This window comes from Sphingopyxis sp. LC363 (assembly GCF_000756385.1).
Lineage (GTDB): Bacteria > Pseudomonadota > Alphaproteobacteria > Sphingomonadales > Sphingomonadaceae > Sphingopyxis.
This window is the reverse complement of record NZ_JNFC01000034.1, coordinates 169696-213531: the sequence shown is the minus strand read 5'-3', so window position 1 is coordinate 213531 and position 43836 is coordinate 169696. Positions and strand designations below refer to the sequence as shown.

Here is a 43836-nt window from a genome sequence, read left to right as displayed (position 1 = left end):
CCCGCCCCCACCCGGGCGAGGCCGGGGGGAAGAAAGGGCCCCCCACCCCGCCCCCCCGGTCCAAGAGCGGTGGCGCCCCCTCCCTCCTCCCCCGCGGACGCGCGCGGGGGGGGGCGGGGGGACACCCCCCCTACACACCCCCCCCCCCTGGGGGGGGGGGGGGGGGGGGGGGCTCCCGCGACCTTGCGCGACGCCTGCAAACCCCAACCCAACCCCTCCCCTGAAGGGGAGGGGCTAATGGAGGTCCGCACCACCTGTGCCTATTGCGGCGTCGGCTGCGGCATCCGCGCGACGGTGACCGGCGAGCGCAGCGTCGAGATCGCGGGCGATCCCGACCACCCCGCGAACCGCGGCCGTCTCTGCTCGAAGGGCACGCACCTCGGCGAAACCGTCGGGCTCGAAGGCCGCCTGCTCCACCCGATGATCGGCGCCAAGCGTGCGAGCTGGGATAAGGCGCTCGATCTCGTCGCCAAGAAATTTAAGGAAACGATCGCGCGCCACGGCCCCGGCAGCGTAGCTTTCTACGTCTCGGGGCAACTCCTCACCGAGGATTATTACGTCGCGAACAAGCTGATGAAGGGCTTCATCGGCACCGCGAACATCGACACCAATTCGCGGCTTTGCATGTCGAGCGCGGTCGCCGGACACACGCGCGCCTTTGGCGAGGATATCGTCCCCGCGACCTACGACGACCTCGACGCCGCCGACCTGATCATACTCGTCGGATCGAACACCGCCTGGTGCCACCCGATCGTCTATCAGCGTATCCGCGCGCGCTGCGAGGCGGGCGCCAAGCTCGTCGTCATCGACCCGCGCCGCACCGAAACCGCCGAGGAAGCCGACCTCCACCTCGCGATCCGTCCCGGCAGCGACGTCGCGCTGATGACCGGCTTGCTCCAGCATTGCCGCGAGGCGGGCGCCATCGACGAAGCCTATCTCGCCGCGCATGTCGCGGTGCCGCAGGATTTCTGGGACCAGCTTGGAGAGGGGAATGACCTGTGGTCGGTGGCGCGCTCGTGCGATGTCCCCGCCGCCGACCTCAGGCATTTCTACGAGCTGTTCGCCGCCCACCCGCGCACCGTCACCCTGTTCAGCCAGGGGATCAACCAGTCGACCGCGGGCACCGATCAGGTCAATGCGATCACCAACCTCCACCTCGCCACCGGCCGCATCGGAAAGCCCGGCGCCGCGCCCTTCTCGATCACCGGCCAGCCCAACGCGATGGGCGGGCGCGAGGTCGGCGGGCTCGCCTCGACCCTCGCCGCGCATATGGATTTCGCCCCCGAAAACCGCGCGCGCGTCCAGCGCTTCTGGGCGTCGCCGACGATGGCGGAGAAGCCGGGCCTCAAAGCCGTCGACCTGTTCCGCAGCCTCGGCGAGGGCCGCATCAAGGCCCTGTGGGTGATGGCGACCAACCCCGCGGTGTCGATGCCCGACGGCAATGCGGTACGCGAGGCGCTCGCGACCTGCCCCTTCGTCGTCGTGAGCGACGTGATTGAAAAGACCGATACCGGCGCCTTCGCCCACGTCCGCCTGCCCGCCGCGGCGTGGGGCGAGAAAGACGGTACCGTCACCAACAGCGACCGCACGATCAGCCGCCAGCGCGCGCTCTTTCCGCTCCCCGGCGAAGCGATGCCCGACTGGTGGATCGTCAAGGAAGTCGGGCGGCGCATGGGGTGGAAGACCGCCTTCGCCTACGACCGCCCCGCCGACATCTGGCGCGAGCATTGCCGCCTGTCGACCTATGACAATGACGGCGCGCGCCTCTTCGCGTTGCCCGGCGCGGCGCAGGGCGGCACCGCCGCTTACGACGCGATGACCCCGTTTCGCTGGGGCGGCGATCACCCCTTCGCCGGCGGGCGCTTTTCGACCGACGACCGCCGCGCGCGCCTAGTCCCCGTCGCGCAAAAACCGCTGCCCGAACCCCTCGCCAAATGGCCGCTGACGCTCAACACCGGCCGCTACCGCGACCAATGGCACACGATGACGCGCACCGGCCTCGCCCCCAAACTCGCGCGGCACCGCGAGGAGCCGTTGGTCGAGGTCCACCCCGACGACGCCGCGCGCCTCGGCCTGACCGACGGCGGCCTCGCGCGCGTCGATACGCCGCAGGGCGACAGCCTCTACCGCGTCGCCTTCCACCCCGGTCAGCGCCCCGGGGAGCTGTTCGTCCCCATCCACTGGACCGACCGCACCGCGAGCGGCGGGCGCACCGGCCTGCCCCCCCGCCCGCTCGTCGATCCGGTGTCGGGCCAGCCGGGGTTCAAGCGCACCCCCGCCGCGATCGCCGCGGTCACCCCCAAATGGCGCGGCTTTCTGCTCCTCGCACGCGAACTGCCCGAAACGCCGCGCTGCCTCTGGGCAACGCGCGTCGCGGTGCCTTCGGGGGTGATGTGGGAAGTCGCGGGCAATGGCGACCTCAAGAGCATCGAAGCGTTGCTCCCCAAGGGCGAACGCATCGAGGCGCAGGACGCCGCGCGCGGGACCAGACGCATCGCCATCGTCACGAACGGCCGCCTCGTCGGAGCCTTGTTCGTCACGACAAGCGGCGAACTTCCCCCGCGCGACTGGCTGATCGCGCAATTGTCCGCGCCCGAAGTCGCCCCCACCCTGCTCGCCGGCCGCGCGCCGGGCGTGCAGGCCGACCGCGGCCCGATCATCTGCGTCTGCTTCGATATCGGCCTCAAGACCATCGTCGCCGCGATCCGCGACCAGAGTCTCGCCGACGTCGCCGCGATCGGCGGCGCGATCGGCGCGGGCACCAATTGCGGCTCGTGCCGCCCCGCGCTCGCGCGCATCCTGACCGAGGAGACCAGCAATGCAGCCTGACGATTTTGCGCCCGGCACCGTCTGGCTCGTCGGCGCCGGCCCTGGCGACCCCGAATTGCTCACCCTGAAGGCGGTGCGGTTGATCGAGCGCGCCGACATCGTCTTTTGCGACGCGCTGGTGGGGCGCGGCGTCCTCGACCTCATCCCCGCGCGCGCCGAGCGCGTCAGCGTCGGCAAACGATCGGGGCGCCATTCGAAGGATCAGGCAACGATCGATGCGCTCCTCGTCGCCGCTGCACGGGCGGGCAAACGCGTGGTCCGGCTGAAAGGCGGCGACCCGACGCTGTTCGCGCGCGCGACCGAAGAGATCGATGCGCTCAACGATGCCGGCTTTCATGTCCAAATCTGTCCCGGCATCACCGCCGCGAGCGCCGCCGCCGCGTCGGCGGGTATGTCGCTGTCGCTGCGCGGCGTCGCGCGTGACGTTCGTTTCGTCACCGCGCACAGCCGCCGCGGCGCCGCGCTCGACATCGACTGGTCTTCGCTGGCGCGCGGCGGATCGACCCTCGCCTTCTACATGGGCCGCGAGGCCGCGGGCGAAATCCGGCGCGGCCTGATGCAGGCGGGGATGCCCGGCGAAATGCCGGTGATGATCGCATGCGAAGTCAGCGGCCCCGGCGAGCGGCGGCTCGTCACCCGGCTCGATCTTCTCGACCTTGCGACCAAATCCTTCGCCGCCGACGCTCCGACGCTCATTCTGGTCGGCGCCGCGGTGATGCTCGCCGGCGGCGCGGCAGCGCTGCCCGCGAACAGCTCGCGCGCGGCCTATGGCCAATAATTGCCGTCCGCGCAGTCTTCGCCGCCGGGGTACATGATCTTACCGCTCATCGCCCCAAAGCGGATATTACCGCAGTACGCCTTTCGACGCCTGCGCCCGCGCGTAGAGAAACAGCGCAATCGCGACGACCCAGATCACCGCGGTGAAGATCATCGGGAAGGTCCCGAACATCCGCATCAGGTCGCCATAATGCAGGCCGAACTGGTAAAAGCTGCTGATCGCCAGCCCGATGAGCGAGACGATGAAGGCGGTGACCGCATGGCGGCTGCGTACCAGCAACAGCAGCGACCCGAGCACCGATCCCCAGACCCCCAGTGCCCAGCCGACATTCGCCCACATCGGGAAGCTGGTGAAATAGGCCTGTTGCTCGGGCGTGAAGGCGGCCAAATATTCGGCATTGCCCATCTTGGTCATCGTATAGTCCATCGCGCCAAAGGCGTTCCAGACCAGCGACACGGCCCCGACAACCCACAGGTGCCAGGGCGTTTTGACGGCTTCGGTCATATTCATCTCCCCCTCAGAAAGATCAGGCGAAATTAGCAGATTTCTCGGTCGCCAGCAATATGGTGATATAGTCGCGCAACACAGCGATATTGCGGTCGAAATAGCCGATGTCGCGATAGGTGCGCGCCTGCATCACCGCGCCTTCCATCACCGTCAGCACGAACTCGCCAAGCGCCTTGCGGTCGGTGTCCTTCGGCAGGCGGTCGGCGGCTGCCTCGAAGCAGCCGGCGATCGCCGCCGACCAGTTCGAAAAATTCGCCGCCATCAGCTCGCGCACCACCGGGTCGGGTTCGTGGATTTCGAGCGCAAGGCTGCCGATAGGGCAGCCATAGGTGCAATCGGTGACGATCAGATGCGTGCGATAACCGGCGAGCAGTGCGAAAACCTTGTCGATCGGATCGTCGACGCCGTCCCAATTGGGCGCGAGCAGCATCGCGTCGATGCCGTCGCGATAGAGTTCGAGCACGCCGACGAGCACGTCCTGCTTGCCGGGGAAGAAATGGTAGAGGCTGCCCGAATGGACCTGGCTGCGCGACAAAATGTCGGCGACCGAGGTCGAGAGATAGCCCTTCTCCCAGAACAGCTCCATCGCGGTCATCAGGATGCGCTGGCGGGTGTCGGCGGCATTCATCCCTATCCCGCCCGGTCATAAGCGGCGCGGAGCCAGTCCGCGACATCGCCCTCCGCATCCTCGCCCGCCGCGATCCGCACGCGGTGCGACACCATCGCGTTCCAGCTTCCCGCCAGTTCGAGCTTGCCTGCCGGTTCCTCGCCCTTGAGCGCGAGACCGATGTCGAAGCGATCCTTGGTCGAGGGCATCAGCAGCGCGAACTGCTTCTTGCGGCGCAGGCTCACATAGCCCTTCTTCGGCGCCAGCTCGACGTCATCGCCAAAACCCTGCACGAGCAGGGTCAGCCGGTCGTAGAGCGGCCGCCAATGCGCCTTCGCGCCGTCGAACGCCGCTTCGACCAGCGCCTCATCGTCCTGCGACAGCGACGAGGAGGCGTTCGCGGCATGAACGATCATATTGGCATAGCCGTGGCCAAGCCCATGTTCGGATTTGAGGTGATTCACCAGCGCCATATGGCCGGCGATCCCGGTCGCGCGCGCGGTGGCGACCCATTCGTCGAGTCCCTTGCCGGTCTTCGCCCGCAAATTCTCGCCCATCTTCTCGAATTCGTCGGCCATCGGCGTCCTCCCTCGTCAAGATGAGTTGATTGAACATTCAACCAAGCAATTTGTCAAGAGACTTGGCAAGGGCGCGCGAACTCCCGATATGCGCGGCATGTGTGTCGTCGCCCTTGCCCACCGCGTCCATCCCGACTGGCCGCTCATCCTCATCGGCAATCGCGACGAGTTTCACGAACGCCCCGCCGCGCCGCTTCACGAGTGGGACGACGGCAGCGGTCTCGTCGCCGGGCGCGACCTGCGGGCGGGCGGCACCTGGCTCGGCGTCCATCGCCCGAGCGGCCGCACCGTCGTCGTCACCAACGTCCGCGGCGCGATGCCCGACCCCGCGAAGGAATCGCGCGGCGCGCTCGTATCCGACCTGCTGCGCGGCGAAGGGCGCTTCGCCGACCCGGCGGCGGAGGATCTGCCGCGCTTCAACGCCTTCAACCTGTTCGCCGTGGACGGCGGCGCGGCACGATTGCTGAACAACCGGCCTGTCCCGTTGATCATGCCGCTCGAACCCGGCGTCCACGCGCTCGCCAACGAACCCGTCGACGCCCCCTGCCCCCGCGCCGAACGGCTGCGCGCTGGGTTCGAAACGGCCGTCACGGCGGGCACCGACCCCGAAAAGCTGCTCGACACGCTGATGGCCGGGGACGACCCCGCGCTGTTCCTGCGCGGCGACGTCTATGGCACGCGCGCCTCGACGCTCGTGCTGATCTCGGCGGATGGCGCGGTCCGGATGACCGAGCGCCGATATGAAGCGGGCGGCCGTCCCGCTGGAACGACCGCCCTCGAATTTCGGATCGCTTCTTAAATCCTCCCTGTCGCGAAGCGATGGGGAGGTGGCAGCGCCCTTCGACTGCCTTGCAGGCGCTCAGGATAAACTGCGCCTTCGGCGCAGCGCTGACGAAGGGGCCTTAAAGCGGCCCCTCCACCACCCGCTACACGGGCGGTCCCCCTCCCCATCGCTTCGCGACAGGGAGGATCGCATGGCTTATTTCGGCGCGAGCACCATCAGCATCTGACGGCCCTCGGTGCGCGGGTGCGCCTCGACCTTCGCGACCTCGGCGGTCATCTCGGCGACGCGCTGGAGCACGTTGAGTCCGAGCTGGGTGTGGCTCATTTCGCGGCCGCGGAAACGCATGGTCATCTTGACCTTGTCGCCTTCCTCGAGGAAGTCGAAGACCTTCTTCATCTTCACATCGAAATCATGATCGTCGATATTCGGACGCATCTTGATCTCTTTGATTTCCTGCGTCTTCTGGCTCTTGCGTGCGAGGTTCGCCTTTTTCTGCGCCTCGTATTTGAACTTGCCGACGTCGAGGAATTTGCACACCGGCGGATCGGCGTTGGGAGATACTTCGACCAGGTCGAGCCCGACCTCGGCCGCCTGCTCGATCGCCTCGGCTGTTAGCATGACGCCCAGATTTTCGCCTTCCTCGTCGATCACGCGGACTTTGGGGGAGGCGATGAATTCATTGTAACGCGGGCCGTTCTTGGGCGGCATCGGTGCCATCGGGCGACGGGTCATGGGCGGTGGTATAGCTGTATCTCCTGAAACATATCGAACGCGCGTGCGGAATCGACGCCGGAACGCGCGCGACTGTCATATAGTGATCGCGCGGCGGGCGTAAAGGCCGCCGCGCTTTTCCGATAGCGGTTTTCGGCCAACTGTGGCCGGTCTGCCACGCTCAATCGCGGCTCACCATTTCGTCGGCGCAGGGTCGATCACGCGAAAGCCGCCGGCGCCGATTTCGCTGACCTCGAGCGCGCGCTCGGCGATGCCGCGGTTGTTGAAGCGGAAAATGCCGTCGATCCCCCCGAAGCCGTCGGCGGCGAGCAGGCGGTTCGCCGGGAAATTGCTCCCCGGCTTCCAGTCGCGCGCGATGCGCACCGTCAGCAGCACCGAATCATAGCCGAGGCTGGCGAGCCGGTACGGCGGCCGGCCGAAGCGGGTGCGATATTTGGTCGCAAGCTGGCTATAAAGCCCGTCGGAGACGCTGGCGAACCACGCCCCGCGCATCGCGGCATTGCTGCCGAGCGCGGCATCGGTGTTCCACAGCTCGGTGCCGAGGATCTGCTTGCTCCCCGTGCCCTTGATCACCGGCACGGCGCGAATGGCGTTGCCGCCGCTGTCGGCGATCAGCACCGCGTCGATCGCGCCCGCATTGGCGAGCCGCCGCGCCGCGCCCGACAGCGCGGTCGCGCTGCGGTCATAGCTTTCGACCGCGACCAAAGTGCCGCCCGCCTTGGCGACCGCGGCGCGGAACGAGGCGGCCGAGCGGTCGCCATAGACATTCTTGGGCACGAGCGCGCCGAAGCGTTGATGGCCTTTCGATCGCGAAAAGGCGACGATACGCTCGACGGACTGGCCGGGGACGAAGCCCATGATGAAGACGCCGTTGCCCGCGACGCTGCTGTCGTTCGAAAAGCTCAGCACCGGCACCTTCGCGCCGCGCGCAATCGGCGCGACCGCCGAGACATCCTCGCTGAGCAGCGGCCCGAGGATCAGCTTGTTGCCGTCGGCGACCGCCTGCCGCGCCGCGGCGGCGGCGCCGAGCGCGGTGTCGTAAGTCGTGATGCGCACGCGCTCGGTGCGCGTATCGAGCAACGCCAGCGTCGTCGCATTGGCGATCGCGGTGCCGACGTCGGCGTTGGGCCCCGTCTGCGGCACGAGCAGCGCAACGCGGTGACGATCGGTATCGGTGGGCAGCCCGGGGCCGACATTGTCGGTCGGGTCGGTCGGCGGCGGCGGGGTCGCCGGGCCGCCGGTTTTCGGCACGACCTGGCACGCCGCCAGCAGCCCCGCCATCGCCATCACGCCGAGCCCGCGCAGCATCGCGCGGCGCGACGACGCATTCACCTGGCGCGCGCCACCATGGCAGTCTGGGGCAGTTTCTGCCATTTTCGGCGTCATGCCAGATTCGAACATCTCAGATTCTCCCTTGCCCGGTCTCTATATCGTCGCGACGCCCATCGGCAACCTCGGCGACATCGGCGCGCGCGCGGCCAAAACGCTCGCCTCCGCCGACGTGATCGCCGCGGAGGATACGCGCGTGACCGCGAAACTGCTGTCGCATCTGGGTTTGCGTGTGCCGATGACCCCCTATCATGATCATAGCGACGAACGCACCCGCGCCGCGCTGGTTGCGCGCATGCAGGGCGAAGTTGTCGTTTTGGTGTCGGACGCGGGCACCCCGCTGATTTCGGACCCGGGATACAAGCTCGTCCGCGATGCGCGCGCCGCGGGACGCCATGTCACCACCCTGCCCGGCCCCTGCGCCGCGATCGCCGGCATCACCCTCTCGGGCCTGCCGAGCGACCGCTTCCTCTTCGCGGGCTTCCTCCCCAACAAGGCAAAGGCGCGCGCCGACACGATCGCCGAATTCGCCGCCCTGCGCGCGACTCTGGTCTTCTACGAAAGCGGCCCGCGCCTCGCCGCCGCGCTCGCCGCGCTCGCCGAGGGGCTCGGCGACCGCGAGGCCGCGGTCGCGCGCGAGATCAGCAAGATGTTCGAGGAATGCGTCACCGGCACCCTAACCGAGCTTTCCGCACGCTATGCCGACGCGCCGCCCAAGGGCGAGATCGTCGTCATCGTCGGCCCGCCCGGCGAAGCGAAGGCGGAAAACGCCGACGACGCGACGCTTGACGCCGCGCTGCGCGAAGCGATGGCGGACAAACCCGTCGCACAGGCGGCGAAGGCGGTCGCCAAACGCTTCGGCCTCGACCGGCACGACATCTACGCCCGCGCCCTCGCGCTGAAGGAGCAGGCTTGAACCGCGCCGCCGCCGAAGCGCGCGGTCGCCGCGCCGAACGCCGCGCCGCCTGGTGGCTCCGCCTCCACGGCTGGCGTATTTTGGGCGAGCGCCTCCGCGTCCCCGTCGGGGAGGTCGATCTGGTCGCGCGGCGCGGACGCATGATCGCCTTCGTCGAGGTCAAATGGCGCGACCGGCCCGAAGACCTCGATCTCGCGATCGATCCGTATCGCCTGCGCCGCGTCGCCGCGGCCGCAGAAATGCTGAGCCCGCGCTTCGCGGGCCCGCGCGACGACATACGCATCGACGTGATGCTCCTTGCGCCGCGGCGCCTGCCGCGCCATCTGGTCCACGTCTGGCAGCCGTGAAAGCCAGGCATCATTCGGGGGCTTCCCCTCCTCGTTTGTGCTGAGCTTGTCGAAGCACCGTTTTTCTTTCCGGCGTTGAGGAAGAAAATACGGTCCTTCGACAAGCTCAGGGCAAACGGATCGTTTCTGATGGAGTAAGATATGACCCTGCGCGCCGCGGTGCAAATGGACCCGATGGACAATATCAACATCGGGGGCGACAGCAGCTTTGCGCTGATCCTGAAGGCGCTCGAACGCGGCTACGAGCTTTATCATTACGACGTCCGCGGCCTGACCTGGGAAGCCGGTCGGCTGACGGCCAAGGCGCATCGCATCCTCGAAGCCCGGCGCGAGGCGGGAGCACATTATAAATTCGGCGATGAAGTGCTGCTCGACCTCGGCCGCGACGTCGACGTCGTGCTGATGCGGCAGGACCCGCCCTTCGACCTCGGCTACCTCACCGGCACCTGGCTGCTCGAGCGCATCCGGCACGAGACGCTCGTCGTCAACGACCCCGTCTCGGTCCGCAACGCCCCCGAAAAGGTCTTCGTGCTCGACTTCCCCGAGTTCATGCCGCCGACCATGGTGACGCGCGAGCTCGACGCGGTGAAGGATTTCCAGGCGCGATATGGCGCGGTGGTGATCAAGCCGCTCCACGGCAACGGCGGCAAGGCGGTTTTCAAGATCGATGCCGACGGCGGCAATCTGGGTGCGCTCGTCGAGCTGTTCGGGCAGGTCTGGCCCGAACCCTTCATGGTCCAGCAGTTCCTGCCGAGCGTCAGCAAGGGCGACAAGCGCATCGTCCTCGTCGACGGCGAGGTCGCGGGCGCGATCAACCGCAAGCCCGGCGAAGGCGAATTCCGTTCGAACCTCGCGGTCGGCGGCTATGCCGAGGCCGCCGAACTCACCCCGCGCGAGCAGGAAATTTGCGACGTCCTCGGCCCGGCGCTCAAGGAACGCGGCCTCATCTTCGTCGGCATCGACGTGATCGGCGGCGAATGGCTCACCGAAATCAACGTCACCTCGCCGACCGGAATCGTCGCGATCGACCGTTTCAACGACAGCGATACGGCGGGCATGATCTGGGACGCGATCAAGCGACGCATCGGCTGAAACCGGCAAGCGTTTCTCCCCCATGACCGACTTCATCCTGAACCTGATCCAGAGTTGGGGCTATGCGGGGATTTTCATCCTCATGTTCCTCGAAAATCTGTTTCCGCCGATCCCGTCCGAAGTGATCATGGGCCTCGGCGGGATCGCTGTCGCGCAAGGGCGGTTCGATTTCTGGACGCTCGTCGCGGTCGCGGTCGCGGGGACGACCGCGGGCAACTGGATCTGGTACGCGATCGGGCGCTGGATCGGCTATGAACGGCTGAAACCCTTCATCGACCGCTACGGCCGCTGGCTGACGCTCGACTGGGACGAAGTCGAGCGGCTGCACAACTGGTTTCTCAAATATGGCCCCGCGATCGTCTTCATCGCGCGCTTCATGCCCGTCGCGCGGACGATGGTGTCGCTGCCCGCGGGCATGGTGCGGATGAACCAGCTCAAATTCCTGGTCTGGACCGCGGCGGGCTCGACGATCTGGATCGCCGCGCTCGCCGGCGCCGGCAACTGGTTCGGCAAACAGTTCGCGAACCTCGACGCCTTCGTCGGACCGGTAGCGCTGGTGGCGATCGGCTCGCTCGTTGTTGTCTATATCTACCGCGTCGCGACGTGGAAGCCGAAGACGAAAGGCGAATGATCTGACCTGTCTGGACGATGGCTGATTTCGACCGGAATTCGCCGTCTCATCCTTCGTCCGGACTTGATCCGGGGTCCCGCTTGAGATCGAAACCTGCTCTGTCCATCAAAAAGCGGGATCCCGGGTCAAGCCCGGGATGACGAAAGGGGGGATGACGGCCCCCCACCCCCCCACCGACCTCAAGCCCGCGGATGCGCGCTCCGGTAAATATCGAGCAAATGCGCCGCGTCGACCGCGGTATAGACCTGCGTCGAAGCAAGGCTCGCATGACCGAGCAATTCCTGCAAACTCCGCAAATCCGCCCCGCCCGCGAGCAGGTGCGTCGCGAAGCTGTGGCGCAGCGCGTGCGGCGTCGTGCGTTCGGGCAGGCCCAGCGCGCGCCGCGCCGAACGCATACTCGCGCGGACAACGCCCGGCTGGAGCGGCCCGCCGCGCGCGCCGAGGAACAGCGGCGTCTCCTTCGCGATCGGCCATGGACAGGCCTCGACATAGCGCGACACCGCCTTCGCGACGGCGGGCAGGATCGGCACGATGCGCGTCTTGCTCCGCTTGCCCGTTACGCGCATCGTCTCGCCGAGCGGCAGCACCGCGCCCGTCAGCGACAGCGCTTCGCCGATGCGCAGCCCCGCACCGTAAAGCAGCAGCAACAGCGCGAAATCGCGCGCGCCGACCCAGCCCTCGCGCGCATTATCCTCGACATCCTGCGCCAATTGCAATGCCTCGGCGGGCGCGACGGGGCGCGGCAAGCCCTTCTTGACCCGCGGCCCGCGCATCTGCGGCACGCTGGCGTTCGATCCGCCGACGAAGCGCAGGAAGCTGCGCAGCGCCGAAAGCTCGCGCGCTGCCGACGCATTGCCGAGCCCCCCGGCGCGGCGCTCGGCGAGATAGGCGCGCAGGTCGTTCGGCGTGAGCGCCCTCAGCATGTGCGCGTCGACAGCGCCGCCGCGATGCTGCGAAAGGAAAGCGCAGAACCGCTCCGCGGTCGCGATATAGGCGCGGCGCGTATGCTCCGACCGGCGCTTCTCGTGCGCCAGATGGGCATCCCAGTCGCGGATCAGTCCGTCAGCCAACCTATATTCCGTTTGGGCTGAGCCTGTCGAAGCCCCGTCCTTTCTTCCAGCCTGGCAAAGGAAGGACAGCCCTTCGACAAGCTCAGGGCGAACGGACTTTGAGATAGTCTAGCCGGTCCGCACCACCTCGGAAAGGATCGAGTCGAGCAGCAATATACCCTCGTCGGTCACCGCCAGCCGGTCGCCCTCGTCGCGCATCAGCCCCTGCCCCGCCAGCCGCTCCACCGCGTCCGCATCGACGAACGCCGCGCGCGGCAAGCCGCTCCGCGTCTCGATCCGCGCCAGATCGATGCCTTCGGTCAGCCGCAGCCCCATCAGCATCGCCTCGGTCGCACGTTCGTGCGGCGGCAGGTCGGCCTCGACTTTCAACCCATGCCCATTGCGCGTCACCGCCGCGATGAAATTCTCGGGCTTCTTGTGCCGCTCGGTCGCCTGGTTCCTGCGCCGGCCATGCGCCCCCGGCCCCACGCCGGCATAATCGGCATAACGCCAGTATGCGAGATTGTGCCGGCTTTCCTGCCCGATGCGCGCATGGTTCGACACTTCATAGCGTGGCAGGCCGGCGGCGGACGTCATCGCCTGAGTCGCGTCGAACAGATCGGCGGCGGCATCGCCGTCGGGGATGATGAGGTCGCCTTTCGCTGCCAACGTGGCAAAGCGCGTGCCCGGCTCGATGGTGAGTTGATAGAGCGAGAGATGATCGGTGCCGAACGCCAGCGCACCCGCCAGCTCGCTTTCCCAGGCGGCGAGCGACTGGCCGGGACGCGCGTAGATCAGGTCGAAGCTGACGCGTGCAAAATGCGCCTGTGCGGCCGCGATCGCGCGCCGCGCCTCATCCTCGCTATGCGCGCGCCCCAGAAATTCAAGTACTTCCGAATCGAAGCTCTGAACACCTATCGAAACGCGATTGACCCCCGCGGCCGCAAGATCGGCGAAATTGGCGACTTCGACCGAATTGGGATTGGCTTCGAGCGTGATCTCGACATCGTCCGCGAGACCCCACAGCGCGTCGGCCTCGGCGATCACCGCCGCGACGGTTGCGGGCGGCATCAGGCTTGGCGTCCCCCCTCCGAAGAAGATCGAGCCGACCGTGCGCCCGGGCAGCAACGCCGCCTCATGACGCAAGTCCGCAAGCAACGCTTCGCGCCACGCCGCCTGATCGACGCGCTCGCGCACATGGCTGTTGAAGTCGCAATAGGGGCATTTCGACACGCAAAACGGCCAATGGACATAGAGGGCGAGCGGTTCGGCCATGAACGCTCTTTAGAACACCCCCGCCACCAGCTTCGCAAAGGCGTCGGCGCGGTGGCTGATCGCATGTTTTTCCGCCGGTTCTATTTCCGCGAAAGTCAATGATTTGCTGGCCGGAACGAAGACAGGATCGTAACCGAAGCCCAGCTTGCCGCGCGGCGGCCAGATGAGATTTCCTTCCGCCCGGCCCTCGAAAACCTCGGCGTGCCCGTCGGGCCAGGCGAGCGCGAGGATGCAGACGAAACAGGCGCTGCGGTCGACGTCCGGCCCCTGTTCGGCGAGCAGACCTTCGACCTTGCCCATCGCCATATACCAGTCGCGGCCCGGATTGCCTTCGAACCATTGGCGTTCGGCCCAGTCGGCGGTGTAAACCCCCGGCCGGCCGGAAAGCGCCGCGACCTCGAGCCCGCTGTCATCGGCGAGCGCGGGAAGCCCCGCCGCCGCTGCGCTCGCGTGCGCCTTGAGCAGCGCATTCTCGCGAAAGGTCTTGCCCGTCTCCTCGGGCTCGGCCAGCCCGAGGTCGCCCGCCGACACGGGCTCGATGCCATAGGGTTCGAGCAGCGCGCGAATCTCGCGCACCTTGCCCGCGTTATGGCTGGCGATGACGAGCTTGCCGGGGGCGAGCTTGCGCGTCATCAGCGCCCCGTTGCCCGGTCCTGCGCCGCGAAAATCTCGCCGCAGCCGATGCGCGCGAGGCGGAGCAGGCGCAGCAGGCCCTCCTCGTCATAGGTCGCGCCTTCGGCGCTCGCCTGCACCTCGACGATCTGGCCCTTGCCGGTGAGTACGAAATTGCCGTCGGCCTCGGCGGTCGAATCTTCGTCATAATCGAGGTCGAGCACCGGGGTGCCCCGATAGATGCCGCACGAAATCGCGCCGACCTTGTCCTCGATCGGGTCCTCGGCCAGCGTCTTGGCCGCGAGCAGCTTGTCGACCGCGAGCCGCATCGCGACCCAAGCGCCCGAGATCGAGGCGGTGCGCGTGCCGCCGTCGGCCTGGATCACGTCGCAATCGATGATGATCTGGCGCTCGCCGAGCTTCTTCATGTCGACGACGGCGCGCAAGGACCGGCCGATAAGTCGCTGGATTTCCTGCGTGCGGCCCGACTGCTTGCCCTTCGCGGCTTCGCGGTTGCCGCGCGTGTGCGTCGCGCGGGGCAGCATGCCATATTCGGCGGTCACCCAGCCAGCACCCTTGCCGCGCATCCACGACGGCACCTTCTCGTCGACGCTCGCGGTCACGAGCACCTTGGTGTTACCGAAGCTGACGAGGACGCTGCCCTCGGCGTGGATGGTGAATTCGGTTTCGATGGCGATAGGGCGCATCTGGTCGGGCGCGCGGCCGGAAGGGCGCATGTCGGGATTCTCCTGTGATGTGTGCGGCGCGCTTAGCGATGCGGGCCCGGCTTGGCCAGAGCATAGCTTGCCCCCGTGCCTCGCCATCCCTAAATCCTCCCCATGACCACGCCGCCGATCACCGAACTCACCACGCGCGCGCGCGACGTGTTCCGGCTGGTGGTCGATGCCTATCTGGAGACCGGACAGCCGGTCGGGTCGCGCACACTGTCGAAGCTCGCGGCGCTCAACCTCTCGCCCGCCTCGATCCGCAATGTGATGCAGGATCTGGAGGAATATGGCCTGCTCGCGAGCCCGCACACCAGTGCGGGACGGCTGCCGACCGAACAGGGCCTCCGCCTCTTCGTCGACGGGATGATGCAGGTTGCCGAGCCCTCGGCCGAGGACCGCGCGCAGATCGAGGCAAGTCTGTCCGAAGGCGGTCCGATCGAAAGCGCGCTCGCACAGGCGACCTCGGCGCTGTCGGGGCTCTCGGCGTGCGCGGGGCTCGTGCTCGTTCCCAAGCATGAGCGCGTCCTGAAACAGCTCGCCTTCGTGCCCCTGTCGGCGAACCAATCGCTCGTCGTGCTCGTCGCGGGCGACGGGACGGTTGAGAATCGCGTGATCGATATTCCGCCCGGGCTCAACCCGTCGGCGCTGGTCGAGGCGGGCAACTATATCTCGGCGACGCTCGGCGGGCTGACGCTGAGCGAAGCGATGGCGCGCGTGCGCCGCGAGATCGAGGCCGAGCGCATCGCGATCGACCGCGCGGCACAGGATCTGGTCTCGCGTGGCCTAGCGATCTGGTCGTCGGACGGCGCCGACCGGCCGGTGTTGATCGTGCGCGGCCAGGCTAATCTGCTCGACGACAACGCGGTCGGCGATCTCGATCGCGTGCGGCAGCTTCTCGACGAGCTCGAAACCAAACAGGACATCGCGCAATTGCTCGACAGCGCGCGCGAGGGCGCCGCAACCCGCATTTTCATCGGATCGGAGAATAAATTATTCTCGCTTTCGGGCTCGTCCGTGATAGCGGCGCCCTACCGCGGATCGGACGGGCGCGTCGTCGGCGTGGTCGGCGTCATCGGCCCGACGCGCTTGAACTATGCCCGGATCGTTCCCATGGTGGATTTCACCGCACAATCGCTCTCCAGACTGATACGATAGGTTTATGACGACACAAGAAAACGACACGCCGGTCGACGACGGCACGAAAACCGAAGCTGAAACCGCGGACTCCGCAGCGCCCGCCGAAGGGTCGAATGAAGAACTGGCGCAGCTCGCCGAACAGGTCGCCGCGCTCCAGCAGGACCTGCTCTATGCGCGCGCCGAGACGCAGAATGTCACGCGCCGCAAGGACAAGGAAATCGCCGACGCGCATGCCTATGCGTCGACCAAATTCGCGCGCGACATCCTCTCGGTCGCCGACAATCTCGGCCGCGCGCTCGCCGCGCTCAGCGACGAACAGCGCGCCGATGAAGGGCTCAAGCCGCTGATCACCGGGCTGGAGGCCACCGAGCGCGAATTGCTCGGCGTCTTCGAACGCAACGGCATCACACGCATCGCCGCGATCGGCCTGCCGCTCGATCCCAACCAGCATCAGGCGATGCTCGAAATTCCGAGTGACAAGGAACCCGGCACGATCGTGCAGGAAATGCAGGCGGGCTATATGATGAAGGATCGCCTGCTGCGCCCCGCGATGGTGGGCGTGGCGAAGGCCGCGGATTGATCCGAACCTCCCCTCCCTTTACGGGAGGGGGTTTCACGAGGCACGTGACTCGTGAAACGGGGTGGGTGCGCGGCGCGTCTGCGCCGCATAAGAATCTTGAAAACGTCGAGGCGGAAAGGATTCTCTTCGCGCACAAGTGCGCGGGACCCCACCCCAAACCCCTCCCGCAAGGGGAGGGGCTTAAATCACGCCGCTTTCCGCAGCTTCGCGAGCTTCTTCAGCACCATCTCGCGCTTCAGCCGCGACAGATGGTCGATGAAGAGAATGCCTTCCAGATGGTCGTGCTCATGCTGGATGCACGTCGCCATCAGCCCGGTCATGCGTTCCTGATGATGCTTGCCGTCCTCGTCCTGCCAATCGACGGTGACCTCGGCGGGGCGCGTCACCTCGGCATATTGCTCGGGAACCGACAGGCAGCCCTCCTGATAGACGCTATGCTCCTCGCTCTCGTCCGAAAAGACGGGATTGATGAAGACGCGGGGTTCGCGGATCACCTTCTTGCCCTCTTCGTCGCCGGGATCGGCTTCCTGCAGGTCGATGACGAGAATGCGCTTCGCCACCCCGACCTGAATTGCCGCCAGCCCGATGCCGGGGGCGTCATACATCGTCTCGAACATGTCGGCGACCAGCGTTTTCAGCTCGGCGTCGAACGTCTCGACAGGCTTGGAAATGACGCGCAGCCGCGGATCGGGAGTCTCTATGATGGGTAGGATGGCCATGGCGTGCAGGTATGAACTCCGATGCCTGACGTCAACCCACCGGACGCCGCGCTCTCAGCGCCTGCGCCAGTGTCCCTTCGTCGAGATAATCGAGCTCGCCGCCCACCGGCAGGCCATGTGCGAGCTGCGTCAGTCGCACCGGATAGCCCTCCAGCCGCTCCGCCAGATAATGCGCGGTCGTCTGCCCCTCCAGCGTCGCGTTCATCGCCAGCACAACCTCGTCGATCCCGCCCGCGGCGACGCGCGCGACGAGGGCATCGATGCTGAGGTCTTGCGGCCGCACACCTTCCAGCGCCGACAGCCGGCCGCCGAGCACATGATATTTGCCGGGGAACAGCCGCGACTTGTCGAGCGCCCAGAGGTCGGAAACCTCCTCGACGACGCACAGGCTGCGTTCGTCGCGGCGCGGATCGGCGCAGATCGCGCACGGGTCGCTCGTGTCGACATTGCCGCAGGTCGAGCAGGTGACGAGCCGCTCGGATACGGTCTGGAGCGCCGCGAGCAACGGCGCAAAGCTGCTCTCGCGCTTCTTCATCAGGTGCAGCACCGCGCGCCGCGCCGAACGCGGGCCGAGCCCCGGCAGGCGGGCGAGTTGCTGGACGAGCGCTTCGATTTCGGTGGAGGCCATGCACAGCACCTATCGCGCGGCGGGAGCCCGCACAATCCTCTCCCCTTGCGGGAGAGGATGCCGAAGCTTGGCGCGAAGCGCTTAGCGAAGGCTGGAGAGGGGTTGCGGCGGCGCTGCCCCCTCTCCCGCTGCGACTAAGTGGCAAAGCCACCAAGTCTCGCTGTCCTCTCCCGCAAGGGGAGAGGGGTTGAATAAGATGCGCCCCTCCGCCAAAGGCGCTGCCCATGCGCATCGCCTTCATGGGAACGCCGCCCTTCGCGGTGCCGACGCTCGCCGCGCTCCACGGGGCGGGGCTCGACATCGTGGCCGTCTACAGCCAGCCCCCGCGGCCCGCGCGGCGCGGCAAGAAATTGCAGAAGACCCCGGTGCAGGTCTGGGCCGAAGAACACGGCCTTTCCGTCCGCACGCCGCGCAGCCTGAAAACCGAGGAAGCGCAGGCCGAATTCGCCGCACTCGATCTCGATGTCGCGGTGGTCGCGGCCTATGGCCTGATCCTGCCGCAGGCGGTCCTGGGCGCCCCGCGCGAGGGCTGCCTCAACGTCCACGGCTCGATCCTGCCGCGCTGGCGCGGCGCGGCGCCGGTGCAGCGCGCGATCCTGGCGGGCGATGCCGCAACGGGCGTGACGATCATGCAGATGGACGCGGGGCTCGACACCGGCGCGATGCGGCTGATCGAGACGACGCCGATAGGACGCAAGAGCGCGGGCATGCTCACCCACGAACTCGCTGAAATGGGCGCGCTGATGATGCGCCGAGTGCTGAGCGACCTCCACGCCTTTCCGCCGGTGCCGCAACCCGATGAGGGCGTCACTTATGCGGCGAAGATCGACAAGAGCGAGGCGCGGCTCGACTTCCTGACCAGCGCTGTGCAGGTCGAGAGGCAGGTGCGCGCGTTCAATCCGGTGCCGGGCGCCTTCTTCGAACTCGAAGGCGAACGATACAAAATACTGGCGGCCGAGGTCGTTCATCCCGCCGACACGGTCGCGGGCGCCGCGCCCGGCATCACGCTCGATGATGCGCTCACCATCGCCTGCAACCCCGGCGCGATCCGCGTGGGCCGCGTCCAGCGCGCGGGAAAGCCCGCGATGGAGGCCGGGGAATTGCTGCGCGGGCGCGCGATTCCCAAAGGTACACGGCTAGCATGACCACGCCCCTCCTCCGTCGTCACCCCGGACTTGATCCGGGGTCCATGACTCCGGCACCGGAATGGACCCCGGATCAAGTCCGGGGTGACGAGATCGGGAAAATGACCCACCCATGACCCGCTTCGCCCTCACCATCGAATATGACGGCCGTCCCTATATGGGCTGGCAGCGGCAGGCGCACGGCCCGAGCGTCCAGCAGGCGATCGAGGAAGCGATCCACCGTTTCACCGCCGAGGATGTGCAGGTGCTGAGCGCCGGGCGCACCGATGCGGGCGTTCATGCCATCGCGATGCGCGCGCATGTCGACATCGAAAAGCCGCTGACCCCGTTCAAACTGACCGAAGCACTCAACGCACAGCTTCGCCCCGCACCGGTCGCGATCATCGGGTGCGAGATCGTTCCCGACGACTGGCACGCGCGCTTCGCGTGCATCGGGCGGTCCTATGAATATCGCATCGTCAACCGCCGCGCACCGCTGACATGGGACAAGGGGCTGTCGTGGCAGGTCGCACGCCCGCTCGATACCGACGCGATGCACGCCGCCGCGCAGCAGCTCATCGGCCTCCACGATTTCACGACCTTCCGCTCGGCGCATTGCCAGTCGCAAAGCCCCGTCAAGACGCTCGACAAGCTCAGCGTCAGCCGCCACGGCGAGGAAGTGATCGTCGAAGCCGCGGCGCGCAGCTTCCTCCATCATCAGGTGCGCTCGATGGTCGGCTGCCTCGCACTTGTCGGGCATGGCAAATGGTCGGCGCGCGACCTGAAGGCGGCGCTCGACGCCGCCGACCGCAACGCGCTCGGCCTCAACGCACCGCCCGACGGGCTTTATTTCGTGAGCGCGACATATCCCTGAAACCCTCTCCCCTTGGGGGAGAGGGCAGCGAGACTTGCGAACTTGTTCGCTAGGGTCAGGACCCATTAATTCCGCGATCGAGGCGTCGGGGAGCGGGCCCTCACCCAGCTTCGGCTAGGCGGCGAGCCGCCAAGCCTTCGCATCCCTCTTCCCCAAGGGGAGAGGGAGGAACGAAAAAGGGCGGCCCTACCAGACCGCCCTTTCCTTCACCGCAGTGGACGCGATTAAACCTTTTCGGCGTAATAGAGCGGCGCATGCTCGTTGAGGATCTGGAGGATCTTCGCCTGCGCGGTCTTTTCGTCGCTTTCTTCCATCGCGGCGAGTTCGCGCGCGAGACGGCTCGACGCCGCTTCGAAGATCTGACGCTCCGAATAGCTCTGCTCGGGCTGGTCGTCGGCGCGGAACAGGTCGCGGGTCACTTCGGCGATCGACACGAGGTCGCCCGAATTGATCTTCGCTTCATATTCCTGCGCGCGGCGCGACCACATGGTGCGCTTCACCTTCGGCTTGGTCGTCAGAACCTGCAGCGCTTCCTTCAGCGTCTTGTCCGACGACAGCTTGCGCATGCCGACGCCTTCGGCCTTGTTCGTCGGAACGCGAAGGGTCATTTTTTCCTTTTCGAAGCGGAGAACATAAAGTTCCAGCTGCATGCCGGCGATTTCGGATTTTTGCAGCTCGATGACGCGCCCCACGCCATGCTTCGGATAAACAACATAGTCACCGACTTCGAAAACGGGAGTGCTTGCGGACATTCAAGTTCCTTTCAGTGGCCTTGCCGGGGAGACGGGGAAGCGCGTGAACAGCTCTGTATCCGGCCCTCTATCGGAGGGGGATTGGGCTGGTAGGGCGGCGCTAGCCAGTCAGCGTGACAAGGAATGGGCTCCATCGGAAACGCCAAGCGTGCCCCAGCCCAAGCGGCGGGAAGAGGCGCAATGTCGGCGTGTTGATATTTATTATAACAGATTCGCAACAAAATTGCCACCCCTGCGCGGAAATGCGCGGGTCAGCGCCTTGACGGCTCCTTACACCCGTTTCAGGTTGAAACGAAAGCATAGATGGAGAGCGGTAATGAAGGATCAAGTCTGGTGGGTCACCGGAGCGTCGTCGGGCATCGGCGCTGCGCTCGCCAAAGCGCTGTCGAAGCGCGGCGCGAAGCTGATCCTGTCGGGGCGCAATGTCGCCGCGATCGAGGCCGTTGCCGCCGATTGCGCGACCGAGACTTTGGTCCTGCCGTTCGAGGCGACCGACTATGCCGCCCTCCCCGCGATCGCCGAGCAGGCTTGGGCGTGGCGCGGCCGTGTCGATGGCCTCGTCAACAACGCCGGCATCTCGCAGCGCAGCCTGGCGATCGAAACCGACTTTTCGGTTTATGAGCGGATCATCGCGGTCGATCTGCTCGCCCCCATCGCGCTCACCCAGCAATTGCTGCCGCGCATGGTCGGCGCGGGCGGCGGACAGATCATCGCCATATCGAGCGTCGCGGGCATCGCGGGCGTGCCGCTGCGCAGCGCCTATTCGGCGGCAAAACATGGTATCATCGGCTATCACGACGCGGTGCGCGCCGAGAATGAGCATCTGGGGCTGAAAGTCCTCGTCGTCGCGCCGGGATCGGTGCGCACCAACGTCAGCCGCAACGCGCTCAGCGCCGACGGCAGCATCCGCGGCGAAAGCGACGCCGCGATCGACAACGGCCTGTCGCCGGACGATGCGGCGGCGCGGATGCTCGCCGCGGTCGATGCCGGCACGCGCGAGCTGGTCGTCGCCGAGGGGGCCGAGGCAGCGATCGCGGGGCTGCGCCGCGGCGATCCCGACGCGCTGTTCGACCGGATGAGCGCGATGGTGCGGGCGGGCTATGCGCAGCAGATGGGGGCCGGCCGCGGACAATAGCGCTGCGCGGCCGGCAGGTCGAATTCAGCGCGCGAACTTGAAATTGGCGACCAGCGGGTCGGCCGCCGGCTTTTTCGGGTAATCGGCATCCGACTGGATATAGGCGGGATTGAAGCGCGCGAGCCAGTTGGCCGCGCCGCCCAACCATTCGATCCGCTCTTCCTTGGTGAAATAAATGCCATAATGGCCGTTCTTCGGCTGCTCGATATATTCGAAATCCGTGCCCTGCTGCTTGCCGCTCCCCTTCAGCCGCGACACCAGCGTGCGCGCCTGCGCGATCGGTACGCGCGGATCGCGCACGCCGTGGACGATCAGGATCGGCGCCCATTTGCCGTCGGTGTTGCGCGCCGGCGACACGTCGGACAGCGACGACGCGCCCTTGGCAAGATAGTTCGCGCCGAACGAACCGAGATAGTCCTGGTCGTAATCGCGCATCATCGGCAGGTCATAGACGCCCGCTCCTGCGATCGTGCACCGCCAGCGAGCGGCATCGCGCTGTGCCGCGCGCGCCGCCGCATAGCCGCCATAGGACCAGCCCATCACGCACGCGCGACCGGCATCGACGACGCCCTGCGCCGCCAGATGGTCGACGACGTCGTTGAGATCGTCCTGCATCCGCGTGCCGAAGCCGTCCGAGCGCCCCGCCTTGACGAACGCATTCCCGTAGCCACCCGAACCGCGATAGTTGGGCTGGACCACGACATAACCCTGTTCGGCGATCGTCTGCGCCCACTGGTCGTATGACGCATAGTCGCGAACACCATAGGGGCCGCCGTGGGTCAGGACGACCACCGGCAGCTTCTTCTGACCGGCGCGCAGGCGCGGGGTCGTCAGGATCGCCTCGATCTCCAGCCCGTCGCTCGCCTTGTACCGGATCGTCTTGACGGGGTTCAGCTTGCCGTCGCCCAGTGCGTCGCTCGCATGCCCGATCAGCGAAAATTTCCCGCTTTCGACGTCGTAAAGATAATAGCTTCCAATCTGTTCGGGACTGGCCATCGACACGATCAATCGCTTGTCGCCGTCATCGCTGCTGACAATGACCGCGTTAGCCTCGCCGAAATCCTCCGCAAGGAATTTCTGGACGGCGGCAAGGCGTTCGTCAGTGAATTTGCGCCGAATACGATCGGTGGCATAGGCATAACCGACGATCCCGTCACGATCCTCGTTGGGGATGGCGGTGCCGACGTCGTATCCGGGAATCGAGAACAGCTTCTCTAAGATCTCCATCGTCGCCAGATTGGCTTTGTAAATCGCCCGATAGCCCTCGTGATTGCTCGATACGATCGCCATGTCGGGCGCGTTCAAAAAAACGAGCGGCCGGATGCCCGCGCTGGTGAAATTCTTGTCGATGACCTTCTGCACCGTCCGGAAATTTTCGCCCGCGTTGCTGCGATAGAGATAACGCTGTTCGCCGCTGTCGCGATCCGATCCGATCCCCATGCGCACTACCCCGTCGCCGTCGGCGGCCCAGCTGTCCACGATCGGATTGGTCCGCTGCACATTTTCGAGCACTTTGCCCGTCGCGACATCGACCCAATCGACCTGATAACTGAACATCCTCTCGGTATTGCCGTCGTCGATCTGGCGGCCGAGCAGGATGCGCTTCTTTTCCTTGTCGATATGCAGGATGTTCGAGGCGTCGGCGGTGGCCTGGTCCCAGGCGAGCGGGTGGGTCTTGCCGGTTTCGGTGTCATAGGCGGCGAGACGCAGAATATCGACGCGCTGGCCGAAGGCGGCGACAAATTCGCGCGATGCCAGCTCGAGGATCAGGTAGCGGTCGTCGACCCAGCGATAGCTCGTCACATCGCGCTGCCCCGCTTCCTTGAAAGTGGAAGCGCGCGCAAAAATCTGAGGCTTCGAGCCAGGTTTCGACAGGTCGAGGACGGCATAGCCGAACTCGTTGCCGGCACCGAGCGTCATCGCGATCTTGGTGCCGCCCGGCGACATCTGCAAATCGCTCATCAGCGGCAGCGACGCGAGCGTGTCGAGACTGACCTTTTCGGCCACCGGCTTTCCCGGCGTCGTCTGAGCGACGACGCCTGCCGGCAGCGCTGCGGCCGATAGCAGGAGCGCGGCAACGAACATCTTCTTGGGCATATTCCCTCCGTATCGCGTCGCCGAAGCGCGCAACCCACTGGCTTTCCGACCGATTGGCAAGCCTTCCCTCGGCCGCGAGACTATGAAAGCCGTCCGCGGTTGGCAACAAAGGAAGTTGAAATCGAAACCGGAAAGGCCCCGCCGGATCGCTCCGGCGGGGCCGCTCCTTTGCCCGCGACGGCGGCCCGGCCTACGCCGCGCCGTGCGCCAGCGCTGCGAGGAGCAGGATCGCCACGATGTTGGTGATCTTGATCATCGGGTTGACCGCCGGCCCCGCGGTGTCCTTGTACGGATCGCCGACGGTATCGCCGGTGACCGCGGCCTTATGGGCCTCGCTGCCCTTGCCGCCGTGGTTGCCGTCCTCGATATATTTTTTCGCATTGTCCCACGCGCCGCCGCCCGAGGTCATCGAGATGGCGACGAACAGCCCGCCGACGATCACGCCGAGCAGCAGCGCGCCGAGCGCTTCCAATGCCGCCGCCGGACCGGCGACCGCGCGGATCACGAAGAACACGACGATCGGCGCGAGCACCGGAAGCAGCGACGGAACGATCATTTCCTTGATCGCCGCCTTGGTGACGAGGTCGACGGTGCGGGCGTAATCGGGGCGGCTGGTGCCGTCCATGATGCCCTTGTTGTTCGCGAACTGGTCGCGCACGTCCTTCACCACGTCGCCCGCCGCCTTGCCGACCGCGGTCATGCCGAGCGCACCGAACAGGTACGGCAGCAGCGCGCCGAGCAGCAGCCCGACGATGACATAGGGCGACGAGAGCGAGAAGGTCAGCGGCGCATCGATGCCGAGCGCGGCCGAATATTCGCTGATGTCGGCGGTGTAGGTACCGAACAGCACCAGCGCCGCAAGCCCGGCCGAACCGATGGCATAGCCCTTGGTCACCGCCTTGGTCGTGTTGCCCACGGCGTCGAGCAGGTCGGTCTTTTCGCGCACGCTGTCGTCGAGGCCCGCCATTTCGGCGATGCCGCCGGCGTTGTCGGTGACGGGGCCATAAGCGTCGAGCGCGACGACCATGCCTGCAAGCGCGAGCATCGCGGTGGCGCCGAAGGCGATGCCAATGATGCCCGCAACCTGATAAGCGACGATGATGCCGACGCAGATGACGAGCGTCGGCAGCGCGGTCGATTCAAGGCTGATGGCGAGGCCTTGGATCACATTGGTGCCATGACCCGTTTCCGACGCCTTGGCGATGCTGCGCACCGGACGATAGTTTGTGCCGGTATAATATTCGGTGATCCAGATGATCAGCCCGGTGATCGCGAGGCCGAGCAGCGAGCAATAGAAAAGGTCGCTGCCGTTGAAGTCGGTGCCCGCGATCGTCGCGCTCATGTCCCCAAGCGCATATCGGGTCGAGAACCAGATCGCCGGGATCGAGAGGATCGCGGTGACGAGGAAGCCCTTGTACATCGCGCCCATGACATTGTTCGACGAGCCGAGGCGGACGAAGTAGGTGCCGATGATCGAGGTGATGATGCACACGCCGCCGATCAAGAGCGGCAGGCTCATCAGCGGCACAAGCGCGTCGCCCGCGCCCTTCAGCAGCAGCGCGATCAGCACCATCGTCGCGCCGACGGTGACGACATAGGTTTCGAAAAGGTCGGCCGCCATGCCCGCGCAGTCGCCGACATTGTCGCCGACGTTATCGGCGATCACCGCGGGGTTGCGCGGATCATCCTCGGGAATGCCCGCCTCGACCTTGCCGACGAGGTCGGCGCCGACGTCGGCCGCCTTGGTGAAGATGCCGCCGCCGAGACGCGCGAAGATCGAGATCAGCGACGCGCCGAAGGCCAGCGCGACGAGCGCATCGACGACGGTGCGATCCTCGCCGCCGACGGTAAAGCCGCCGGGGCCGATCAGATACCAGAAGAAGACCGAGATCGCGAGCAAGGCAAGCCCCGCCACGAGCATGCCGGTGATCGCGCCGGCGCGGAACGCCATCGTCAGGCCCGCCTGCAATCCGGTCTGCGCCGCAGCAGCGGTGCGGACGTTGGCCTTCACCGAGATGTTCATGCCGACAAAGCCCGCAACGCCCGACAATATGGCGCCGATGAGAAAGCCGACGGCCGAGATCGGGCCGAGGAACAGCCCGACCAGAATGGCGACGACGACGCCGACGATGGCGATGGTGCGATATTGGCGGCCCAGATAGGCCTTGGCGCCTTCCTGGATGGCGCCGGCGATTTCCTGCATCTTCTCATTACCCGCCGATGCGCTGAGCACCTGCCGCGAGGTAATGAATCCATAGAGCACAGCCAAAAGGCCGCACGCTATCGCGATCAAAACCGGATTCATGCGTGTTGCTTCCTTCCCATGAGAAGGGCGACGCAGAAGATAGCAGTCGAGCACGTCCGACTTATTGATGCCGGTTCGCTCTCTCCCCTGATGCGACCGCCCCAAATTTGGACGCCGAGTTATGGGAAGAAAGAATGCGGCGCGCAACCCCGGTTATTCGGCGCTTTTCCGTGCTTTCGGATCAGTGCATGAAGCCCAGCCGCTCGGGCACCGCGATACGCTGGGCACGGTGGGTCAGCATGATTCCCTCGCCCACCCCGGCATGGCCGATCGGCGTCACCGCAACGTCGAGCCCTGCCGCCGCTTCGCGAATGGCGCCAGCCGAACCGGGGTCGGCGGTGAACAGCAGCTGGTAATCGTCACCCGCCGTCGCAGCCGCGAGCCGCGTATCGAGGACGTCGGGCCGCACCGCGAGCAGCGCTGCCGACAGCGGGATCGTCTCGAGCATGATGCCGAGTTCGCAACCGCTCGCTTCGGCCATGCGCTGTCCGTCGATCAGCAGGCCGTCGGAGACATCCATCATCGCGTGGACGTGCGACGCGACGGCCTGCCCGAAGCGGAGCTGCGGTTGCGGACGGCGATAGGCTTCGAGGCAGGTCTCGTTCGGATCGAGCTGCCCCAGTCGCATCGCAAGGCCCAGCCCGGCGTTGCCGATCGTCCCTGTGACCCAGATCTGGTCGCCCGGCCGGACGCCGTTTCGCGCTGGCGCCCCCGTCGCGGGCGCCCTGCCGATCGCGGTCAGCCCGAGGGTGCGCGGCGCGCCTTCGGGAATGCCCACCGTGTCCCCGCCCAAAAGCGGCACTTCGTATCGGCGCAGGACTTCGCCAAGGCCACGGACGAAGGCTGCGTCCCAATGTTCGTCGCCGGTCAGGCTATAGCCGGCAAGCACGCCGAGCGGCGCCGCGCCCTTGGCCGCCAGGTCGGACAGGTTCACCGCGACGAGCTTCCACGCGACATCCTGCGGCCGTTCGTCGGGGAGGAAATGGATGCCCTCGACGATCATGTCGTGGGTGAGGACTAGGTCGCCCAGCACCGCCGCATCGTCGGCAAGCCCACGCGCGGCGGGATCGGTCGCGATGGCGCGCAGGCGGGCGATAAAATCGGCTTCGCTCATATTACCCTCTCGTTCGAGGGATGCTCTCTGTCCGTTCGGGTCGAGCGAAGTCGAGACACCCATCGCCGTAGCGCCAAGCCGAGGGGCATCTCGACTTCGCTCGATGCGAACGGATATCTTATGCGCTGGTTCCCCGCACATCCTTGCCGATCGCGTCGAGCAAGCCGTTCGCGAACCCCGCCTCGCGCTGGTCGAAAAACGCCTTGGCGACATCGACATATTCGCTGACCACGGCGCCGACGGGCACGTCGCCGCGCGCGATCAGCTCATAGGTGCCCGCGCGCAGGATCGCCTTCATCGTGCGGTCGAGCCGGTCCATCGTCCAGCCGCTCGCGAGCCGCGCGACGATCGCCGCGTCGATTTCGTCCGCGCGCGCAAGCACGCCCTTCACGATATCGTCGAAAAAGGGAATGTCGGCATCGGCATATTCGGCGTCCTCGATGATCGCGCCGATGCGGTGCTGGTGGAACTCGTGGATGAGTTGCGCGACCGGCGTCGCTTCCATCTCGTGCTGGTAGAGCGCCTGCACGGCGGCGAGGCGGGCGGCGGAGCGGGATTGGGCGCGTTTGTTCATGGCTTTTCTACTTTAATCGATTCTGGACGCTGAGCGCATGGGCAGGTAGCCCCTCGGCACCCGCGAGCGCGACGGCGGCGGGGCCGATCGCCGCCAGCGACGCTTCGTCGAGCGCGAGGAAGCTCGTGCGCTTCATGAAGTCGGTGACCGACAGCCCGCTCGAAAAGCGCGCGCGGCGGCCGGTGGGGAGGACATGGTTCGGCCCCGCGACATAATCGCCTATCGCCTCCGGCGTCTGGCGGCCAAGGAAGACCGAGCCCGCGTGGCGCACCTTGGCGAAGAGCGCGTCGGCCTCGGCGGGATCGACCGCGAGTTCGAGATGCTCGGGCGCGAGCCGGTCGCACAGGGGAATCGCGTCGGCGAGGCGCGGCACGACGATCACCGCGCCATTGTCGGCCCAGCTCGCCTGCATCGTCGATGCGGTGCTGAGCGTCGGGATGACATGCGCGACCGCCGCCGCGACGGCATCGGCGAAGTCGCCGTCGTCGGTGAAGAGGATCGATTGGCTCGTCGGATCATGTTCGGCCTGGCTCAACAGGTCGGCGGCGATGACGTGCGGTTCGTTCTTTGCGTCGGCGACGACGACGATCTCGCTCGGTCCCGCGACCATGTCGATACCGACGACGCCGTAGAGTTGGCGCTTCGCCTCGGCGACCCACGCATTGCCCGGCCCCGTTACGACATCCACCGGCGCGATGCGGTTGGTACCATAGGCGAGCGCCGCGATCGCCTGCGCGCCGCCGACGCGCCAGATCTCGTCGACCCCGGCAATATGCGCCGCGGCCATCACGACCGGGTTGGTCTCGCCGCCCGGCGTCGGGGTCATCATCACGATCCGCTCGACCCCCGCGACCTTGGCGGGAAGGATGTTCATCAGCACCGACGAGGGATAGGCCGCGCGCCCGCCGGGGACATAGACACCCGCCGCGTCAACCGCGCGCCAGCGTGCGCCAAGCCGCGCGCCCGCGGTGTCGCGATAGTCGCGGTCCTCGGGAAGCTGCGCGGCGTGATAGGCGCGGATGCGGGTCGCGGCGAGGTTCAGCGCATCGCGCAGCCCGGGCGCAAGCGCCTCATAGGCTGCGGCGCATTCGGCTTTCGAAATGCTCCACCCGCTCGCGCCCAAATCGAAGCGGTCGAACTTCGCGGTATAATCGGCGAGCGCCACGTCGCCCTCGGCCTTCACCCGCGCGATGATCGCCGCGACGTCGGCCGACACGTCGGATGCGCTCTCGCGCCGATCATTGACCAGCGCGTCGAACTCGGCCGCAAAGCCGGGATCGGAGGCGTCAAGCCGCCGCATGAGCTGCGGCCTCGCGGAATTTCTCGACCAGCGCCGGCACTTCGGCCGAACGCAGCTTGAACGCCGCGCGGTTGACGATCAGCCGCGCCGACACCTCGCTGATGATCTTCTGCTCGGCGAGGGCATTTTCGACGAGCGTGCGCCCGGTCGAGACGAGGTCGACGATGTGCGAGGCAAGCCCCAGCTTCGGCGCGATCTCCATCGCGCCGTTCAGCTTGATGCACTCGGCCTGGATGCCCTGCGCCTCGAACCAGCGGCGCGTCGTTCCGGGATATTTGGTCGCGACGCGGATATGGCTTTCGCCGAGCCCCGGCGGCGCGCTGCCCTCGGGTCCCGCGAGCGACAGGCGGCAGTGGCCGATACCAAGGTCGACCGGCGCGTAAAGTTCCGAATAATCGAACTCGTCGACGACGTCCGACCCGACGATGCCGAGCTGCGCCGCGCCATGCGCGACGAAGGTCGCGACATCGAAGGCGCGCACGCGGATCAGCGAGATGTGCGGCTGGTTTGTCCCAAAAACTAACGCTCTGCTTTTCTTGTCGAAAAACTCGTCCGAAGGTTCTATCCCGACCCGCGCAAGCAGGGGCAGCGCCTCGTCGAGGATGCGTCCCTTCGGGATGGCAAAGATGATCGGTTCGGGCATAAGCTTGCGCGCCCATAAGCGGCGAGAGGAAAAAGGGCAATGAGCGACCGCTACGACTTCATCGACATGGCCGAAACCGGCCCGAAGGCCGTCCGCACCGCTTTCGCCAATCAGGTCGCCTATTGCCGCCACAATGACGCGCGGGTCACCGCGCGCGTCGTCGCCGCGCTGGGATCGCTGCTCGACAAACCGGCGAGCGAATTCGCGCGCCGCATCGCAGGCTGGCAGGGCGCGCCGCTCGCCGATGCGCTGCCGCTGCGCGCCGCGGGCGGGATTCATGCGCTCCACCTGTCGGGCGCGGCGCACGAGCTCGCGCCCGTCTATGCCGATGCCGAGGATATCAACGACGACGCCATCGTCGCCGGGGTCGTCCGGCGGCACGAGGCAGCGCTGCTCCCGTGGCTCGACGGCCCGCCGCAGACCAATGAGGCGGGACGTTCGTCGAACTTCGTCGCCGCGATGCTCTGGCTCGCCGAGCAGGGCGTGCCGCCGCGCTTCGAATGCTTGGAGATCGGGTCGAGCGCCGGGATCAACCTGATGATCGATCGCTATCATTACGACCTCGGCGGCGTGCATGTCGGGCCGCAGCCGGGCGCTATGACCTTTACCCCCGAATGGCGCGGCCGCCATCCGCCGATGCACGCCATCGAGATCGCGAGCCTCAAGGGCTGCGACGTCGCACCGGTCGATCTGACCGACCCCGCGCAGGCGCTGCGGCTCAAGGCCTATATCTGGCCCGAGCATGAAATCCGCTTCGCGCGCATCGAGGCCGCGATCGCCGAGGCGCATGCGGCAAAGCCGAATCTGGTCCGCGCCAACGCCGCCGATTTCGTCGAAGCCGAGCTCGCAAAGCCTCAGGTCGCGGGCACGACGCGGCTGCTCATGCACTCGATCGTCTGGCAATATGTCCCCGCCGACCAGCAGGCGCGCGTCACCGCCGCGATGGAAAAAGCGGGCGCGCGGGCGACGCCCGAGCGTCCGCTGGCGTGGGTCGCGCTCGAGGCGAACCGGACGGTGCATCATCATGAATTGGTGGTGCGGTATTGGCCGGGAGGTGAGACGCCGAAGAAACTGGCCCACGCGCATGCGCATGGCGCGTGGGTGGAGTGGCTGGGGTAGCTCCGGACTCGGGGTCGGCTTCGGGGTGGGGAGCTGCCGTTTAGAGAATGCGTCGCCCCCGCGAAGGCGGGGGCCGCTAGCGGCCTTATTCAGCGGCGCCTGCGTAAACCGACAGCGGCCCCCGCCTTCGCGGGGGCGACGGCAGCTTCCGGCCAAAACCCGCCGCTCGCAACCCGCGTCCCATGCTTCAAAGCCGCGCTTCCAGCCGCGCGAGCAGCGCCTGCACCGGCGTCACTGCCGGCGCTTTCCAGCCGGCCTCCATTACCGCGATCCGCTCGAACAACCGCTCGCTGGCGGCGATGATCCGGCGGACCGACGCGTCGAACCCTTCGCAGACATTCCAGTCGGCCGCGACCGGCGCGCCGATCCGCGCCGCGCTGTCGTTTGGCCCGGCGCCCGGATCCCCCGCGAACATCGCGCGGCGGTGGAGTAGCCAGGCGATGACGTGCATCAGCCGCGTCGTCGTCTTCAGCGATTCGCAGGCGAGGCCGATCTGCGCCGCCGCGTTGCCGCGAACACTGCCGAGGTCGCGCTGCGCGGCAAAGGCCGCATGCGCCTCGTCGGCGAGCAGCATCGCCTCGACATAGAGATTTTCGACCTGCGCGCGCTGCACCGGCACATCGATCGCCATCATGTTCATGTCCCCGCCGGCCATGACACCGGAGATGCCATGTCCGCTATCGGGTCCGCAACGTCGGTAACCATGAAATTGAGGGCATCGGACGTCCCGTTTTAATTCAGGCATTTAGGATTGGTCGAGATTTGGCTCAGGCCGAGCCGAAAATGGTGATTTTTCGCGACCCGGAGCGCGGCCTACTTCAGTAGGTGAGCACCGGAAGCGCGGGAAATCGCCATTTGCAGGCCGGCATGGGCCGAATGTCGGCCGATCCTAGGCGATGATGTCGGGCAGCAGTTGATCCTCGCACCAGGCGATCTCGTCGCGCAGCTTGAGCTTGCGCTTTTTCAGCCGCGCGATCTGCAGCTGGTCGGCCGCCGTCCCTTCGCCGAGCGCGATGATCGCGGCGTCGAGGTCGCGATGCTCGATGCGAAGCAGTTCCAGGCGCTGGGTAATTTCCTCGGGGCTCACACGGCCTCCCTGCCACGTTCACCATTAGTCCGCAACGGGGACCGCCTGAGCGAATCGTCACGACATCGGGGCGGTTTCATGTTTTACTTCGTCCTGCCCATCGAGTCGAAAAGGAGAATGCCAATGAGCACGTCGCACCTTTCCACCCTGAAGTCCCGCCACGCGGACCTCGATGCGAAAATTGCGAATGAAGAGCGCCGTCCCGCCCCCGATACCGGAGTCGTCGCGCAGCTCAAGAAGCAGAAACTGAAACTCAAGGAGGAGATGCTCGCGATCGGCTGATCGCCAGCGCTATCGCCCCGCTGATGCCACCCTGTTCAAGGACGCATCAGCGCCGGCGATAGAGGGGCCCCCGCTCGAGGCCCGTGCGCCGCAGATGCGGCGGCAAATCGGACTGCGAAACCACCTGACGACGCACCGCCTGCGGATCGATCGCGCGGTCGAAGGCGATGCCGAACTTGCCCTCGCCGACCCAGATCACGCGCCCGGCGACCGGCCCGATGTTACGCAAGTCGACTTCGACCGCCGCTCCTTGCGCGACGACGACCTTGCCCTCGGCAAGCATCCCGCCGGGCGATAGGTTGCGCACGCGCACGGTGACGGACCCGCCGCCGCCGGGCAGCGCCAGTTGCGCCTGCATGAACAGGCTGTCGCGATCGGCGCCGCGCGACAGCGCCGCGACCTCCTCGTCCACCGATGCCGGTCTTTGCGAATCCATTTGCGCCCCGTTTCTTTCGTATCGAGGCGCGGAATCTAGGGCCCAGCAGTTGCCGAATCGTAAATGGGGCGCGGAGCCCGCGATCAATCCTCGCGTGAAATCCGTTCGTTACGCTCGTGGCGCTCCTGCGCCTCCAGCGTCATCGTCGCGATCGGCCGGGCCTGCAGACGCGCGAGCGAGATCGGCTCGCCGGTCACCGCGCAATAGCCATATTCGCCCTCTTCGATGCGGCGGATCGCCGAATCGATCTTGGCGATCAGTTTTCGTTGACGATCGCGGGTGCGCAGCTCGATCGCCCAATCGGTCTCGCTCGACGCGCGGTCGGCGAGGTCGGGTTCGCGCAGCGGGCCATCCTGAAGATGCGCAAGCGTCGATTCCGATTCGGACAGGATCGATTTTTTCCAGGCGAGCAGCAGGCCGCGAAAATAATCCTGCTGCCGCTCGTTCATAAACTCTTCGTCGTCGCTGGGGACATAATCCGAATCGAGATTGGACCTGGCTTCACGAAGCGCGTCTGCGCCAACATCGGCAATCTTGGTCGGCATGAGGGGCTCTCGCGTCCTTTCCTGTCACCCGGCGGGCCGCAAGCGGCTTAGGGAGTGGCGCGCCTATAACCAGCCACCGCCCGCGATACAAGCGCCGAAGCTGCCGATAGCGACTTGGCGTGAAGCGGCGATGAACCGTCTGTATATTTGGGGTGAATCCGCGGGCCGTCCGGTCACCCCATCGCTCGCACCGGGACGGCGATTTAGGTCCGAAGGTTAACCAATCGCACAGGATTACTGCATTATTCGTGCTGTTTTGGGACAGATATGGCGTTTTTTGTTGATTCCGCGCTCCTTTTCCCGCTCTCGGACAGGTAAACGCGGTTAACGGAATTGCCGCATTCACAAAGCTTTGGCCTTTTGGGTTATAGCGAAGGTGAATTGGGGGTGTCGGTCGAGGGCGCTTCGCACCTGCAACGGGAAAGAAAGAGAAGCCTATGTCTGTTCGAATGGCCCTTGCCAAGCTTTGCGCCTGCACCTGCGGCGGGGCGATCATCGGTAGCGGCGCGATGCAGATCACCGACGTTCCGAAGGCGCGGGCGCAGGTCCAGTCCTGCTCGCCGTGCGTCGCCAAGAAAAAGGTCGTGCGCAAACGCCACGCTGCGCGCAAGCCGGTGAAGCGCGTCCGCCGCGTCGTTACGACGAAGAAGGTGATCCGCACCATCACCCCGCAGACGCAGGTGGTGACGCAGACGATCCCCTTGCCCCCGATCCCCTACGCGCCCTTTCCGCAATCGGGCTGGGAAGGCGGCGGCGGTAGCGGCGGCGGCGTGACGGTCATCGGCGGCGGTTTTGGCGGCGGGTTCGGCGGCGGCTTCTTCGGGGGCTTCTTCGGCGGCAGCTCGGGCGGCGGCAGCAGCGGCAGCATCGTCGTCACCTCGACGACGACGGGCGGCGTGTCGACCTCGACCAGCACCTCGTCGGGGGTCTCGACCTCGACCGGCAGCGTTTCGACGTCCACGGGCGGCGTTTCAACCTCGACCGGCGGCGTGTCGACGTCCACGGGCGGCGTGTCGACGTCGACCGGCAGCGTCAGCACTTCCTCGGGCAACGTGTCGACCTCGACGGGCAGCGTCAGCACCTCGACATCGTCGGGCAATGTGTCGACCTCGACCGGCAGCGTCAGCACCTCGTCGTCGAGCAGCAGCTCATCGTCGAGCTCCTCATCCTCATCCTCCTCATCGAGTTCCTCTTCGTCGGGCGGCAGCTCGCACGGCCATGGCAGCTCGTCGCACGGCGGCAGTTCGGGCGGGTCGAGCAGCAGTTCGTCGTCCTCTTCCTCCTCTTCGTCGAGCAGCAGCACCTCGTCGGGTGCGACCGGTGGCAGCAGCAGCTTCGGCTCCACCGGCAGCACCAGCTCGTCCTCCTCTTCGTCGAGCAGCAGTTCGTCGTCGAGTTCCTCGTCGAGCTCGGGCGGCAGCACCAGCAGCTCGTCGGGCGATCCGACCCCTGTTCCTGCGCCGCCGATGATGCTATTGTTCGGGGCAGCAGCAGCCGCGCTTGTGGCGCGCCGCCGCGCTGCGAATCGCAACGACGACGACGCCGACGCGGCTTGAGGAAATCCACTGGCGGTCAGGGGGGCTAACCCGGACCACCGAACTAAGGGCTGCCCCCTCGGGGCGGCCCTTTTTTAACGCCTTCGCCAATCAGTTTGCCAAATGGAAAACCATCTCTATAGTTCACCATATGGCGAACCAACAAACAGCCCTCGATACCGTTTTCCATGCGCTCGCCGACCCGACGCGCCGCGCCGTCGTCAGCCGGCTGCTCACGGGCGCCGCTCCCGTAAAGCGGCTGTCCGAACCGTTCGAAATGGGCCTTCCCGCCTTCCTGAAACATCTCTCGGTTCTTGAAGCGTCGGGGTTGATCCACACCGAAAAGCAGGGCCGTGTCCGCACCTGCCGCGTCGATGCCGCGCGGCTTGCGGCGGCCGAGGGCTGGCTCGCGGAGCAACGCGCCGTCTGGCAGGGCCGCACCGACCGCCTCGCCGCTTTCGTCGAATCGCTAAATCCCCCGGAGGAAAAATCATGAGCAAAAGCGAACTCACCATCGCGCGCCATATCGCCGCGCCGCCGTCGGTCGTGTGGGACGCGTGGAGCGACCCTGCAAAACTCGCGCAATGGTGGATCCCCGCGCCGATCGAATGCCGCGTCGACAAGCTCGACGTGCGCCCCGGCGGCGGTTTCGTGACGCGGATGCGCGAGGGCGGCGGCGACTTCGGGCCGCATGTCGACGGCTGTTTCCTCGAAGCGGTGCCGAACGAACGCATCGTCTTCACGACCGTGCTGACCGAAGGCTGGCAGCCCGCCGAACCCTGGCTCGCGCTGACCGCGATCCTGACCTTCGAGGCGAAGGACGGCGGCACGCTCTATTCGGCGCGCGTGCTCCACAAGAACCCTGAGGACAGCGCGAAGCACGACGAAATGGGTTTCCAGGAAGGATGGGGCACGGCGATCGGCCAGCTCGCGGCGATGCTGGAAAAATAATCCTCCCTGTCGCGCAGCGATGGGGAGGCGGCGGCGGCCTTCGACTGCCTTGCGGGCGCTCAGGATAAACTGCGTCTTCGGCGCAGCGCTGACGGAGGGGCTATGGCGCGGCCCCTCCACCACTCGCTACGCGAGCGGTCCCCCTCCCCATCGCTTCGCGACAGGGAGGATCAGGTGAAGTCGGGCTTGCGCCTTGCACCCCGCAACGCCATAGCGCCGCCATGCACGATATCCGCCTGATCCGGGATGACCCGCAAGCCTTCGATGCCGGCCTCGCGCGCCGCGGCCTCGACCCCTTGTCCGCCGATATTCTTGCCGCCGACGCGTCGCTGCGCGCGCTGCAGACCGAGATTCAGGCAGCGCTCGCGCGCCGCAACGAGGCGTCGAAGCTGATCGGGCAGGCGATGGCGCAGGGCGACAAGGACCAGGCCGAGGCGCTGAAGGCCGAAGTCGCCGAATTGAAGACCTCCCTTCCCGCCAAGGAGGAAGCCGAACGCGCGCAACTGGCGGCGCTGCAGGACAGGCTCGCCGCGCTCCCCAACCTCCCCGCCGATGACGTTCCGGATGGCGAAGACGAAGCGGGCAATGTCGAAATCTCGCGCTGGGGCACGCCGCGCAGCTTCGACTTCAGCCCAAAGGAACATGCCGACTTCGCGCCCGCGCTCGGGCTCGACTTCGAGACCGCGGCGAAAATGTCGGGCGCGCGCTTCGCTTTCCTGAAAGGCCAGATGGCGCGGATCGAGCGCGCTCTCGGCCAGTTCATGATCGACAAGCAGACGGTCGAGGCGGGCTATACCGAATGCGCGACGCCGCTGATGGTGCGCGACGAGGCGGCGTTCGGCACGACGCAGCTCCCGAAATTCCGCGAGGACCTGTTCCAGACCACCGACGGCCGCTGGCTGATCTCGACCTCCGAGATGAGCCTGACCAACGCGGTGCGCGAAGAGATATTGCCCGAGGCCGATCTGCCCATCCGCATGACCGCGCTCACCCCCTGCTTCCGCTCCGAAGCCGGATCGGCGGGACGCGACACGCGCGGCTATATCCGCCAGCATCAATTCTGGAAGGTCGAGCTGGTTTCGATCACCCGCCCCGAGGACAGCGATGCCGAACTCGAACGCAAGACGCGCGCGGCCGAGGAAATCCTCGAGGCGCTCGAGCTGCCGTATCGGAAAATGCTGCTGTGCAGCGGCGACATGGGCTTCGCGGCGCGCAAGACCTACGACCTCGAAGTCTGGCTGCCGGGGCAGGACAGCTACCGCGAGATTTCGAGCTGCTCGAACTGCGGCGACTTCCAGGCGCGCCGCATGAACACGCGTTTCCGCCGCGAGGACGTAAAGGGCAACGAGTTCGTCCATACGCTCAACGGCTCGGGCCTTGCGGTCGGCCGCACGCTCGTCGCGATCCTCGAAAATTATCAGCAGGCCGACGGCAGCGTCGACATTCCGAAGGCGTTGCTGCCCTATATGGGCGGGATCACGAAACTTATCCCTGCGATTTAACATTTTCGTCATGCCGGACTTGATCCGGCATCCATTCGGCGACGGCGTCATGGACCCCGGATCAAGTCCGGGGTGACGAGCAAGGAAAGTCACAATAATGCGCATCCTCCTCACCAACGACGACGGCTATCACGCCCCCGGCATGGCGGTGCTGGAGGCGATCGCGCGGCAGCTTTCAGACGACATCTGGGTCTGCGCCCCGTCCGAGGAACAATCGGGCGCGGGCCACTCGCTCACCCTCTCGCGTCCCGTGCGCATCCGCGAGCATGGGCCGCGCCGCTGGTCGTGTAGCGGCACTCCGACCGATTCGGTGATGATGGCGATCGGCAAGCTGATGCCCGAAAAGCCCGACCTCATCCTTTCGGGCGTCAATCGCGGCGCCAACCTTGGCGATGACATCACCTATTCGGGCACCGTTTCGGCGGCGATCGAAGGGGCGCTCGCGGGCATCCGCGCCATCGCGCTCAGTCAGGTCTATGCCCGCGAAGGCATGGGCGACAGCGTGCCGTTCGAGGCGGCCGAACATTGGGGCGCCAAGGTGCTGGCCCCGCTCGTGACGATGGACATGGCGCCACGCACGCTCATCAATATCAACTTCCCCGCATTGCCCGCCGCCGAGGTCAAGGGCATTCGCGTTACAAGGCAGGGTTTCCACGACTATGGCCGCGGCTCGATCGTCGAGGGCACCGACCCGCGCGGCTATCGCTATTACTGGTTCGGGCTGCACGGCATCGAGCACAGCCTCGGCCATGACAGCGATCTCGAGGCGATCGACGACGATTATATTTCGGTCACTCCGCTCCAGCTCGATCTGACCCACGACGCCTCGCTCGCCGCGCTGCGCGGCGCTTATGGCGGCTAGCGTTACGCGCGCGGCTTTGGCACAAGGGCCGCGATGAGCAAACGGCCGAACCCCAAGCTCCAGATCCAGAGCGGCTTCCACCTGCTGAAGCGCGCAAGCAAATGGCCGGTCTGGGCCGACCTTATCACCCGGCTTGGCGTCGCCTTCCTGTTGATCGGCGTGGTCGTGCTCGTCCACTGGATCGATCGCGATGGCTTGATCGACCATCATGACGGCAAGATCAGCTTCCTCGACGTCGTCTATTTCACGATGATCTCGGTCACGACGACCGGGTTCGGCGATATTGCCCCGATATCGGACCGGTCGCGGCTGATCGAAGCCGTGATCGTCACGCCGATCCGCATCGCGGTGCTCTTCATCTTCGTCGGCACCGCCTATAATTTCGTCATCAAGCGCACATGGGAAAAATGGCGTATGGCCCGCATTCAGTCCAAACTCACCAACCATATCGTCGTACTCGGCTACGGCGTCAGCGGCGGCGAGGCTGTGCACGAGTTGATCCAGCGCGGCACCGACCCGTCGTGCATCGTCGTGATCGACCAGGCACGCAACCGGATCAATGCCGCCGAAGCCGCGGGTTGCAATGTGCTCGAGGGCGATGCGTCGAACGACGACACGCTCGTCGACGTGCGGATCAACGAGGCGCAATCGGTGCTCGTCTCGGCGGGACGCGACGACACCTCCATCCTGATCGTGCTCACCGTCCGTCATCTTGCGCCGAACGTGCCCATCAGCGTCGTCATCCGTGCGCAGGACAATGAACTGCTGGCACGACAGGCAGGCGCGAACAATGTCATCAACCCGGTCAGCTTCACCGGCCTGCTGCTTGCCGGATCGGCACAGGGTGCGCATGTCGCAGAATATATGGCCGACCTTGCCAGCATCGGCGGTCGGGTCCAGCTTCGCGAACGGCGGATCGCCGCCGAAGAGGTAGGGCTTGGCATCGACCAGCTCGCCAGCGGCGGACGCGGCCTGCGCATCTATCGCGGTGGCAAGCCCTATGGCTTCTGGGAGCCCGAAGCACAGCAACTCGCGCATGGCGACATGATCGTCGAGGTCGTCCGCTGCGAAGAGTCCGAAGCAAGCGTTCCCGGCGGCTAGCGCCCCGCCTGCTCCCGCCCCCTGCTAGGCCCGCCAGTAAAGCCAGCCGATGATCAGCAGGCCGCCGCCGACCGGCGTCACCGCGCCGAGCCAGCGCGGCGCGCCCAGCGCCATCGCATAGAGCGTAATCGCAAAGATCGCCGCGCCGCCGAGCAGCATGATCGCCGGTCCGCGCGCGAACCCCATGATGGCGAGCGCCGCGACTGCATGGACCAGTTGATAGACGCCGCCGGTGCGCAGCCACTCGGCCTCCTGCGGCCCCGACGCGCCATGCGCGCCGAACGCGCCCGCCGCGACCGCCATCGCCGCCGAAATCGCCGCAAATGCTCCGATCGCCATATATTCACCCTTTTCGTCCGAACCGCGCGCTCCATGCCCATAAGCGCCGCGCGTGACAAGCGCCGCGAAATCGACTATGGGCGCCGCCAATCATGACAGTCAAAACGCTCCCCTCCCAGCCGAAGGTCGGCATGGTTTCGCTCGGCTGCCCCAAGGCGCTCGTCGACAGCGAACGGATTCTGACCAAGCTCCGCGCCGATGGTTACGGCCTCTCGCCCAACTATGCGGGCGCCGACGTCGTGCTCGTCAACACCTGCGGCTTCCTCGACTCGGCGAAGGAAGAAAGCCTCGAGGCGATCGGCGAAGCGATGGCCGAGAACGGTCGCGTCATCGTCACCGGCTGCATGGGTAACGAGGCCGACGTCATCCGCGCCCGCTTCCCCAAGGTGCTCGCGGTCACCGGCGCGCATCAGTACGAGCAGGTCGTCGACGCCGTCCACGACGCCGCGCCGCCGACGCAGGGCCCGTTCATCGATCTGGTGCCCGAGGGCGGGCTCAAGCTCACCCCGCGCCATTACAGCTATCTGAAGATCAGCGAAGGCTGCAACCACAGCTGCTCTTTCTGCATCATTCCCGACCTGCGCGGTAAACTCGTCAGCCGCCGTATCGATGCGGTGCTGCGCGAGGCCGAAAAGCTCGTCGCCGCGGGGACGAGGGAATTGCTGGTGATCAGCCAGGATACTTCGGCCTATGGCGTTGATATTCGTCACGACCCGCGCCAATGGCACGGCCGCGAGGTGCGCGCACACATGACTGACCTCGCGCGCGAACTCGGCCAGCTCAGGATCGGCGAAGGCCGCGCGCCGTGGGTGCGCCTCCACTATGTTTATCCCTATCCGCACGTCGACGCTGTCATTCCGCTGATGGCCGAGGGGCTGCTGACCCCATATCTGGATATCCCCTTCCAGCACGCGAGCCCGAGCGTCCTCAAGCGCATGAAGCGCCCTGCGAACGAAGCGAAGGTGCTCGAACGGCTAAAGAGCTGGCGCGCGATCGCCCCCGACATTTCGATCCGCTCGAGCTTCGTCGTAGGCTTCCCCGGCGAAACCGAAGAAGATTTCCAATATCTTCTCGACTGGCTAGACGAAGCGCAGCTCGACCGCGTCGGCGCCTTCCGCTTCGAACCCGTTGCGGGCGCCCAGGCCAACGCGCTGCCCGATCCCGTGCCCGAAGAGGTCAAGGAAGAGCGCTATCAGCGGATCATGGCGAAAACCGCTGCGATCAGCGCCGCGAAGCTCGAAGCCAAGATCGGCCGCACGCTGCCCGTGATCATCGACGAGGTCGGCGAAGCCGACGAAGACGGCAGCATCGGCGCCACCGGCCGCAGCCAGGCCGACGCGCCCGAGATCGACGGCCACGTCTATCTCCGCGACGTCGCGGAGACACTGAAGCCCGGCGACATCGTCGACGTCGAGATCGAGGACGCCGACGAGCATGATTTGTTCGGGGCGGTGGTCTAACCGCCGGTTGCCGCCGAGGCGGCCGCCTGCTGTTCCAACCAGCGCTTGCCCGCCGGCGTGACCAGCGAAGAGGGCAGGTCGCGGCCCACCTCGTTGTAGATCGCCGCAACGTCGGGCCGCGACTTGAGCGGCAGAAAATGATCCTCGCCGTCGGTTCGTACCGCCTGCGTCGTGAACTCCTGACCCTGCAAATTGCGCAGCATGTCGGTGCGCAGCGCGGGATCGCGGAGCGATTCGATCACGATTTCCGCCGCGCGGTCGGTGCGTCCGGCGCATTGCAACGCCTCAACCGCCGCCGACGGCGAATCGGCGCGGTTTTTCTCCACGGTGGCGAGCAGCGGCAGCGATTCAGCCTTCCGACCGAGTTTCTCCAGCGCGCAGGCGCGGTCCGCGGCGAGGAACTGCCGCACATAGGGGCTGCCATATTGGCTTGCCACAAAGATGGCACGCTCGGATGCCGCCAACGCCTTCTCCCATTCGCCCATTCTCGCGAGGCGGGCGGTCCGATTCGCCACGAAGTTGACCAGCCAACCATTCTTGTTCGCATCGAACGGGATCGCAGCCATCGCGTCGAACAGCGCGTTCGCTTCCGCTTCGCGTCCCAGTCCATCCAGCGCATTGGTCCGCGAATCAAGGGCCCAGAAATGATATTCGCCCAGCGTCTCAAACTTCGCCGGATCGGCGAAACTCTCGGTCAGTGCCAGCACCTCGTCATAACGGCCGGCCTCGTCGAGCGCGGTGACAAGCGCCGACAGTTTCTCGATATCCTCGGGACTCCGGCGCCGGTCGGCCCGCGCCCTTCCGATATTGGTCTCGAACGCGCTCTCCATGTTCGGCCCCGCGCTGCGTTCAAGCTCGGGCCAGAAAGCGGAATAGCGGCGATCGGCGAGCAGGCGGAAATACCAAAAGGGCTCGGTGATACTGTCAAGCAGCGGCCTCGCGGCCTCGATATTGCCGGCCTCGACCTCGCGCACGAACAAGCTCTCGCGGACATTATCCCGGTCACGGTCAGGCAGGGTCCGGAAGATCGGCGCATTCACGAAGCGGCGGTTCAGGGCCAATGCCAGATCGGGTCGGTCGGCCTCCGCCAGCTTGCGGCCCAGCCAGCGAAAATTGTTGATCGGGTCAGCCAGTCCGCCCGCGTCGGCAGGCTTCATCGCCCCGGCGATCAGGCGGTCGATCGCCGCATCATATTGCTTCGCTTCCAGCGCAATCATCACCGTGGCGATCGGCGCCACGACTGGGCCGTTTACCTTTTCGTTCTGGGTCAGCAGCGCATAGGCCTCATCATAGCGCTTCTCATCGATCGCGCATTGCAAGTCGAACCGCAGCTTGAACGAGACAAAGCTCGGATCGAAAGATTTCCGCCGTACGATCTCCGTCAGGACCGGGACCATGTCTCGGCATGCGCTCGTCCCTTCCGCGGCGTAGAGCGCCGTAGCCCGCTTCAGCAGTGCGTCGTTATCGAGGCTGGCCGGGTCGACTGCGGGCGTCTCGGCTCCCCGCACCCCGGACGACAAAAAAGCGAACAGGAGCAAACCACCGGCCCAGAATCTCAAACCACATCCTCCCCGCCTGATCGCAGACGAACATGAAGCGGTTTGGCCCGCCTGTCAAAAGCCTCCAAGGTCAGAACAGCCGCGTAATCCCGTAAAAAGCCGCCGCGACGACCGCGCTCGCGGGTATGGTGATGAACCAAGCCGCGACGACATTGCCCGCGACGCCCCAACGCACCGCGCTCGCACGGCGCGCGACGCCGGCGCCGATGATGCTGCCGGTGATCGTGTGCGTCGTCGAAACCGGAATGCCGAGCAGGCTCGCGGTGAATACCATGATCGACCCCCCGGTCGAGGCGGCGAAACCCTGATGGTGCGACAGCTTGGTGATGCGGCCGCCCATCGTCTCGATGATCTTCCACCCGCCCGACAGCGTGCCCAGGGCGATCGCGATATAGCAGGCGAAGGCGACCCAGTGCGGCACATGGAATTCGCCCGACAGATAGCCGGTCGAATAGAGGAGGACCGCGATGATCCCCATCGTCTTCTGCGCGTCGTTGAGCCCGTGGCTCAGCGAATAGGCAGCCGACGAGAAGAGATGGAGAGTACGGAACGTGCTCTCCGCAAACTTCGCGGTGGCGCGGCGGAGCGCCCAACTGCTGATCAACATCACCAGCATCGCGAGGAACATGCCGAGCATCGGCGACAGGAAGATCGCGATGACCGTCTTGTTGAGCCCGGTCCACTGGATGCCTTCAAATCCCGCATGGGCAACGCCCGCGCCGACGATCCCGCCGACGAGCGCGTGGCTCGACGAAGAGGGAATGCCCTTGAGCCAGGTGACGACATTCCAGAACATCGCGCCGACCAGCGCGCCGAACACGACCGCCGGCGTCACCAGATCCTTGTCGATCAAGCCCGCGCCGATCGTCTCCGCCACCTTGTGCAGCGCCGGGAAAGCAAGGCTGAGGAAATAGGCGGCGAAGTTGAAGAAGGCGGCGAACAGCACCGCCTGCACCGGACGCAGCAAGCGCGTCGCGACGACGGTCGCGATGCTATTGGCGGCGTCGTGCAGACCGTTCAGAAAGTCGAACGCCAGCGCGAGGACGATAAGGCCGGCGAGGAGCGGGAAAGCGAGTTCGTGCATGAAGGACGCCCCCGCTTATGCGTGGTCGATGACCAGGCCGTCGATTTCGTTCGCGACATCCTCGAAACTGTCGGTGACGCGTTCGAGATGGCGGAACAGCTCGCGCGCGATCAGGAAGCGCGTCGGATTCGCCTCGCCATGTTCGCGGAACAGACGCTTGAGCCCCGCGGCGTGGATTTCGTCGGCATGGCCCTCCAT

Annotated in this window: 47 protein-coding genes (1 of these 47 only partly in view); 20 read left to right on the top strand and 27 right to left on the bottom strand. The window is 66.2% G+C overall.

Annotated features, from left to right (window positions below; translation table 11 throughout):
• The first annotated feature begins 237 nt into the window (after positions 1-237).
• Both FG95_RS13900 and cobA read left to right on the top strand, forming a co-directional pair.
• Positions 238-2829: a nitrate reductase gene (locus FG95_RS13900; RefSeq protein ID WP_037556600.1), complete on the top strand. Its 2592-nt coding sequence runs from the start codon at positions 238-240 to the stop codon at positions 2827-2829.
• Positions 2819-3607 carry a uroporphyrinogen-III C-methyltransferase gene (gene cobA, locus FG95_RS13895; protein ID WP_037556599.1) on the top strand — a complete coding sequence of 263 codons (789 nt, stop codon included), beginning with the start codon at positions 2819-2821 and terminating at the stop codon, positions 3605-3607. The genes FG95_RS13900 and cobA overlap by 11 nt, the downstream gene beginning before the upstream one ends.
• A 66-nt stretch (positions 3608-3673) precedes the next feature.
• Here the strand turns inward: cobA and FG95_RS13890 are convergent, their stop codons facing one another.
• The 3 genes from FG95_RS13890 to FG95_RS13880 are packed head-to-tail and all read right to left on the bottom strand — an operon-like array spanning position 3674 to position 5299.
• Positions 3674-4111, bottom strand: a complete 438-nt coding sequence (locus FG95_RS13890) for a hypothetical protein (protein WP_052182384.1) — start codon at positions 4109-4111, stop codon at positions 3674-3676.
• A 22-nt stretch (positions 4112-4133) separates the two neighbouring features.
• Positions 4134-4742 carry a TetR/AcrR family transcriptional regulator gene (locus FG95_RS13885; RefSeq protein ID WP_037556597.1) on the bottom strand — a complete coding sequence of 203 codons (609 nt, stop codon included), beginning with the start codon at positions 4740-4742 and terminating at the stop codon, positions 4134-4136.
• 2 nt (positions 4743-4744) lie between these two features.
• Positions 4745-5299, bottom strand: coding sequence for a DUF4287 domain-containing protein (locus tag FG95_RS13880; RefSeq protein WP_037556595.1), 555 nt, complete (start codon positions 5297-5299; stop codon positions 4745-4747).
• A 97-nt stretch (positions 5300-5396) separates the two neighbouring features.
• Here FG95_RS13880 and FG95_RS13875 point away from each other — a divergent pair, with 97 nt between their 5' ends.
• On the top strand, positions 5397-6098 hold the full coding sequence (locus FG95_RS13875; protein WP_037556667.1) for an NRDE family protein: 702 nt from the start codon (positions 5397-5399) through the stop codon (positions 6096-6098).
• Between the two features lie 180 nt (positions 6099-6278).
• Here the strand turns inward: FG95_RS13875 and infC are convergent, their stop codons facing one another.
• Positions 6279-6815 carry a translation initiation factor IF-3 gene (gene infC, locus FG95_RS13870; RefSeq protein WP_037556593.1) on the bottom strand — a complete coding sequence of 179 codons (537 nt, stop codon included), beginning with the start codon at positions 6813-6815 and terminating at the stop codon, positions 6279-6281.
• Positions 6816-6986: 171 nt separating this feature from the next.
• The gene (locus tag FG95_RS13865) at positions 6987-8123 is read right to left on the bottom strand and encodes a penicillin-binding protein activator (protein WP_081933151.1); all 1137 of its coding nucleotides are present in this window, start codon (positions 8121-8123) and stop codon (positions 6987-6989) included.
• A gap of 76 nt (positions 8124-8199) precedes the next feature.
• On the opposite strand from FG95_RS13865, the gene rsmI reads away from it, so the two are divergent.
• The 4 genes from rsmI (at position 8200) to FG95_RS13845 (ending at position 11130) form a co-directional block, all read left to right on the top strand.
• Entirely contained in the window at positions 8200-9060 is an 861-nt protein-coding gene (rsmI, locus tag FG95_RS13860; protein ID WP_037556592.1) for a 16S rRNA (cytidine(1402)-2'-O)-methyltransferase, read from the top strand.
• Entirely contained in the window at positions 9057-9407 is a 351-nt protein-coding gene (locus FG95_RS13855) for a YraN family protein (RefSeq protein WP_037556591.1), read from the top strand. The genes rsmI and FG95_RS13855 overlap by 4 nt, the downstream gene beginning before the upstream one ends.
• Positions 9408-9548: 141 nt before the next feature.
• Positions 9549-10499, top strand: a complete 951-nt coding sequence (gene gshB / locus FG95_RS13850; RefSeq protein ID WP_037556590.1) for a glutathione synthase — start codon at positions 9549-9551, stop codon at positions 10497-10499.
• A gap of 22 nt (positions 10500-10521) precedes the next feature.
• The gene (locus tag FG95_RS13845) at positions 10522-11130 is read left to right on the top strand and encodes a DedA family protein (protein WP_037556589.1); all 609 of its coding nucleotides are present in this window, start codon (positions 10522-10524) and stop codon (positions 11128-11130) included.
• Positions 11131-11309: 179 nt separating this feature from the next.
• Here the strand turns inward: FG95_RS13845 and FG95_RS13840 are convergent, their stop codons facing one another.
• The 4 genes from FG95_RS13840 to rph form a co-directional block, all read right to left on the bottom strand.
• Positions 11310-12200 (bottom strand): tyrosine recombinase XerC, encoded by an 891-nt coding sequence (locus tag FG95_RS13840; protein WP_037556588.1) that lies wholly within the window; start codon positions 12198-12200, stop codon positions 11310-11312.
• A 108-nt stretch (positions 12201-12308) separates the two neighbouring features.
• A complete protein-coding gene (gene hemW, locus FG95_RS13835; RefSeq protein WP_037556587.1) occupies positions 12309-13454 on the bottom strand; it encodes a radical SAM family heme chaperone HemW in 1146 nt (381 codons plus the stop codon).
• A gap of 9 nt (positions 13455-13463) precedes the next feature.
• On the bottom strand, positions 13464-14087 hold the full coding sequence (rdgB, locus tag FG95_RS13830) for an RdgB/HAM1 family non-canonical purine NTP pyrophosphatase (protein ID WP_037556586.1): 624 nt from the start codon (positions 14085-14087) through the stop codon (positions 13464-13466).
• Complete coding sequence (gene rph / locus FG95_RS13825) at positions 14087-14803, bottom strand: ribonuclease PH (protein ID WP_037556585.1); 717 nt, start codon at positions 14801-14803, stop codon at positions 14087-14089. Before rph ends, rdgB begins: the two co-directional genes overlap by 1 nt.
• A 102-nt stretch (positions 14804-14905) precedes the next feature.
• Here rph and hrcA point away from each other — a divergent pair, with 102 nt between their 5' ends.
• Positions 14906-15949, top strand: a complete 1044-nt coding sequence (gene hrcA, locus FG95_RS13820; protein WP_037556584.1) for a heat-inducible transcriptional repressor HrcA — start codon at positions 14906-14908, stop codon at positions 15947-15949.
• 4 nt (positions 15950-15953) lie between these two features.
• Positions 15954-16511 (top strand): nucleotide exchange factor GrpE, encoded by a 558-nt coding sequence (grpE, locus tag FG95_RS13815; RefSeq protein ID WP_037556583.1) that lies wholly within the window; start codon positions 15954-15956, stop codon positions 16509-16511.
• Between the two features lie 185 nt (positions 16512-16696).
• On the opposite strand, the gene def is transcribed toward grpE, so the two are convergent.
• Together def and recR are read right to left on the bottom strand one after the other, a co-directional pair.
• Positions 16697-17230, bottom strand: coding sequence for a peptide deformylase (gene def / locus FG95_RS13810; RefSeq protein WP_037556582.1), 534 nt, complete (start codon positions 17228-17230; stop codon positions 16697-16699).
• Between the two features lie 31 nt (positions 17231-17261).
• Positions 17262-17858 (bottom strand): recombination mediator RecR, encoded by a 597-nt coding sequence (gene recR, locus FG95_RS13805; protein ID WP_037556580.1) that lies wholly within the window; start codon positions 17856-17858, stop codon positions 17262-17264.
• 224 nt (positions 17859-18082) lie between these two features.
• Between recR and fmt the strand changes: the two genes are divergently transcribed.
• Positions 18083-19003 (top strand): methionyl-tRNA formyltransferase, encoded by a 921-nt coding sequence (fmt, locus tag FG95_RS13800; RefSeq protein WP_037556577.1) that lies wholly within the window; start codon positions 18083-18085, stop codon positions 19001-19003.
• A gap of 112 nt (positions 19004-19115) precedes the next feature.
• Positions 19116-19856: a tRNA pseudouridine(38-40) synthase TruA gene (gene truA, locus FG95_RS13795; RefSeq protein ID WP_037556575.1), complete on the top strand. Its 741-nt coding sequence runs from the start codon at positions 19116-19118 to the stop codon at positions 19854-19856.
• Between the two features lie 224 nt (positions 19857-20080).
• Here truA and FG95_RS13790 read toward each other — a convergent pair whose 3' ends face one another.
• Positions 20081-20608 (bottom strand): CarD family transcriptional regulator, encoded by a 528-nt coding sequence (locus tag FG95_RS13790; RefSeq protein ID WP_037556573.1) that lies wholly within the window; start codon positions 20606-20608, stop codon positions 20081-20083.
• A 316-nt stretch (positions 20609-20924) separates the two neighbouring features.
• On the opposite strand from FG95_RS13790, the gene FG95_RS13785 reads away from it, so the two are divergent.
• Positions 20925-21743 (top strand): SDR family NAD(P)-dependent oxidoreductase, encoded by an 819-nt coding sequence (locus FG95_RS13785; protein ID WP_037556571.1) that lies wholly within the window; start codon positions 20925-20927, stop codon positions 21741-21743.
• 24 nt (positions 21744-21767) lie between these two features.
• Here the strand turns inward: FG95_RS13785 and FG95_RS13780 are convergent, their stop codons facing one another.
• The 6 genes from FG95_RS13780 to hisG form a co-directional block, all read right to left on the bottom strand.
• Entirely contained in the window at positions 21768-23840 is a 2073-nt protein-coding gene (locus FG95_RS13780) for an alpha/beta hydrolase family protein (protein WP_052182374.1), read from the bottom strand.
• Between the two features lie 190 nt (positions 23841-24030).
• A complete protein-coding gene (locus FG95_RS13775; RefSeq protein ID WP_037556570.1) occupies positions 24031-26145 on the bottom strand; it encodes a sodium-translocating pyrophosphatase in 2115 nt (704 codons plus the stop codon).
• Between the two features lie 181 nt (positions 26146-26326).
• Positions 26327-27259 carry a thiamine-phosphate kinase gene (gene thiL / locus FG95_RS13770; protein WP_037556568.1) on the bottom strand — a complete coding sequence of 311 codons (933 nt, stop codon included), beginning with the start codon at positions 27257-27259 and terminating at the stop codon, positions 26327-26329.
• Positions 27260-27377: 118 nt separating this feature from the next.
• Positions 27378-27833, bottom strand: a complete 456-nt coding sequence (nusB, locus tag FG95_RS13765) for a transcription antitermination factor NusB (RefSeq protein WP_037556566.1) — start codon at positions 27831-27833, stop codon at positions 27378-27380.
• Positions 27834-27840: 7 nt separating this feature from the next.
• Positions 27841-29133 carry a histidinol dehydrogenase gene (hisD, locus tag FG95_RS13760; RefSeq protein WP_037556565.1) on the bottom strand — a complete coding sequence of 431 codons (1293 nt, stop codon included), beginning with the start codon at positions 29131-29133 and terminating at the stop codon, positions 27841-27843.
• Positions 29120-29776: an ATP phosphoribosyltransferase gene (gene hisG / locus FG95_RS13755; RefSeq protein WP_037556563.1), complete on the bottom strand. Its 657-nt coding sequence runs from the start codon at positions 29774-29776 to the stop codon at positions 29120-29122. The genes hisD and hisG overlap by 14 nt, the downstream gene beginning before the upstream one ends.
• A gap of 39 nt (positions 29777-29815) precedes the next feature.
• On the opposite strand from hisG, the gene FG95_RS13750 reads away from it, so the two are divergent.
• The gene (locus tag FG95_RS13750) at positions 29816-30895 is read left to right on the top strand and encodes a DUF2332 domain-containing protein (protein ID WP_037556562.1); all 1080 of its coding nucleotides are present in this window, start codon (positions 29816-29818) and stop codon (positions 30893-30895) included.
• 187 nt (positions 30896-31082) lie between these two features.
• Here FG95_RS13750 and FG95_RS13745 read toward each other — a convergent pair whose 3' ends face one another.
• Together FG95_RS13745 and FG95_RS13740 are read right to left on the bottom strand one after the other, a co-directional pair.
• Positions 31083-31550 (bottom strand): DUF1465 family protein, encoded by a 468-nt coding sequence (locus FG95_RS13745; RefSeq protein WP_235211564.1) that lies wholly within the window; start codon positions 31548-31550, stop codon positions 31083-31085.
• A 234-nt stretch (positions 31551-31784) separates the two neighbouring features.
• Positions 31785-31982, bottom strand: coding sequence for a YdcH family protein (locus FG95_RS13740; RefSeq protein ID WP_037556561.1), 198 nt, complete (start codon positions 31980-31982; stop codon positions 31785-31787).
• A gap of 123 nt (positions 31983-32105) precedes the next feature.
• On the opposite strand from FG95_RS13740, the gene FG95_RS13735 reads away from it, so the two are divergent.
• Positions 32106-32264, top strand: a complete 159-nt coding sequence (locus tag FG95_RS13735) for a DUF465 domain-containing protein (RefSeq protein WP_081933159.1) — start codon at positions 32106-32108, stop codon at positions 32262-32264.
• A gap of 46 nt (positions 32265-32310) precedes the next feature.
• Here the strand turns inward: FG95_RS13735 and FG95_RS13730 are convergent, their stop codons facing one another.
• From FG95_RS13730 to FG95_RS21120, 3 genes are all read right to left on the bottom strand, one after another.
• On the bottom strand, positions 32311-32676 hold the full coding sequence (locus tag FG95_RS13730) for a PilZ domain-containing protein (RefSeq protein WP_037556660.1): 366 nt from the start codon (positions 32674-32676) through the stop codon (positions 32311-32313).
• A 107-nt stretch (positions 32677-32783) separates the two neighbouring features.
• On the bottom strand, positions 32784-33245 hold the full coding sequence (dksA, locus tag FG95_RS13725; RefSeq protein ID WP_037556559.1) for an RNA polymerase-binding protein DksA: 462 nt from the start codon (positions 33243-33245) through the stop codon (positions 32784-32786).
• 715 nt (positions 33246-33960) lie between these two features.
• Entirely contained in the window at positions 33961-34776 is an 816-nt protein-coding gene (locus FG95_RS21120) for a hypothetical protein (protein WP_235211563.1), read from the bottom strand.
• 155 nt (positions 34777-34931) lie between these two features.
• Between FG95_RS21120 and FG95_RS13715 the strand changes: the two genes are divergently transcribed.
• The 5 genes from FG95_RS13715 to FG95_RS13695 all read left to right on the top strand — a co-directional run bounded on the left by FG95_RS13715 (position 34932) and on the right by FG95_RS13695 (position 39196).
• On the top strand, positions 34932-35276 hold the full coding sequence (locus FG95_RS13715) for an ArsR/SmtB family transcription factor (protein WP_037556557.1): 345 nt from the start codon (positions 34932-34934) through the stop codon (positions 35274-35276).
• On the top strand, positions 35273-35731 hold the full coding sequence (locus tag FG95_RS13710) for an SRPBCC family protein (protein ID WP_037556556.1): 459 nt from the start codon (positions 35273-35275) through the stop codon (positions 35729-35731). The genes FG95_RS13715 and FG95_RS13710 overlap by 4 nt, the downstream gene beginning before the upstream one ends.
• Before the next feature lie 221 nt (positions 35732-35952).
• Positions 35953-37233: a serine--tRNA ligase gene (gene serS, locus FG95_RS13705; protein WP_037556555.1), complete on the top strand. Its 1281-nt coding sequence runs from the start codon at positions 35953-35955 to the stop codon at positions 37231-37233.
• 97 nt (positions 37234-37330) lie between these two features.
• Positions 37331-38095, top strand: a complete 765-nt coding sequence (surE, locus tag FG95_RS13700; RefSeq protein WP_037556554.1) for a 5'/3'-nucleotidase SurE — start codon at positions 37331-37333, stop codon at positions 38093-38095.
• Between the two features lie 33 nt (positions 38096-38128).
• Positions 38129-39196, top strand: a complete 1068-nt coding sequence (locus FG95_RS13695) for a potassium channel family protein (RefSeq protein ID WP_037556552.1) — start codon at positions 38129-38131, stop codon at positions 39194-39196.
• A 24-nt stretch (positions 39197-39220) separates the two neighbouring features.
• On the opposite strand, the gene FG95_RS13690 is transcribed toward FG95_RS13695, so the two are convergent.
• Complete coding sequence (locus FG95_RS13690) at positions 39221-39535, bottom strand: DUF423 domain-containing protein (RefSeq protein ID WP_037556658.1); 315 nt, start codon at positions 39533-39535, stop codon at positions 39221-39223.
• Positions 39536-39627: 92 nt separating this feature from the next.
• Between FG95_RS13690 and rimO the strand changes: the two genes are divergently transcribed.
• Positions 39628-40995, top strand: a complete 1368-nt coding sequence (gene rimO, locus FG95_RS13685; protein ID WP_037556550.1) for a 30S ribosomal protein S12 methylthiotransferase RimO — start codon at positions 39628-39630, stop codon at positions 40993-40995.
• On the opposite strand, the gene FG95_RS13680 is transcribed toward rimO, so the two are convergent.
• The 3 genes from FG95_RS13680 to FG95_RS13670 all read right to left on the bottom strand — a co-directional run.
• Entirely contained in the window at positions 40992-42503 is a 1512-nt protein-coding gene (locus FG95_RS13680; protein ID WP_152567652.1) for a hypothetical protein, read from the bottom strand. The two genes, rimO and FG95_RS13680, sit on opposite strands and share 4 nt — an antisense overlap.
• Before the next feature lie 121 nt (positions 42504-42624).
• Complete coding sequence (locus FG95_RS13675) at positions 42625-43638, bottom strand: inorganic phosphate transporter (protein ID WP_037556547.1); 1014 nt, start codon at positions 43636-43638, stop codon at positions 42625-42627.
• 15 nt (positions 43639-43653) lie between these two features.
• Positions 43654-43836, bottom strand: partial view of a DUF47 family protein gene (locus tag FG95_RS13670; RefSeq protein ID WP_200880203.1) — the 3' end only. Its footprint extends 942 nt past the window's final position; only the last 183 of its 1125 coding nucleotides appear in the window; the start codon falls outside the window, past its right edge; it ends in the stop codon at positions 43654-43656.

Coding starts and splice junctions, on each gene's coding strand:
- hrcA (WP_037556584.1), top strand. CDS start 14,906: ATGACCACGCCGCCGATCACCGAACTCACCACGCGCGCGCGCGACGTG.
- def (WP_037556582.1), bottom strand. CDS start 17,230: ATGGCCATCCTACCCATCATAGAGACTCCCGATCCGCGGCTGCGCGTC.
- FG95_RS13890 (WP_052182384.1), bottom strand. CDS start 4,111: ATGACCGAAGCCGTCAAAACGCCCTGGCACCTGTGGGTTGTCGGGGCC.
- FG95_RS13880 (WP_037556595.1), bottom strand. CDS start 5,299: ATGGCCGACGAATTCGAGAAGATGGGCGAGAATTTGCGGGCGAAGACC.
- FG95_RS13790 (WP_037556573.1), bottom strand. CDS start 20,608: ATGTCCGCAAGCACTCCCGTTTTCGAAGTCGGTGACTATGTTGTTTAT.
- FG95_RS13875 (WP_037556667.1), top strand. CDS start 5,397: ATGTGTGTCGTCGCCCTTGCCCACCGCGTCCATCCCGACTGGCCGCTC.
- FG95_RS13715 (WP_037556557.1), top strand. CDS start 34,932: ATGGCGAACCAACAAACAGCCCTCGATACCGTTTTCCATGCGCTCGCC.
- hemW (WP_037556587.1), bottom strand. CDS start 13,454: ATGGCCGAACCGCTCGCCCTCTATGTCCATTGGCCGTTTTGCGTGTCG.
- nusB (WP_037556566.1), bottom strand. CDS start 27,833: ATGAACAAACGCGCCCAATCCCGCTCCGCCGCCCGCCTCGCCGCCGTG.
- gshB (WP_037556590.1), top strand. CDS start 9,549: ATGACCCTGCGCGCCGCGGTGCAAATGGACCCGATGGACAATATCAAC.
- FG95_RS13900 (WP_037556600.1), top strand. CDS start 238: ATGGAGGTCCGCACCACCTGTGCCTATTGCGGCGTCGGCTGCGGCATC.
- rsmI (WP_037556592.1), top strand. CDS start 8,200: ATGCCAGATTCGAACATCTCAGATTCTCCCTTGCCCGGTCTCTATATC.
- hisD (WP_037556565.1), bottom strand. CDS start 29,133: ATGCGGCGGCTTGACGCCTCCGATCCCGGCTTTGCGGCCGAGTTCGAC.
- thiL (WP_037556568.1), bottom strand. CDS start 27,259: ATGAGCGAAGCCGATTTTATCGCCCGCCTGCGCGCCATCGCGACCGAT.
- recR (WP_037556580.1), bottom strand. CDS start 17,858: ATGGCCTCCACCGAAATCGAAGCGCTCGTCCAGCAACTCGCCCGCCTG.
- FG95_RS13710 (WP_037556556.1), top strand. CDS start 35,273: ATGAGCAAAAGCGAACTCACCATCGCGCGCCATATCGCCGCGCCGCCG.
- surE (WP_037556554.1), top strand. CDS start 37,331: ATGCGCATCCTCCTCACCAACGACGACGGCTATCACGCCCCCGGCATG.
- FG95_RS13745 (WP_235211564.1), bottom strand. CDS start 31,550: ATGGCCGGCGGGGACATGAACATGATGGCGATCGATGTGCCGGTGCAG.
- FG95_RS13865 (WP_081933151.1), bottom strand. CDS start 8,123: ATGCTGCGCGGGCTCGGCGTGATGGCGATGGCGGGGCTGCTGGCGGCG.
- rph (WP_037556585.1), bottom strand. CDS start 14,803: ATGCGCCCTTCCGGCCGCGCGCCCGACCAGATGCGCCCTATCGCCATC.
- infC (WP_037556593.1), bottom strand. CDS start 6,815: ATGACCCGTCGCCCGATGGCACCGATGCCGCCCAAGAACGGCCCGCGT.
- FG95_RS13750 (WP_037556562.1), top strand. CDS start 29,816: ATGAGCGACCGCTACGACTTCATCGACATGGCCGAAACCGGCCCGAAG.
- serS (WP_037556555.1), top strand. CDS start 35,953: ATGCACGATATCCGCCTGATCCGGGATGACCCGCAAGCCTTCGATGCC.
- rdgB (WP_037556586.1), bottom strand. CDS start 14,087: ATGACGCGCAAGCTCGCCCCCGGCAAGCTCGTCATCGCCAGCCATAAC.
- FG95_RS13695 (WP_037556552.1), top strand. CDS start 38,129: ATGAGCAAACGGCCGAACCCCAAGCTCCAGATCCAGAGCGGCTTCCAC.
- FG95_RS13785 (WP_037556571.1), top strand. CDS start 20,925: ATGAAGGATCAAGTCTGGTGGGTCACCGGAGCGTCGTCGGGCATCGGC.
- truA (WP_037556575.1), top strand. CDS start 19,116: ATGACCCGCTTCGCCCTCACCATCGAATATGACGGCCGTCCCTATATG.
- FG95_RS13845 (WP_037556589.1), top strand. CDS start 10,522: ATGACCGACTTCATCCTGAACCTGATCCAGAGTTGGGGCTATGCGGGG.
- FG95_RS13735 (WP_081933159.1), top strand. CDS start 32,106: ATGAGCACGTCGCACCTTTCCACCCTGAAGTCCCGCCACGCGGACCTC.
- hisG (WP_037556563.1), bottom strand. CDS start 29,776: ATGCCCGAACCGATCATCTTTGCCATCCCGAAGGGACGCATCCTCGAC.
- rimO (WP_037556550.1), top strand. CDS start 39,628: ATGACAGTCAAAACGCTCCCCTCCCAGCCGAAGGTCGGCATGGTTTCG.
- FG95_RS13780 (WP_052182374.1), bottom strand. CDS start 23,840: ATGCCCAAGAAGATGTTCGTTGCCGCGCTCCTGCTATCGGCCGCAGCG.
- dksA (WP_037556559.1), bottom strand. CDS start 33,245: ATGCCGACCAAGATTGCCGATGTTGGCGCAGACGCGCTTCGTGAAGCC.
- FG95_RS13775 (WP_037556570.1), bottom strand. CDS start 26,145: ATGAATCCGGTTTTGATCGCGATAGCGTGCGGCCTTTTGGCTGTGCTC.
- fmt (WP_037556577.1), top strand. CDS start 18,083: ATGCGCATCGCCTTCATGGGAACGCCGCCCTTCGCGGTGCCGACGCTC.
- FG95_RS13675 (WP_037556547.1), bottom strand. CDS start 43,638: ATGCACGAACTCGCTTTCCCGCTCCTCGCCGGCCTTATCGTCCTCGCG.
- FG95_RS13690 (WP_037556658.1), bottom strand. CDS start 39,535: ATGGCGATCGGAGCATTTGCGGCGATTTCGGCGGCGATGGCGGTCGCG.
- cobA (WP_037556599.1), top strand. CDS start 2,819: ATGCAGCCTGACGATTTTGCGCCCGGCACCGTCTGGCTCGTCGGCGCC.
- FG95_RS13885 (WP_037556597.1), bottom strand. CDS start 4,742: ATGAATGCCGCCGACACCCGCCAGCGCATCCTGATGACCGCGATGGAG.
- grpE (WP_037556583.1), top strand. CDS start 15,954: ATGACGACACAAGAAAACGACACGCCGGTCGACGACGGCACGAAAACC.